The following is a 46,933-nucleotide window of genomic DNA, read 5'->3' as shown; positions in this document are numbered from 1 at the left end:
CCTATTTTTGTTTACCAATGCCAAAAATTAAAGCAAGGTAATATCCAGAGGAAAAAAGCAGGGGAGAAATTTGAAATACTCCTGAATAAGAAAAATTCAGGATTAAGTTTCAAATAATTTTGCAACCTTTTTAAGTACGTCTCTAATAGGAGTTTTTTAAAGCATTTTTCTTTACACTGTCCACATTCCGTACAGCTTGAAACTTTACCTTCAAGACCACTGTATAAAAATGTTCCATCATCCACGTGATCAAACATCTCAGCATTATTGAGATATTTAAAGCTTTCTGAAATATTTACTCCTGAAGGACAAGGCATGCAGTACTGGCACACAGTACAGTTAACTCTCGTTTTAGACCTGTATATTTCCCTTCATCCTTGAACTCAGTCCTTTTCTTCTATTTCAATGGAATAAGGGAAACCTCCAGCTGTAAGTTCTATATTAGTCTTTACCCGCGCCAGCGCTGACGTGCCGCTAAGAACAATATTTATTTAAGGTTAATCGCAGAGATAGCGTAGGCTTTATTCCACAGGGCTTCGCTTTATCCCTGCAAAATTTCAGACCTTCTGGATTTCGGGAGGAATGTTTGACGAGGCATCCTCCGTGAATAGGCTCTATGATGACAATACTAATGCCTTTTAAAGCCGCATGACACCGAAACCCTTATAGAAACTGTTTTATCCATTTGGCCAAGCTTTCTGTATAGCATATACGTTTATCCTCTCAATATGAACAGAAAAAAAAAAGGCACTAATGACAGGTATTATATAAAAAGAGCCTAAAACTAGAATGGGTATTAGGGGTAGAAAATGAGAGATATCTTTTGATTAGTTACGAACTTCGGGAATGTAAAAGAACACTTTTAAAGTGTTTCTTTTTTCGATTGGGAAAACTGCCAGCTCCAGAGTGTAAATCAGTCTCAATTTAGGGAAAATTTCGTATCGGAACAGACTTTAAATAATGGAAAACTATTTACAATAAAATCCCACTCTGAACTCCTGTGAAGGTGTATTTTTGAACCCTGTAATCTTGAAGAAAGTCATTGTGATCCTTTTACTGCTCACAGCAGGGGTATTTCTGGTCCGCACCTACTGGATAGATCTCGCACCTATTCTGGGAGAAAGCTTGAGAATTCTCAGTGAAATCCGAATAAGTTATTTTATCCTGGCGTTCTTAGTCTACCTTCTGAGTGTTTACTTATTTGCAGTCCGCTGGCAGCAGGTTCTTTCCTGTATCGGATATGATCTCAAGGCCACAGATCTTGTTCCAGTTATTTTCGGAGGAATATTCGCAAATAATCTAACTCCGGCAAGCAGGGCAGGAGGCGAACCACTTCGGATATTTTGGGTTAACAAGACGTATGGAATAAGTTATACGAATGCTTTCGTGTCAATTCTCTTCGAAAGGCTGGTTGAAGCAATACCTATTTCCATGCTATTAATTTATGTTCTATACTCATTCCCCTCGCTAGAGATCAAATTCTTACCCATAAAAAATAGTTTAACGTTAAGCTCAACCTATTTATTGCTTTCAGTCTTCCTTGTAGCAGGAGTAGTAATATGGATTTTCCGAGAAAAGTTATCATCACTTCTCAAGAGTATTGATGAAAATTGGAGACAGCTTCACAAATCCTTTATTGCTGTTCTTCTTTTATCCTCTGCAGTCTGGATTCTTGATATAATACGTCTCAAACTGATTGCTTTAGCTCTGAACCTTCCTTTTTCTCTACATTTGATTGCAACAGTTTCAATTTTATACCTGCTGCTTGGAAGCCTGCCAATAACTCCTGGAGGGCTGGGAATAGTTGAAGGAGGTCTGATCTCTGTTCTTCTCTATTTCGGGTTACCACTCGCTCAAGCAAGTAGCTTCGTCTTTCTCGAGCGTTTTATCTCCTTTGGGCTCAGCGGCGTGATAGGATTCCTGTACCTGTTTTATTACGGAGGGTTTAAGATATGGAAAAACACAAAATCGCATTGATAAGTGACTGGTATTTTCCAAAGGTCGGAGGAATCGAGTATTCAATGCATACTCTTGCCAAAACCCTGAGCATACAAGGCCATGAGGTGAGCGTTATTACGAGGAGCCATCCGGGTGTCCCTGAATATAGTATCAGAGATGGAGTCTCAGTGATAAGGATCAAAGGCAGACCTTTACCCGGGCAAAATCTATTTCTCCCGCCAAATGCTTATAAAGAACTCTTCAGCCTTTTGAAAAAAGGGAATTATGAAATTGTCAATTCCCATGGACTGGATTCTCCTATTGGAATGTCTGCTCTTGTCGCATCCAGGAAACTTGGAATTCCTGTAGTAGTTACCAACCATTCCCTTGTGGGAAATACGCCATATCGCCTTCTTTATTATCTTGCAGGCAAGTTGCTTCTAAAAAATACCGATGCTGTAATTGCTGTAAGTTCAGCAGTTGAAAAGGACTCAAAGGTAATGACAGCAAAACCTATTTATCGGATTTTTAATGGCGTTGATTCCGAAGATAGCATCGTCAAAGTTCCCTTGCCTGTAGATACGAAAGGAAAGACTGTAATCGTCACGACCGCACGCATGACAAAAAAGAAAGGTGTTCAGCATATTGTGGACATTGCCCCTTCCCTTCTGGAAAAACATGAAAACTTGATGTTTATAATGATAGGAGATGGCCCACTTAGAAAAAAACTGGAAAAAAGGGTAGAAGAATCCGGTTTGTCCGAAAACTTCCATTTTACAGGGGAAATATCCAGGGAAAAAGTAATGGGATATCTGGAAAAGGCAGATATTTTTGCCCTTCCCTCCAGTAATGAGGCCTTTGGGATTTCGATCCTGGAAGCAATCTCAAAAAATGTTCCTGTTGTGGCAATGAATAATAGTGGAGTCTCGGATATCATCACAAACGGCGTAAATGGCTACCTTGCAGATAGCCTGAAGGAATTTTCATCCCTCCTCCGGAATCTAATCGAAACTCCGGCCCGGCGAGCTTCATTTGCCAGGGAGGCTCTACAGGGGCTTTCAAATTATGATTGGGACAAAATATGTGAGCAGACAACCACCGTATATACAAGTGTCATTTATGAAAAATATCACAATAACAATTGATGTGGAAGAAGACTGCCCACCCATGCTTACAAGTACGAGAGGTATGGAAGAGGGACTGCCTAAATTGCTGGATCTTTTCAAAAAAGAAGGGATAAAAGCTACATTCTTTGTCACCGGAACGATGGCGAAGCAGTATCCGAACATGATACATAGAATTCCACTAGAAGGACACGAGCTTGGCTGTCATGGATATACCCATGCACGTTTTGACCGGATGAAAGAGGAAGAAGCCAGAATTGATCTTAAACAGGCTGGGAAAGTTCTGAGGCAGTTTGAGAAGAGGCTGGTATCTTTCAGGGCTCCGAATCTCCAGTTCCCGAGAAATTATCTTCAATTCCTGGAAGAAGAGGGTTTCCTGTACGATTCCTCTATTGCAGCATACAAACCACCTTTTCCCAGAAGCAGAGTAGAAGGCAAAATAATCAGGATTCCTGCTACGATTACCTCTTCTTTTTTAAGGCTGCCTCCAGCCCTTTTTCTCCCGCTGCTCAAACGTTCAAAAGCTCCTGTGATCTTTGTGCATCCCTGGGAATTTGTGGACATGTCAGACATGCCTATACGTCTGGATTGCAAGTTCAATACTGGAGAAAAAGCCCTCGGAAACCTTAAAGTCCTGATCCGTGATTTAAAAGCTGAAAACTACCATTTTTTAACTTTACAAGAAAGAGCAAACCTAGAAAAATATAAGTGATGACCTGGAAAAAATAAGCAAAATTTTTTCTCTTTTTAGGGGATGTGGATACTGAATAGAATTTTGCCTGGAAAACGATTTCATTATATCATTTTATTAGGTTGTAATTTTCAGGCTATTACGATTTTCAGGCCGGATAGGTTTTGAGTTTTAACTGAAGTAATGGAATAAAAGTTATTCTTCAACAACTTTCAGAATCTTCTTGATTTTATCTTTTTCTATGGAATAGAGCCTCATCTTTCCTTCATTTTTTACTTTAATTATTCCCAAGTCCTGCAACTTTACAATTGGAAATAATTTATTAGAAGTTCACCGTGATTGAAATTGTTTAATTATATTGCATATTATATGTTTGTATATTTATTAAATTGTGAGGGGGGAGATTTAAATGTTATTATTGAACGAAATGCTAGCTGAAACTTTGGAAGCTTTCGGACAGATGAGAAATTCCATTTTTAAAGATGGTTATCTGGACTTCAAAACCAAAGAACTTATAGCTGTTGTATTTTCTGTTCTTAGAATGTACCAGTTCTGCATTGATGAATATTCTTAGCGAGCAATGAACCGAAAAATAAGCAGAGAAGAGGTCTCCAAAGCAATTATAGTAACAATATTTATTGCAGCTAGTCTCAACTTGACTGGGAAAATGTTTACGACAAAAATATTTATGAGCTTATCTTTGAGGGTGGTATTTCTAAAGAAAGATGAAATAGCTGCGATTGTAGCTATTGAGGTGAGGGAAGATAGATTGATTCCTCGCTTGTCTTATCAATTATAGAACCTTTACTCTCATTAATCGAGCTCATCACTGCAACTATCTTTCTCGAGTTTTTAGTGAACTCATGTAATTTGAGCGAAATACTTATAATATTTGTTATACTTGAATATATCAATATATCTTGATATCTTACAATCCGTTCCTGTTTCTTAATAAAAATAGAATATGAAGATTTTGGAGGACTATAATGAAGCGATTGCATAGAATACAAGGTAAAGAACGAATTCCTTTTTTACCCTTCCCTTTGATAAAATCGCTCTCGATTTTAGCGATTTTTTGTTTCCTGCTCTTCAGTTCAGGTTGCACGGATCTGGATGATTCCGGCAATGAATCAGAGCCTGCTGAAACTACGAAGAACATTAGCGATTCAGGCAGCGGAATGAAATTGATTGAAGTTACGAACCTGAGCCAGGTTGATGAAGCCCTCAAAAAAGGTCCTGTTGTACTGAAACTCGGTTCAAAGGGCTGTATTCCCTGTGGAGAACAGGAAGAGATATTCTCAGAGCTACTTCCAATGTATCAGGATTCTGCCTCATTCATGCTTATTGACGTCAAACAGAACCCCGAGTTTGCAGAAGAGTTTGGAGTAAGATCCATTCCAGATACCTGTATTATTACGGATATTGAAGGCGGAAAATACATGTATATGCGGCAGGACGGCAGCAAAAGCCAGGACAGAACAAGCGCAAGGTTCCTTGGTGTCGCCGACAAAGAAACCATTTCAGAGACTCTTGAGAAAGCTATTGAATCCAGGAAAACAGAGGTGTAAACTTATGTTTTCCAATTTTCTTCCCATCGCAGCTTTTTTTGCAGGGGTAGTTAGCGTGCTCTCTCCATGTATTCTGCCTGTAATTCCGGCTGTTTTTGCTTATTCAACTGAGAAAGGAAAATTCAGACCACTTGCAATTGTGTTAGGTTTGTCTATCTCCTTCACCTGCATGGGAATCATTACTTCCATTTTAGGGGCTACATTCACGGCTTATCTCGGTTACCTTAATATCTTCGCCGAAATTCTTCTTATTACGATGGGCGTTGCGCTGATCTTTGATCTCAATATTTTCAATATTTTTGGAAATTTTTCATCCCTTGCAAACTCCAAACAAGAGGGCCTTTTCGGAGGGCTTTTACTTGGTCTCTCTCTCGGGATTGTCTGGCTTCCGTGTGTCGGCTCAGTACTTGGTTCAATCCTCACAATGGTTGCTGTTTCGGGTGAAATTGTTTATGGAGCAGTGATGCTTTTCATCTATTCCCTCGGCTTTTCCGTCCCAATGCTTCTTGTTGCTTATTCTGCAAGCTTTTCTTCCTCAAGGCTTCAGAAAATTTCAAAATATGGTTTCCCGTTAAAAAAAGTTGCAGGCTTTGTAATTCTAGGAGTCGGCTTTTATATGATTTATCAGAACCATTTCAACGGTTTTTGAAATTAAAATTTATTTGGTTAACCCCCCAGAAAGCTGTTAGATATCTAATAACTAAAAAGTCGTTAGTGGTGCCTGACAAAGTTAAATCCAAAGGCGGAACTCATTAGATATGTTAGATAAATAGAACTTACGCGGTTGAACGGAGAAATCAATAGAATTAAACCTCCAACTATAGAAAATACAAAACGGGTCTCAACACCGAACGTTATCAATTTTGTACTTCAAGTGCGTAACTCATATTATTATTTACACATTATGAGTTTATACATCTGCTAGCAAGACCCACGAATACTAGTGTCCTGGCAACTTAATTATAGGGCATTAATATTTAAAAAAGTCCTCATCCGTAGTCCCTTTCTTAATTATGAGGACTCATAACTAAATTTCTTAGACACTAGGATTTAAACTTGTAGTTAGCTAGCTAAACAATGGAGATAACATGAACTATAGTAAAATGACAATGGGTGATTTTGACAGAATTCTTTACACACGTCTTAAAGAGGAAACTCTTCAATCAATAGTTAATATTCCAGGCATTTATCAAATAGTGTCCAAACATTTTAATAATGAGATGATTCTTAACGAGGAAATTCCTCAATCAATAGTTAATATTCCAGGCGTTTATCAAATGGTATCCAAACATTTCAATAATGATATACTTGAAATGTGGGAGTATGAGCAGTATATAAAGGTTAACGAGATTGTAGAAAAAATTGGTTTGTGGAATCCAGAATTCCAACGAACCATGGTGCTGTTAAATTTACTAAACGAATTAACCGAAGTGCTTTATGGTACCCTGGATCTAAAACTGGACAAATATATTAACCTTCGTTCACTCCCAGTTAGAGAGTTTTTTAAAGATGTTGTGGATAAATATTCAGAATACCCCATCTGGACATGTGATTTTGAAGGATCTTGTCTTATTGGTGCGAAGAAGTTTGAAATAGAGCCTATTGATTTAATTCTCCGCCGCTTTGAGGGTGAGTAAACGACATTTGATGAAGAATTTTGATAGTTGCCATAACTGTGTAAGTCCTGTCCCAATTATAGAGCCAAATTTAATTTTAAGACACGCTCTAAACTAAGATCAATAGCACTCTGTTCCTCATTTCTCACTTTGTACTTGTTGTTCTTTCAACGGGCCTTGCCAGACTTTTCTTCTGAAACTGGAAGAAAAGAACAAGGAAAGCTGGCTGCTCCATTTTTGGTGAATATCTGGTTTAATTGCTTCTTTTGTTTTGTATATGTTTGGAGAGCCAACAACTTCGTAAGTCTTATACAGGTGACGTCTAACCTTTCAATAGAGAACCGCTTATATCCTTAATTCTACTTTTGTTTCTTAACCACAAGAACAGAAATCTTTGAGTGCCTTACAACCTTATCTGCTACACTTCCAAGTAAAAATCTTTCTAATCCACCTTTACCAAGGGTTCCCATTATTATCATATCTACTTTCTTCTGCTCTGCAAACTCCAGGATTGCGTGAGCAGGGTCACCTTCTACAACCACACCTTCATAATCGATTTCCTTATCCTCTGCAACCTTCTTCGCATATTGGATAGCATCATCTCCTTCTTGGCGTAGTGTTTCCTCCAAGACATTCCATTTAGGACCCAGATGAATCGGTGTTTCCAATACAGGAGGTACATATGCGTTTTTATTCAATACATAAAGAGCATAGACTTTCGCACCCATAAATTTTGCAAGTTCTATCCCTTGAAGTACGGCGCTTTGACTGAACTTAGACCCGTCTGTTGCAATCAGGATTTTTTGGAAAATATTGTTAAGAGTCATTTATCTCCCCCAGTTCCAGAATAGTATTGAATCGCGTTGTTAATTGATAAGTTGACTATAAACGTTTCTTGCACAGATTATGAAATGTTAATTTTTACTTTGAAGACTATAACTTCAGAGCCTTTATTTTCATTAATTGGTTTCAATCCCTTTACCTTTTTTCCTGATAATTTTAATACATACGTGCAGAGTTGAAGTAAGATATTTATATTATGTGTTATAATCGAATATATCAACATATCTTGATATTAAAAAGTCGTTTTCTTATTCCTCAGCAGAAAATTAGGCACATTACAAAAGGATCGGAGAAAAATGGTTTTTAGCAATACTATTATCTTTGGATTATTGACCGGGATAATTTTATTTCTATCTTTTACTTTGGATAAAGAGAAGACAGTTCTGGGTCTGAAAAAAGGCGGAAAAATGCTTTTCAACATTTTCCATCCGTTTCTCAATATCTTAATTCTTATAAGCATAGTACTTTTCTTCATCCCGGATTCTTTAATTGTGCAGTATCTTGGAGCTAATTCTGGCTGGTATGGTTTTGGAATAGCTGCATCTATCGGGTCAATTACTCTAATACCCGGTTTTATCTCATATCCCCTGGCTGCTACTTTACTTAAGCAAGGCGCAACTTACGCTGTTGTTGCAGTTTTTATGACTACTATGATGATGGTTGGAGTCGTCACATTGCCTCTTGAAATCAAATATTTTGGTAAGAAAGCAGCAATAGTGAGGAACGTCTTGAATCTAATTGCGGCAATAATAATAGGCATTTTGATGGGGTGGTTAATGTGAAGAAATACCTGAAAAACTATATGTGGGTTATCCTGTTTGTTATCTTTTCTACAGGTTCATATTTTATAGGATTTAAGCCAGGTCTTGTTATATATTCTAATTTTGAGGAATTTTTTATAGAAATGATCTCATTTATTCCTTTCATTTTCATAATAATTGGACTTTTTGATGTTTGGGTTCCAAAAGAGATGCTTGAAAAGCATATAGGTAGAGAATCCGGAGTTAAAGGTATTTTTTTAGTTATTTTGTTGGCAATGCTTCAGGCAGGCCCTCTTTATGGAGCATTTCCTGTTGCTTATATTCTATCTAAAAAAGGTGCATCTGTAAGGAACATCTTCATTTATTTAGGAGCATTTTCATCCATGAAGTTACCTATGTTGGGAATAGAGATAGGCTACCTAGGGATAAAATTTACAATCTTGAGGACGCTAATATCACTACCGCTATTTATATGCATTGGATTTATGATGGAAAAAATAGTTGGCAGTGAGTTTAAAGTCGAAGAGGTAAAAGCATAGGAATTCAAAAAAAATTGTATAGTCTAAAATACTGTCTATATGATTTTTCTCCGAGTTCCTTAATGTTTGGAATACTAAAATTGTCAAAGATGATCTCACCAACAGTCTCACTCACATAAAAGTGATTTGTATGGATCTCTTAAAAATTCATACCCGGATAATTATATACATAATATATTTTAAGAGACTGATGAGAGATTTCATTGGGGCTCTTCTTATAAAGAGATGGGAACAGACGGAGAAGGAAAATGTTGTGTCTATAAAGGAGAGACTTTTTATTATTTTCTGGTCTACCTCTTATTTCTCTCCATCGTGCAAAACAATACAATTTAAATTTCATTGAGTAAATTATTTTTAATGGGAAGAGGAAATAAATCAATCGATAATTCAATTGTAAAAACGCTATTTGAAGGCAATATCTTAATTCCTTTGCCAAAATTGCTGGTTGAAAATCACTTTCATTCTCTGTTCTCTTTAATATCTCCTACTCATTGTGATTTTTGTGGCGCTAAATTAAATGTGAACTCTCACTATACTCGTTCACTTCTCACGAGTTATGGCACCCTAAACTGCAGTACTACATACTGGATTTGTCCTAATTGTAAAAAATATTTTCATGATCAGATCGTTGGTGTTTCTGGATCGGCAAATTACAGCGACGAGTTCTATGACAAACAAATTGTTGTCAGATACGATGGAAGATGCAGTCTTCACAATTCCTGTAGAATAGGCGAAACATATACCGAAGGTTTGACTGATATATGTGGACGAGCTCCATGTGCCTCTTCATTATGGTTGTATGAACAAAAACAGGCAGCAATTTCGAGGCAAGAACTTTCAGATCAAAATACTGATTTTGACGAAACGTTGTATGTAGATGGAGATTGGATCAAAAAAGGATGGAAAAAGAAATTTGAAACTCTGATAGGACGAGAACTTACAATAAAAGAATGGAAAAAGATGCGGTATCAATATGTTTACGTTATCGCTACAAAAGAAAAGGTAATTCTGGATTTTGAGATAACTGACAGGTTACCAACAATTGAAGCTCTTCTTCCTTTTTTCATACGAACAAAAAACCGATTTCCGGAAGGCAAAATACAAAAGATCATTTCTGACGAAGATAAAGCAATCATTGGAGCTGTAAAAAGTGTCTTCCCTGAAGTAGCTCACTCCTTTTGCGTGTTCCATCAATTGAAAAACGTTAGCAAGAGATATATTGAAGAATTCAGATCTACCAAAAATATTCCCGAAAATGATGAGCTTGTGTACAATGAAATATGTCAATTAATACGTTCGGATACTGTTGTCAGTGCTGTTGTATGTTTTCAAAAGATACGAGAATTGGACTATAATCTGGAACTTTCAGAAGCGTCTCGAAAAGCGATTTCTTATGCAGAAGAGATTTTCAAGAAGAATGTAAGCTTCTTGAAAAAGGGTTTTACACCAGAAACGGATAATACAATGGAACAAGTCTTTTCCTTGATAAGTGATATCGTAGACAAAGCAAGATCATTCAAAACTGATAGTGGGCTAACTAATTTCTGTTACAATTTGTTTACTTATTTCAACAAACAGTGTTTCCGCACTGGTAAAGGGAGAGGATTCTCTCCCTTAATGAGGGCAAGATTCCAGTATGGATAATGGATAAATGGAAACTTTCAATAGCGGTAGCTGATGAAAATCTACATAAAAATCGGGCATGTAACAAAAAAAATTATATAAGTTCTTGCATCAATGAATAAACTTTCTCAAAATGAGTAGATTAGTTTACTCAAATTATAATGAAATTTCTTGATTTTTTCAAAATTGAAGAAGATCCAGTAAAAATTAAAAAGACTCAGGAATTTGTTCCTTCCCCACCATAAAAAAATATAAGCATTAATAGGTGTAATAAGTTGCGTTGGAAACTATATTTTGCTATAATTACAAGATAATTAGAAAAATATTCAATTCGATAACTATAAATACTTGTGCGCATACGAGTAGTTTCAGAATTTATTTGTTTCCTTCATAGATAGTTAGAGTCAGTCCTATAAACAGATGAAATATTATAGATGTGTGCATTATCGATTGCCTAGGAAGAGATCTGAAAATGAGCAAGGTTTTGGAGTCCAAAAAATATGTAGGGCCAAAAAATATTTGGAAAGACTTTTTTAAGGACAAGAAGCACGGAGGGCACAGATATTCATCGGAGGATTTTCTTGCTATGGAAGCAAGGGAAAAATTGTTCCACTTGGATGGAGGTCGAACACTTCTTGATTTCGGTTGTGGCGCTGCAGAGCTCCTTACTTACTATGCTCCGCAGTATGAACAGCTTGTAGGGGTGGATTTTTCTGAATCTATGCTAGAAGAAGCAAGTAAAAGGATCAAGAAAAAAAAGCTTGAAAACATAGATCTTATTCTTGCTGACCATGAAACACTCTGGGAGAACCTGGACTATTCTTTTGACCGAATAACTGCAGCCGGTGTTATTCAGTTCTTGACATTTCAAGAAATAGATAAATTTATCTTTGAGGCATCAAAGCATCTGAATAAAGGCGGTAAACTCGTATTTTTTGACATAATGGATTCCCGTTTATACCCATTGTGGAAGATAGGGCTATTCTCACAAAACGTGGACGGCTTCAAAATTTTATGCAAAACAGGTTTCGAGTTTCGGACTATAATATCGGCGATCCTGAAAAATCGTCCAAGAGATATTCTCGGGTATTCCCATAACCCCAATAAAATTAAAAAAATTGCAAATAAAAATGGTTTTGAAATGATTTGTGTACAATCAATGTATTACGAATACAAATATCATGCAATAATATTTCGGACTTAAAAGGCTGTTTAGTTGGGCATTGAATTAAAATAATCGAGTCAAAATTTAAAATAAGATATAAACTTGAGAGATTTTTTATTATTTTTGGAGTTTTTGATTGATTACAGTCAATTGCTAGTGGAATTCATGGTAAATCTTGGTGATTCCAGAAGATATTAAAAAGTCTCAAAATTGATGTGGTGGTTTAGTGAACAGCCGTCATCGTTTGAAAAATTTTTTCTCAGTGTTGTTTATGTTAAGTAGTTTATGTATTGGAGAAACTAAAGCTCTCCCTAGTAAAGGTACTCCAAAAACTCCTGAGCATATTGGTCTGGGCATTCTCACCTTATTTTCACAAAATTACTCTAAATTTAACGGTGTTCCAAACAATATTTTTATTGCAAAACTTCAGGGTAATAAGATTTATGACAAACTATATTCTGCAATTTACGGGACGCTGAAATCAGAGATTTCTTTCAATATTTCAAAAGCACTAAAGTATAAAGTCACAAGAAGCTCCCGTTTATCTCTTTATAGTTTATTTCCGATTGCAGACACTATTTTAGAATTTGGAGTAAATGGATATACAGTGGATTTAATGAAATCTTCAGAGACTCACAGATTCTGTGAAGCTGCTTCCATACCACTAATTCACTATAGAGAGCAGCCAAGGCAAACAGGATCACTTTACATATGTAGTCTTGTACCAATGGTTAAATGTACCTATCAAATCTCGATAGATATAAAGACGGATGATACCAAAAGTTTTGTTGAGCTTAATAGCCCGGGGTCAAAGTTGACTATTCAAAAAATAAATAATAATGTTATATTAAAAAGCTATTTTGAAGATTCTTCTCAGGATATTAGATCTGAAACCATATACATCGGGAATGCGGCAGAAAAATCAGATTTTGAGATCATGTTTGATGGATACAATAAAACAAATACTATTTTAGCAAAAGACGGCAACTGTATCGTGACCCCATTTTATAACACCGATAGGCAAAGATTACCGTACATGGATTTTTCAAACGGATACATCAAGTTCACTTCTTTTATATTGGGAAAAGGAACTCATCTGGATGTTGATATATACAGTATAAATCAGACAGCAAATCGGAAGCTCATAACTGCTATTGGAAGTAACAGAATGCTGGCTTTTGGACTTGATGGGCCGCATGTTAGAAATACAACAGAGCAGGGAATACGCTACCTTAACAGCAAAAAAAATAAAGGAACGATATGGTTTGATATAGAGATCCTTGAGCAGTGCAATGAAACGGATCTTGAATATTTGCGCAGTCTGGTCATCAATAATTCATGGGATGTAGGAGTACATTACTCTAAAGAATTGAATAGCTTACCACTTGAACAGGCATATAAGGTAATGGATGAAGGATATTCATACGTTTATGAGATATTCGGGAGAAAACCAACAAGCTGGTGCTCTATGAGAAATAGAGACACTGTTACACATGCAATTTATGCATATGAAAACTTAGGGATGTTATGGAGAAATGGAGACCTAGGAATTCATGCGGAAAAAGATGTTGGAAATCTGGACGATGACACATGGGAATGGTGGGAACCGGCATCCAGAGCAGGTATGGTACACCCTATTTTTACCCACGAACTTGATCAGGATCCAGCTATAAAATATTCAATTAGCCGCTCAAAATTTCGAAACTGGGTAGATAATTATGATTCAAATAATGTATCCATAGTGTCTTTTTATGAGTATAGTCAAATAAGTCGAAATACATATGATGCCAGTTTTGAGAACCTTCAATATACTGAACATTCTGTCATATTTGATGCACGCACAAATGGTGCCATTGCTCTTGTAAATGTAAACACAAATGCTGGAAAAAACACACAGGTTTACGATAATACATCCAAAAAATTCCTTAGTTATAACATAGAGCAGGATAATTCAATTACTTTCTGGGTTGAAAATAACCATACTTATGGAATATATTTGGCATTGTTAACTAAACATAGTTAACTCTTTATTTCTGTATTTCATCAATAGAAGAACCGAGTACTTTAGCATTTCAAGACTCTTCGTATAACACTTTGTCTTTCTTCTCAACCTTGCCAGAAAGTGCCTCAATATGCTGTTATATCCTTCAACTGTATACGTTTCTGCTTTGGATTGAGTATGAATCGTTTCAGGAAGGAACTCTGCATATGCCCTCCAGTGATCTGTCATCACTTCTCCAATCTCTTTCTTCTCTAATTTTTCCCAGAGTAGTTGTCCAGTTTCCGTTCCTCTGCTACCAAAAGAGCAGTTGATGAACTTTTTCCCAACTCTATCAACAGCAATCCAGATCCAGCAATATTTTTTTTGTTACCGATGTAAGTATGCATTTCATCCATTTCAACAATAGATATCTCATTTTCGCTTTTTAGTTCCTCTAACTCCTGACCAAACTTCTTTATCCATTTTTGGACAGAAACATGACTTACCCCTAAAAATCGTCCTATTGAGCGAAAGCCCAATCCTTCAAGATAGAGTTGCAAAGCCTGTCTTTTTACAGAAGCGGAAAAAGCAGTTGATTTTATCTCTACTGTATAGTTATAGCCACAATCAGAGCATTTGTACCGTTGACGCCCGCCAACTATGCCATTCTTTTTGTGACTGGAACTATTACATTTTGGGCAATTCATGCAGAAATATAGGTTATAAGTATATATATCTATTTTTATTTACCAATGCCCTATTTTTATTTACCAATGCCAAAATTATTTTTATCTAGTAGATTCCATACGCGGGATTATTTGAAGGTGAATAACCTCGTAAAGAGATTTTCCCCGGTAGAATCTTTTTGGGTACTTTAATTTTTATTTCCGTTTCATAATATTGTTTTAAATCAACAATTTTATATGTCATCCTTTTTAGAAATAATTCTATAAATTCCTGGATTAATGTGCGGGTTAAAATGACAAAAATTCGAACTTTCAGATGGATCTGCTTATTTGTAATATTTATGGCTCTGATTCTAATATCAGAAACTGGGGCGGCAGGAAATATTTATGTTTCTCCCGGAGGATCGATCCAGGCTGCAGTAGATAAAGCATCTTCAGGTGACACTATCCTTGTAAAACCCGGAGAATATAAAGAAAGTGTTCAAATCAATGAGGATAACCTGACAATAATCTCGGATTCAAAAAATCCCGATAATACTGTTATTATCGGAGAGAATAAAGAGAACAACGCATTCAACGTAATTGCCCATGATGTGACAATCAGCGGTTTCTCAATAGTTAACAGCAAATGCGGGATTTACCTCAATGGCGCTCAGAACTGTTTTATAAGTGATAACGATATATCGGAAAACTACATTGGGATCTGTCTGTCTAAGTCCGACAATAATACCTTGAGCAATAATATAGTATATTCGAACATCGATTGTGGCATTAAGTCATTTGCTTCTGCGGGCAACGCAATATACAACAATTGCTTTAATAACACGAATAACGCCAGAGAGAATGAATTCAACGTCTGGAACCGTACTGCAGGCAATTACTGGAGTGATTATGCAGGACAGGATAAGGATGGAGACGGCATAGGTGACATGGCATATATCATCAATCACCGGACAAACAGTACTGATTACAGGCCTTTAATGAATTTCACTCCCGAACTTACGGCGTTACCAGAGGCAATTTTCACTTCCGATGTGACAGTCGGATATGCCCCCCTTACAGTTGAGTTTATCGATTTCTCCGAAAATGCCAGCTCACTGATGTGGGATCTAGGAAACCTGAAGACTTCGGACTCTTCTGACTTTTTGCATACTTTCTTTAATGAAGGCAATTATAGGGTCACTCTAAATGCCACGAACGAAAATGGCAGCGACTCGACATATGTAACTATAAATGTTCTGAAGGCTCCAGGTCCTTCTGATCCAATACTCCCTGCGGCCAAAATCAGTGCCAATGTGACAAGCGGCTATGTTCCTCTTACCGTTCATTTTGTTGATTTTTCCGAAAATGAAGACTCTCTATCTTGGAGTTTCGGAGACGGGAAGAAATCTTGCTGCCCGGACCCGCGGCACACTTTTTGCTGTCCGGGGAACTATACAGTCTCTCTTACGGCAAAGAATAAAAATGGCAGTTCCTCAACATGCGTTGTCGTTACCGTCTTGAAACCGGCAATTCAGCCTTCTGCCGTCCTGCCAGTGGCTAAATTCAGTGCCAGCACTACCAGAGGATCTGTTCCTCTCACGGTCGAGTTTGTCGATATTTCGGAAAATGTAACTAGTCGGTTATGGGATTTTGGGGATGGCAACCAGTCCGCTGAAAAAAGTCCGGAACATACTTACACGTCTCCAGGAAATTATACGGTGGGCCTGACAGTGGGCAATGAAAACGGGAACGACTCAAAAGAAATTATGAATCTTATTCAGGTTGAGGCTACTGATAGCACAGGTAATGCATAAAGGATCGGTTATTCAGGAGATACGGGAGATACTGCTAATGCAGAATATACTGAAGATGCAGACTCAAACAGTTGAAATGAGGGTGCAGGGATGCAAGGACTATCAGCAAGGAAAAGCTAGTGTCCTGGAAACTTAATTATAGGGCATTAATATTTAAACAAGTCCTCATCCGTAGTCCCTTTCTTAATTCTGATGACTCATAACTAAATTTCCTAGACACTAGTGTCGCGTCAATACTCAAAGATTTAACGATTCTGAATAGTTGCAATTAATTTTATACGACATTTTGCTGTTGACTCGATATTAGAACCTGTAAAGGCCTTTGCTCTTGTCCTCTATACCGACCTCTTGGAGAACTGAAACCGTAATAGAAGATGCCAAATGTTATAGTTATTGTTAACAGTTCTGCAGAGGAATCGGTGCCAGTGACTGAATTAATTAATATTTTATGGCTTGCATTATTTTTTGGGATTAGGGATATCTTCGGTAATTTCGGTGCTTAAAAGGGGCAGAAAATAAGTCAATAAGCACGAAGACAACCGTTTTATAACAATAAGGCGGAAAGTCACCTTCTTCGAAATCCTGAGCCGTAAGGCGAAGAATTTAGGGAAAGATTGTTCAGATAGGAGCAAAAACAGTGTTTGATTGAGGTTCTCTATTCCATTTCTTCTTTAGTTCCTGAATCCTATATGGTGATTTAATAGAGGAGAATTCAGTAGATACTCACTCCTTTGACTGAGGGCAGGTTTAGAATCTTGTCCACGAGATTTCCAGGCACTTTCTGGTCGGTGATAATGGTGAGTCTTGGATTGTTAGTAAGATAGGGATCATCCGAGACAGCCTGGCGGATACTCAAATTATTTTTGGAGATAAGGCCTGCAACCTCTGCAAGAATGCCTGGGTGGGCTGCATCTTCCGGGATAATAATGATTACTCCCAGGCCAAGGGAAGGGGCTACGTCTCTGAGAAAAGGGATAGAATGAACATTTTTAAAAATATTGCTTAGAAGTTCATCTGAGATAATGGTCTTTGTGGTTGCATCAACCACTCGCCTGTCAACACCTGCTTCTTTTGCAAGCTGTGTATGTGCTATCTCAATGCTTCCGGAAGTGACCTTTCCTTCTTTATTCACCTGAAACCCGCGTTCAAAGAGCAGCGTAAGCACTTTTGCCTGAGCAGGATATTTTTCAAATTTTGTGAGTAATGTCTGCCACATATAAACTTCAGTTTAAGCCGGGTTCCCTGATATATAGTTTCTTATCATGATCCATTGTCAGCCGAATAAAAGTTTTCCTGAATTGCATTTTCGAATATTCTTGGCGTTAATTGTTTCCTGCGTTAATTTGATGTACCTGCAGGACACGAGTCTTTTCATGGAAGATTCCAGCGCAGGCAATAAACAGATGTCCGGAAAAACAAATTACCAGTTGCTTCTTATTGCCAATCTCAACAAGGAAATAGAACTGGCCCGCAAGCTTGATCCTGAAAAGCTCGCAACTGAAATCCGGAAAATAGGTTTCTCCTGCCAGCACTGTGGAAAATGCTGCAGGCGGGCTTTCGGGGACAATAGGGTAGTACTAATCCCTTCCGAGATCGAGAGAATCCGGAAATATACAGGCCTTTCAAAACTTGAGGTCGCAGGGCCACTTGTGCCGGATATCACTATCCCGGATGAACCTGGAGAGGATGAAGAAAATAACCATAACGATTCTTTTAGGGTACCGGAAGAAAATGAAGAACCAGTCTCCTCTGAGTTTCTTAAGCTTCTTCAGGAGGATATCGATTGCGAGGGCAATATTCATGCCTTTGGGTGGTTACTTAGGAGGAAGAAAAATGGAGACTGTATTTTTCTTGAAAAAGATACAAACAAATGCCGGGCCTATCAAGTGCGCCCTATGCTGTGCAGCACCTATCCGTTTTATATCGAAGAGCTAAGATTGCAGATATGCGAGTGTGAAGGGCTCGGATATCCTATATCCGCAGAAGACAACAAGAAGCTGGCAGAAAACCTCATTTTCAGGTACATTTCGGAACTTGAGGACATACTTAATATGTATGAAAAATTTGTAAATTTCAGGAGAGGGGAAAAGGGCCCAGAGCTTGCAAAGAAGAGCCTGGAAAATGGTACATGTACCTATATAGTTCATGATAGCACCGGAAGTACTAAAGTTATTGATTGACAGCACAAAATCAACAACACTGTAATACTATCGATCAGACAATCTTTATTTAAACACATTTGTCGTTTCATGCACCTGGAAGATTTTTTTGCCTTTGTTTGCTCTGTGCCATCAATTAAATTTATTTATTAGAAAGAGCCAGTTATTCCCTATGACCGGGATGTCTGGTAATGAAAATCGTCCGATGACCATTTCGGAAAAAATATTTTCGAAGGCCTCTGGAAATCCCGTAACAGCCGGGGATTTCGTGCTGGCAAATATAGACCTGGCAATGACACATGATATTACGGGTCCGCTAGCAGTCAAAGGCTTTTACGAGATAATGAAAGATAAAGAAGAAAAAAAAGTATGGGATCCTAAGAAAATAGTGATCGTATTTGATCACCAGGTTCCTGCAGATTCGATTAATGCCACAGCAAATCATATTATGCTCAGAAAATTTGCTGAGGAACAAGGTATTTTAAATTATGATGTTTATGAGGGCGTCTGTCACCAGGTTCTTCCCGAGAAAGGGCATGTGCTTCCAGGTGACCTTATAGTTGGCTCGGATTCGCATACCTGCGCATATGGGGCTCTGGGTGCATTTTCTACAGGTGTAGGGTCTACTGACATGGCGGCTGTTTTTGCTACAGGCAAACTCTGGTTCAGAGTACCCGAGACTTTCCGCTTTGAAGTGGAAGGTAACCTGCCAAGGCATGTTTACTCAAAAGACCTTATCCTCCACCTGATCGGTGACGTCGGTGTAGAAGGGGCAAGGTATATGGCAGCCGAGTTTGCAGGTTCAACAATCCATTCTCTTTCTATTCCCGAACGCATGACCATGTCCAACATGGCAATCGAGATGGGAGGAAAGGCAGGAATCATCGAAGCCGATGAAGTGACTGCAAATTATCTCAAAGAACGGATTATGTATTATGAGTTTGATCCATACTGGAAATCCGATGAGGGCGCGGAATATTCTGAGGTCCGTTATTACGATGTCTCTGATCTGGAACCCCAAGTGGCCTGCCCGCACAATGTGGATAACGTAAAGCCTGTAACCGAGGTAGAAGGCACGAAAATCGATCAGATCTTTATGGGTTCCTGCACAAACGGCAGGTTCGAAGACATTAAGGTCATGGCAGATATCATGGGTGACGAACCTGTGGCAAAGGGTGTACGCCTCCTTGTTGTTCCCGCCTCAAGAACCGAATACATGAAACTGTTGAGAGCCGGATACATAGAAAAACTTATGAATGCAGGCGCAATCGTGGAATCTCCCTGCTGCGGGCCCTGTATGGGTGGCTCCTTCGGTCTGCTTGGTGCAGGAGAAGTGGGCCTTGCAACCTCCAACCGCAATTTCAAAGGCAGAGAAGGAAGTGCTGAATCCTTTGTGTATCTCTCTTCCCCTGCAACTGCAGGAGCATCAGCCCTGACCGGAGAAATTACTGATCCAAGGAAGGTTTGAAAATCTCCTGCTTTTACTTTTTTAAATATTTCTCTGTATATTATATAAACAGGTGCTAGAATGCAGGATGCTGATTTATCAATTTTGAATAGGGTATACGAGATTATCTTGGACCGGAAACAGAACTATGACGAGAGTTCATATGTCTGCAAGCTTTTGAACCATCGCAAAGGCATGAATAAAATTCTTGAAAAAGTAGGAGAGGAATCAATAGAAACAATTCTTGCAGTCAGGAATGAAGACCATAAAGAAATCGTTTCGGAAAGTTCGGACCTTATCTTCCATCTTCTGGTAATGCTTGCGGCAAATAATATCACCCTTGATGAAATCGCAGCCGAACTCAGTGCCAGACATGAAAGCATGAAAAGGGATTGAAGACCTGAAGGTTTTTCTATCTCCTAGTTTAAAAATGCAGACAACGCGATATTTTGAGAATATTGGTATTTTTTCCGGCTGCTTTTGCGGGATTTTATCCCGCTCTTTAAAGAAGCCCTGAGAAATATTAATTTTTAGTACACTGCAAGTTCATTCAGGACATCGGTTTTTGACAGGGTTCCTTTGGGTACGCCATTGATTGTTACGATAAGTCTTCCTACATTATATTTATGGAAGAGTTTTACTACGTCATAGAGTTGCATATCCCCATCAACTGTGATAAGTTCTTTTGTCATAATGTCTTTAACTTTTACATTCGGTTTTCCCTGGGCAATGGCGTGGGCGATATCCGTATAGGTAATTATCCCTACGATTTTCCCCTTATCCTCCACAGGGGTTCCATGAGTGTTATTCCGGATAAAAAGCCTTGTTGCTTCCTGAATACTTGCGTTCAGGTTCACAAGCAAGGGAGGATACTTCATATAATGTTTAACATGCTTTTTAGGAAGAGAAACCATTTCCGTAATATTGAAAAGAATAGAGTTGTTAGTATCATCCCTTCCTGTAACTTCTCCACGGATTATCAGGCGGTTTACAGGCGTAGGACCCACCTGAAGCTTATCTTCCATCACAAAGTCTTTTGTATTTCCTATTACACGAATGACTCCGTTACAGGCGTCAGGATTCCTGACGGTCGTAAAACTAATTTCGGCGGCTGTAGCTCCGTTAACCATCACATTGTTTCTGTAGAGAGGAACCACTGACTCATTTTTAAGTTGCTGGATCCGTAACGAATCGTACGCTGCTCCTGTAGGTTTGTACCCTCCTTTTGGTCCGGGCACCCCTTCCACAAGCCCCAGGGCCTTTAATAACTGCATCTGGTTGCGGATAGTTCCAGGATTGCGCTGGATGACCTCGGCTATCTCTTCCCCTTTGATTGCCCGATCCTTTTGCCGCTGAAGGTTGATTAATGAAATAATAATATCTTTTTGAATCGAAGTGAGTTCCATATTATCACCATTAATTTCATATACCTTTATAAGGATGATGTATAACAACTGTACATCGATAATGTATGTTATCGTATGTATTTACCATAATTAATGATTATAAATTCCTATTACAAATTACTATTACAAATATAAAAAGAGTCCGGTTATGCTTTGAATATCCAGCTGGTTTTATGCCTTATATTGAAGTTTATTACAGGATTTGTAATTACAAATCCAAAGCCGAGCAATAAATTTCCTTTCAGGAAATCGCCTCCAGGAATCTCTGCGAAACTTTTGCTTGCGTGTTTGTTTTGTTAAAACTCTTCATTCATAAAAATCTTTATATAACTTAACAGAGCCCCCAGAGGGTTAGAATATGATGATATTTGAGAAAATCCATACAGTTCCCACTTCCGATGAACTAATAAATAAATCTTTCAAGCGGGCAGCAAGAGCAATGTCCGGGAAAACTATCGAAGACAGGGAAAGCCGGTTCAAGGCCAATGAATCCATGCTACTGACAGCAGCAAACATCTTTACAGATAATCTTGCAAATATAGTCAGGAGGTTCCCGAGTTTTGATCAATTACCCAGGTTCTATTATGAGCTTACAGATATCCTTGTAGGCGTGGAAAAACTTAAGATGTCCCTCGCATCCGTAGACTGGGCTAGCAGGAAGATACATGAAGTTGCAAGGAGCTACGTTGGAAAGATCCGAGATTCGGACATTCCCGAGCCTGTTAGAAAAGAGGCTTTCGGAAGGCTTGCATCCATTATCAAGTCCATAAATAAGGATCTCCTTTTCCTCAATAAAGCCAGAAATATCTTAAGGAAACTTCCAGATGTCCAGGACGAGCCCACGATTGTGATTGCTGGTTATCCTAACGTTGGAAAGTCAAGTTTTGTCTCGAAAATTACAGGTGCAACTCCGGAAATCGCTCCCTATCCCTTCACAACAAAAGGAGTAACAATTGGGCATTTTATCCGGAATGGAGTACGCTACCAGGTTATGGATACGCCCGGGCTGCTTGACCGCCCAATGTCCGAGAGAAACTATATTGAGCGCCAGGCAATCACTGCGATCCACTTCCTTGACGCGGTCGTATTGTTCATGATTGACCCAAGTGAGAGCTGTGGGTACGAGATTGAAGACCAGAAACGCCTGCTTGCGGAGATTAGGGAAAATTTTGAACTACCTCTGCTCCTAGTCGCAAACAAGGCTGACAGGCCTGAATTCCAAAAAATGGATGAAGTAGAACGGAATATTTCCACGATTACCGGGGAAGGGATCGAAGAGGTAATGGACAGGCTTATGGAGATGATTGAAGAAAAGCGCCTTCTCTCTTCTTCCGAAGAACCGGACGAAGAATCCAGTATCTGATTTTTGATTATCTAATTCCATTTTTTATTTTAATCAAATTCAGACATTCTATTGAACTTTTTTAGGATGCCATTTAAGATCAGATTACTCCAAGCTGCATCAGCAGGGCCAGGAAAAGGAGTATAAATCCTGTTGTCAGCCTTATTTCCACTCTCCATTTTTCCCTGAATTCAGTGACTTTTTTCGGGCTAAGTCCGAAGGCAAGCAAAAGCCCAAGACCTATTACAGGGAGAAGGAGCCCGACATTGTAAATTCCCATATATACCGTTCCTCTTATCACATCGGTTTTTGTAACCAGGATACTCAGAAGAGACAGGTAAATTGCCCCTACGCATGGAGCTTTGACCAGGGAGAACATGCTTCCTGAAAGAAAGGACAGCAACAAAAGGTTCTTTTTGTCCATTCTGCCCATAAAGTTCTTCAGGGATTCCGGAGTCCTGAAGGTTGATCTTGCATGCTTTTTCAGCCAGTATGCATCAAAAATATGCCAGCAGCCAAGCAGTGCAATAAGCAGGGCTGCGACTATGGTGAAATTTCTCTGGATTTCAGGCAGGAAATTGACAAAGATGAGGATACCCACTCCTGTAAGCATATACATGGTAAAGATTCCCGCCGAAAAACCAAGCGTGATTTTGAGCATTTCCTTTCTTCTTCCATGCTGCGCAAGGGTGAGTGAAGCGAGAAAAGCCATTACCGCAAGCAGGCAGGGATTGAAACCTGCAAGAATACCTGCTGCCAGGAGTAAGAAAGGACTAATTTTCTCAAGGTGCTTATTTTTCCCTTCTCTGCTTCCTGTCAGAGGAAGTGAAAGTTCCTGCGCAAAAAGCAAAGGGGAGATCTGGATAGTTTCTGTTAGAAAAACCCCGGCTGAATTTTGATATCCTCCATATAAACAGCCTGTCAGTTTGCTTTCAGCTGAAACAACAGAACCAGCAGCAGGACTCAGCAACAAGAATATACATACCAGTACGAAAATTCCTTTATTTACAAACAGTGGACGCATGCATCGCTTTTTCATATGCCCTTTCCGAATCTGTTTTTACGATGATATTCAATATTTCTCGGATCAACGGGCGCACTGTTTTTGATGAGGTGCAGGCTTTTTACCCACCAACGCCCAGTTTAGTTCTTATAGCCGAAAAGTGCCTGTACTCAATCAAGTTTTTCTCTTCCTAAAACGAAAAATTACGTATTGATAGCAATTATTTCTTTCGATTCTGTTAATTAATATTATACTTTAGGTATTAATTTATGTATCCATATTAATTCGTTTATTTCCCATTGGAGGTGAAGATTGCGCTTTCTTTTCATCGAAGCCGATAGGTTCCAGCCGCGCCGAGCGCGGGACAAAATGGACTGAAAAATGAAAGTCAGGTTGCCCGGAATAATATCAACCGATTATTTATATATTTGCTAAAAGGAATATATATGGAAAAGCACTTCCCTTTTTAATAATATTTTTAATGATGGCGATGATAATACTGTAAATTTTAATAATAATGTACTGGCACTTCTTATTATCATAACCGCAGCTTTAATAAAAAGAAAAAAGAAAAAGATAGAGAAAGGAAAAAGAAATACAGGAAAAAAGTATTCCCTTTACAGGGATCTCTGAACATTCTTTCAGAGTATTCTTCCAAAAGACTTTTTCAGAGTACTTTTTCCATGATGCTCAGGGCTTTTTCAATATCTTTCATTGAAGCTGCATAGGAAATTCTTATGTAGCCGTCACCCTCGCTTCCGAAGGCTGTGCCTGGCACGACAATAACGCCGTTTGAGATCAATTTGGAGGCAACCTCTGCAGAATCCGAGACTTTCGGGAAGGCATAAAAAGCTCCTTTAGGAAGAGCGCATTCCATCCCAAGTTCGTTTAGCCCTTTTACAAGAACATCTCTGCGCTTCCTGAATTCTTCCTGCATGACATTGACCGAATCTTTAGGCCCGGTCACTGCGGCATAAGCGGCTTTCTGAGCGATTGAATTAGCACATGCCTGTATGTACTGGTGCACCTTGAGCATCTGCCCAATGTACTCTTTTCTGGCTGCCACATATCCGAGCCTCCAACCGGTCATCGCATAACTCTTTGAGGTAGCGTTTACGGTAATCACATTGTCAGAGTAGCTGGCAGGGCTTACATGCTCTCCTTCGTAGATGAAGTATTCATACACCTCGTCTGAAAGGATGGTTATATTGTGGTCGTCTGCAATCTCAGCCAGGGCTTTGATATCTGCCCTGCTTGAGACTGCGCCTGTGGGGTTTGAAGGGGAATTGAGGATAATAGCTCTTGTCTTCGGGGTAATATTCTCAAGAACAGCCTCGGGCTTTATAGTAAGGTCTTCTGCAAGGGGAATACTTACTGCTTTGCCATTAAGGATCTCGGTAAGTGCATTGTAGGAAACGAAGCCGGGGTTTGAAATGAGAACTTCATCCCCAGGGTTGAGGAGGGTTGCAAGGGCAATGGCAAGAGCTTCAGAAGCTCCAGAGGTAACAATTATTTCCTGTGGGGAAACAGAAAACCCGTTTTCCTCCTTGAACTTTGAACTTAGAGCTTCTCTTAACTCGGGAATTCCCGAGCCGACCGTATATCCCGTAAAGCCTTCGTTTATGGCTTTTATTGCCGCTGCCTTGATATGCTCCGGGGTATCAAAATCCGGCTGCCCGAGTCCAAGGTTAATTGCATCCGAGCCTGCGGCTTCGAAAATCTTCCTGATTCCGGATGTGTCTATTCTGGCTACGTTTTCTGAAAACTTTATTTCTTTCAAATTGAGCCCTCCTGTATCCCTGCAAATTAACTGTTTTTAAATATACCCACTGCTATTTGGTGATTTTCAGGTCTTCATTCGATGTTCGTGTGCCTTGATTTAAGTTCGGCTTCAGACGCACCTGTAAGCCTAATAAGTTGAGCGATTATAGAATCAAGGAAAATAAGAGAGGTAATTTCAAAAGATGTGCCCAAGGGAGGCAGGTTTTTGTAATCTCCCCGCATATTTCTTTCAAGGTAGCCGCCTTCATCAAGGTCGTTTTTAGTCTTGCTCGGAAGAATCATAGCAATATCTGAGATTCTACCGAGTGTTGATTCTTTTTTAGAAGTAACCGTGATGAGAGTTGAGCCAATATCTTTTACTATTTTTCCAAGGTCAGCTATAGAATGGGTTTCCCCTGACCCTGAAATGGCAATCACCACATCCTGCGGCTGGACAGCAGGGGTTGTGGTTTCGCCGACCACATACGCACTGAATCCTAGGTGCATGAGTCGCATTGCAAAGGCTTTGGCAACAAGCCCGGACCTTCCAGCTCCCATCACAAAGATTTTTTCGCCTTCCAGGATTTTCTGGATCGTAGCCTTTATGGCTTCTCTGTCAAGTCTGCCAATTACATCATTGAGATTTACTACGATTAGTCTCATTGATAATATTACATCTTCACAGTCGTTTACCTGAGTATTATTCATATAAGTTCTCCAAAAAACATTGGGTAAAATAATTGATTCCTTATAAATAATAAATTGGTTAGAGCCTTATCTACTTGTTTAAATCAATAATTGAAAATAACTTTCGAAACTCCTTCCTGATACCCTTCTTCACTTGCCTATAAATATATTTTGGATAATTCAGGATAAAGTTATGGAAGTGTTCTTCGTATCCTACAACAATTAGCAGTCTGGGTTCTTTATCGGCTTGTTTGCGGTTCAGTTTTATAATTAATAGCTTTCAGTTCCCAGTTTTCAATATTGTTTTTGAATTCATGATAAAGTCTCTGAATATCACAGTCACTCCCATTCCAGTAAAAGTCTTTACGCGCTTCTCCCTTTCGGAGCTCTTCGAGTATGAACTTTGACAGATGGAAAAGGGCTTTTTTATTGGAAAAAGGAATACTATAGTTTACGCGATAACCGCCAGCTGTTTTTCCATAGGACACGAGTGTGTACCCTTTACTCTCATACTCCGTGATTTCATCGAAGTTGCAGATTATCTCAAACTCATGAACCGTAGACTGGTCCACTTTTGAAATCCCTATGAGTACCTGCGCTATAATGTAATCAGGAATCTTCCGTCCAAACCATACGGCAATTTTCCCGTAGGTACAAATTACGTTGACATCATTCCTGCCCATCTCAAAGGAACCTAGGGACTGCGGAGGGGATATTTTAGCTTCCAGATCTTGGGTTTTTTGGGCACACATTGCTTCCACTTCGTTTACTTACTTGCAGAGACAAGTGCACTGATCAGATTCCGATCTTTCTTAAGGGTTTTGAGCTGGTTTGCAGGCCCTATCACTGTAAGTCTCTTGTTGCTCTGTTTTTTGAAAAACTTTCCAAGCAACGAAGAGTCCGCATTTGCAGGATAACTTTGCATTTCAATACCTGAAAATACATCAGGCTGGATTGCTGACATTGTCATCTCGATTAACTTTGCTTCCTCCATCGGGTTCAGGCCTTTTTCAAGAACCAGGATTTTACCTTTCCGTACCTCATCGATTATGTATCGGACTTTTTCCATAGAAGCCATCTGAGATATTCTAGCTTCGGATATCAGATCAAGTTGAATTCCCTGCATTTCGATCACCCGAACTGTTTTGCCAGAGCTTCGTAAAATGAATCCATTCCGACTCCATCAAGTGCCGAAACGGGCACCATGGGGTGCTGCGGAAAGGCATCCTTTATACCGGCTGGGTCGGAATCAGGAAGATCTACCTTATTTGCTACGATCAAAAGCGGAAGGTTTCTGGCTTCCATATTTCCTATTACAGTTACGTTGACCTGGGTATAGGGGTTTTCTGTTGAGTCCATAACCAGTATTACGCCGTCGAGGTCATCGAGCCATTTGACAGCTTCAATCACGCCTTCTGTCGCTTCTTTAGATCTCTTCTTCGATTCGGAGTCGCTCATTCCCTGCTCCATAAAGTCATGGAAATCTATTTTTGTGGCAAGTCCGGGCGTATCTACAATATCAAGGCTGATTGTATGCCCGTTAGCTTCTATACTTACGGCGTTCCTTCTTTTTGCATGCCTGGTTTCATGGGCGATATGAGAGACGGAACCCATTGTTTCGTCGCCTCCAACCCAATCCTTGAGGATCCGGTTGCTGAGAGTCGTCTTACCGGCATTGGGGGGGCCGTAGATTCCTATGCATGCTCCTTTTTTCTTGAACAGCTTGTTGAACATTTTTGAAAAGCTTACCTTAAATCGTTTTATCATATTCATAGCTTCCCTCCTTGGGAAAAGCATAACACCTAAGGATTTCTCGGATTGCTTTCCTTTATGGGTTGGTATCTATAGTAATTTTTTGTCTACTGATTCATATATGTAAATAATTTTTATTTGTTAGACTGAGGGAATCGGGGAAATTGGAGAAGTTTCTTTCTCCTTTCCGGTATACCTGGAAATAAATAAGAAACTTCGGATCCTTTCTATAGTAAAATAGAAAGTGCCTCCGTGAAAATAACACCAGCATATAAATAAATTACTTTTAATCATCCGTTTCCCTGATTAAATTAATAAAAAACTTTTTATAAAGAAGGTTTTCACATCTTCTTTAACTCTTTTCACTTGTATTAAATTTTTTATATCTGTACTGATGTTCGATACTTTCCTTTATATCTTTTCCTATTTTTATTCATTGAATCTTAAAAATAAAAATTGTTTTTCTCGAGAACAGACTTTTCGTATCCTTCTAATATAATTATCTCTTTCTGGCCCTTTCCAGATTATTTTTCTCTATATAAATTTCAAGATACCTTTTAAGCAGGTCAGGGCATTGAAAGATAAATCTCTTATCCCGAATTTAAGATCTTAGCTATATATTTTATTTTTTATTACTTAAAGAATATTTTACATTAAAAGAAAGATTTCTTTATCTTTTTAATTGTGGAGTAATTCTGACATCTCTAGCAGGATATCTACTCATTTGTCCCGAATTGCCGAATTTATTGCAATTTCGGCTATATTGGAACCGAGGTCTCCTATTCTGGACAGGCTATCTACAACTGTCCCGAGTAAAATCATGATTTCATGTGATTCCAGTTTTAGAATAGATGCATGTAATTCCTCTACCTGTGCGCGCATATTGTCAACGGTATCTATAATTTGATTGGCAAGAGAAGTATCTGCACCAAAGAGGGCTTCTATTGACTGCTTTACCAGCTCCATGTAAGCATTATTGAGCTTCTCTATATCTTCAATTATATTATCATTAACAGGCTGCTGTATTTTTGAAGCAACGTTTGCTATTCTTTGTGCATGGTCTGCTATCCTTTCCAGTGGGCTTGCCGCCATTCTAAACTCATGATATTCTTCTATACTTGTTTCTGCGGAATCCGGCATTCTCCCTCCACAGAGAATAGAGCGGAACTGCTTGGAAATCAGGAGACATAGCCTGTCAACTTCGTCGTCTCTCTGACTAACATCAACTGCAAGGTCGTGATCTACAGTCTTAAGGGCTCTTACTGAATCCTTTTGCATGGATGCTGCAATAAGGAACATCCTCTGTACACCTTTTTTGATAGGAAGCTCATTTGGGTTAAGGAGACCCTGAATAACCACACAGCTTGAGCTCTCTTCAATAATTTCGGGGCCTATCAGTTTGTAGCAGACCTTGCGGATTGCCTTTTTCTGTTCTGCAAGTATTCTTTGTGAGGAAAACTCTATCCTGTCATATCCATAGAGATATGCAGCAATGATATCTCTCTCCAGTGCTTTTACTTCCCGGTCAGTCACATCAATTCTTTTGGTTTTGATTGTTCGCTCTTCCAGAATAGGGTCTATCAGTAGTTTTCCGTCTGGTTGCGCTTGAAGGGAAACCCTCATACCGGTTTCGATTCCCACTTTTTCGGCCCATTGTTTTGGAAGGGAAATGATGTAAGTGGAACCGCCTGTCTGCTGTACTTTCCTGGTTTCGATATTGATTCCCCGTTTTTGGTTAAAACTGCTAAAGCTGAAATCGAGAATTTACTCTTATGTTTATAATGATTCTCGGCTAATATTTTGAAGTAATTCCGGAATAATATTTAGATATACATTTTCTATATATGCAGCATCCAACTTTACTATTTATATTTGTGGATTCCTCTTTTTGTGAATAAGTTGCATAACATACATTCAGGGACTTTATATTTGCTCTGGAAATAAGTAGCAAAAAATATTAAAGAACAGAGCATTCAGAGCTTGATGACACTTGAAGGGCACGCCTGCGCGTCGGGAGCAGGAACCATAATAAACGCCATAGCTACCTGGAAGGGTGCAGCATTTGGGATAGATTTAAAAACCTTTGCAACGGTTGAGCTTTCAGAAAGCGACATCGGGATTTCGGGTTATATCGAAGAGATGCCTGAAGGAGACGCCCGCCTCATAGAGCGCTGTGTTGAAATGACCCTTGAAAGGTTCGGGCTTGAACTGGCTGGCACGGTAAGGACGAGCAGTGAAATCCCTCTTGCAGGCGGGCTCAAAAGCAGTAGTGCCGCTGCAAACGCTTCAGTTCTTGCAACCCTTCGTGCAGTTGGTGAGACTCTTCCCCCTCTTGAGATCGTAAAACTCGGGGTAAAAGCTGCAAAAGAAGTGGGCGTTACCGTAACAGGCGCCTTTGATGATGCATGTGCTTCTTTCTTCGGAGGGATTGTGGTTACTGATAACAGAAGAATGGAACTTCTCAGGCGCGAAGAAAAAGAATCAAAGGTCCTGATATTTGCCCCTGCCAGGAAGGCTTTCAGTGCGGACACGGATGTGAGACGCTCCAGACTTATCGCCCCCTATGTGGATATCGCATACGGTCTTGCCCTCGAGGGTGACTACGAACAAGCCATGACGCTAAATGGTTTCCTTTATTGTGGGGCTCTTGGCTTTGGTACGGAACATATGCTTCGAGCTCTCGAGTGCGGGGTAAAAGGTGTGAGCCTGTCTGGAACCGGCCCTTCCTATGCAGCACTTGTGAGGGTAGAGCAGGTAAAAGAGCTGAAATCTGCCTGGGAAAGCTGTGGGATGGAAGGCAGGGTTATAGAAACCTCTATAAATAACAGAGATGCAATGTCTTTATATAGCGAGGAGTACACTTGAGTGAACTTGGAACTGTCCGCAAAGAAATTGAAGAAATCGATAGGGAACTTCTTGCCCTTATAGATAGAAGAGTGAATCTGGCTGAAAAAGTGCTTGAATCAAAAAAAATAAATGGAACTTCAATAAATGACCGTAAGCAAAATGAGGTTGTAATCAACAGGGCCTTGAATGCCGCAACCGAACTCAACCTTGATGTGGGGTCTATAAAAGATATTTTTGAGATTCTTATCAGAATGAGTATAGAACGCCAGAATGAGTTGAGTGGCAAAGGAAGCCTTCCCTGAATGCCCAAGAGGAGCTAAAAATGGTTGATATCTCAGTGATTATGGGTTCCGAATCCGACAGGTCAATTGCCAATCGTGCGACATCTGTGCTTGAAAAGAGCAAATACACTTACGAAGTAATGGTTATTTCCGCTCACAGGAACCCGGAAGAACTTGACAGCTACATCTCAAGTACTGATGCAAAGGTCTTTATCGCAATTGCAGGTTTATCTGCAGCCCTTCCAGGTGTTGTGGCTTCCAGAACGAAAAGACCTGTAGTGGGAGTCCCTGTAAGTGCAAAACTAGGCGGGCTCGATGCTCTCCTCTCTATGGCCCAGATGCCTCCAGGAGTGCCTGTAGGAAGCGTCGGGATCGATAATGGAGCAAACGGCGCATATTTTGCCCTGAGAATTCTGGATTTAATTGACACCATTAAGGCTTAAAGAACTTATACGGCTTAAAGAACTTATCAAAGATTTAAAGAATTCGTTAAAGGCTTAAAACATCAATAATTTACTATATTCTGTGGGCTTTACCCCTGCAATCTTTTTTCAAGCCATATAAATTATTCACTTCCTGTTCAGCCTTTAATTGTTCAGGTTATCTTTTCTTTTAGGGCAGAGCTTTTTGTTAAGATGCAAAAAGGGATAATTCTGAGATGTGGTGTTAAGAAAGTATTATTAGGAAAGTAGTGTTGGGATAGGGCATCTGAGTATTGGGAGTGAGGGAAGTTGGGGGGTAAAGTAATGGCTGAAGTTTACAACAGAAATAGATTTTTCCCAGATGCCTTACCTCTAAATATACGGGGTATTATATAAAAATAGGGATATGCGGCGGCTTCGGGGCGAGATTTTCCCAGTACTTTCATTTTTTGAGAAAGACTTTTTAAATCAGACTTCACAGGTAAATCCGGATTCAAGCTTGAAAAACCATATGAATAAAAAGATGATGCTTTGAAAAATTGCAGTGTGTTTAAACTATGAAATAAATGTAAAAGTCTGTTTACCAGGAAGCCTTTCTTGAAAATCAATTTTTGTCGACTAGTTTTGCTTCCAGGATCTTCAAGGAGCCAGTGTCACCCTGCCATTCAATTTCGCTTTTTACAATTTCAATGCGCTTTTTAAAAAAGGGAGCATCAAGGACGACAGTCTCGTATTCTCCACCTTCTCCGGCCATGTGAACCATATATCTGCGGTTGAGGGCTTTGAGATGTTCTATTGAGTTTATATTTATAGGGCGACCAAGCCAGGATTTATCGAGGCCATCAGCTGCGACCTTGACAATCCGGATATCAAGCACTTTTGCCATCTCATTGAGCAACTCTTCAGGGTCTCTATGCCAGAGAGGGGCATAGACCTTAAGCCCAAGGGAGTCACAGATTTTTTGCACTCTACCTGCCTGATACTGAGATTCAATAGCGCCTACGGATACTCCATCTACACTCACTCTTTTGAGGGCGAGGGTCAGATCATCCAGTTCAAGTTCCTTTATTCCGCTGGACTGCTGCTGGATCAATGGGATTTCACAAGCGGCAGAGATTAATTCCACCATGTGGAGGTTGATGGAATGGTACATGTAGGAATCGTCCCTTGCGGGAATAATATTAATCAGGTGGGTGACTTCATGCCCTTCTTCAAGGGCCTTATATATGGCAAAAATCGAGTCCTTGCCACCGGAAACCAGTGCTGCGAGTTTCATCTGCATTCCTTTATGTTTTTACTATCTTTTTCATACGTCAGGGTTATACTGCATGAATCATTATGTAATATTTTATATATTTTTTGACTTTTCAGCATATCATCTTCGGTATTCGCAATTTCAACACCCTTTATCCAGCTTTCCGAAACTGGCTTCGTAACGGACTTTCATTTCTTCCCATGTGGGAAGGCCTGTCTGGCAGCCCCGGCTCTCTACAGCAAAAGAGGCTACAGTTGACCCCACCTTTCCACATGTGGAAAGAGAGCATCCTCTTGCAAGGGCTAGAAGAAAACCAGCCCTGTAAGCATCCCCTGCTCCCGTAGGGTCCACAGCTCTGACAGGAACTACAGGAATCGTAAATTCTTCTTTCCCGGTATAGATCCTGCTGCCTTCTGCATCGTATGTGACCACGATAATATCAATCAGGGCCTTGAGTTCCGAGAAGCTTTTTCCAGTCATTTCCGAAACTCGTCTGATTTCGTGCCGGTTCGCAAAAAGGATATCGGTATGAGCAAGAATAAGTTCAAGGTTTTCTTTTGAATATGTAACAAGATCCTGGCCAGGATCAAAGGATACAAAACCTGCAATTTGTGCGATCTTTGCATTATAGACAGAATCTGCGGTTGCAAGATGAACAAAATCCACAGGTTCGGGTTCTAATTCTTTGAATTTTGAAGAGGCTCCCCAGTAAAAATAGGTTGTCTGGTTGTCTTCCCTATCCGTGAAAATAAATGCCTTGGAAATTTTCCGGTCCTCAAGCCTGTAGAGGCGGGAAAGGTCAACTTGCACGTCTTTAAGGAGTTTTTCATATCCAGAGCTTGCAAAATCCGTACCAACAGGAGAAATCAGTTGACTCTTTCCCCCCAGCTTTGCGATGGCAACAGCAATATTGGCAGCCCCCCCACCAGGGTATTCTTCGTAGTCAATGATAGGGGATGATTCGTTTTTTCCTGCTATTTTTTCAACATCTACGATGTAATCAAGGGCAGTGTGCCCCACGATAGAAATTACTCTGTCCATATAGTGTCCTCTTTTTCGTGGGTTCTGGAGAAGCTCAGGGGTTTTAAGGTTGGATATGTCTTTAAAAGTCAGGTAAGCATGCAGGAAAAACAAAATACAGATTATACGTTCTCTTTTCAGCCATGCGCCTTTTTAAACCCTGCCTGGATGAAATTTCAGGTATAACTAACCCCAGCATCCTATCTTCTTCTATTCCGGTATTTTTACAGGTTTTCAGTAGAAAATCTATTTATTTACTTGCTTTGCTCTTCTGCTGCTGTTCACCCTTCTCGCCTGAACGTTCAAATTCGGTCACTTCGACAACTGTCAATGGAATATCCCTGAGGGATTTACCTATCACGGATTTTGCTATCCTTTCCGCATGCTCTGCAGATTCGGCATCAAAAACCTTCATCTCAAAAATAAGTCCTACAAGAGCGGTATTTGCTGCTATGAAAACACTACTAAAAGGCTCACCGCATGCCGGGCAGGACGTGGTTCCCACGTCGACCTCTACAAAATCCAGTTTCGGGTTCAGACGCTTTCCAGCCTCAGAAATTGCAACCCCTATAGCGTCATCAGCCGTCTTTACGTCTCTAACCAACCAAGCTGCTTCAAGTACCACATGGAAGTTCTTCATTATTGTCCACCTTAATTATTCAATTATACTCATTTTTCAAGAATATTCCCTGATCAGGAAAAGTTTTTACAGAATCTAAAGAATAGAATAATGTATATAAATTGTTTCTGCTTCAAATAGAATAATATTGTATAGGCTTTATTTTTTATATGGTTTTTTAGTTAAGCTTTTAATTTTTAGTTCTGCAATCTTTAATCCTTCCATTTAAGATCTCTATGTTTTCTCTCTGAAATTAGGGCCTCTACATTTTTTTGACTTCCTTCTCTTTTTCCTCTTTCATATGGTAAAAAGAGTTTCGTCATCTACTGCAAAAACCCCGAGTTTTGCTCCCGCGTCAAGCCAGGCATGACCGTAACTGAAAGAGGCCAGGGCATTTACAGGGTCTTTGTTTTCCAAAAAATACACCCCGTCTTTGTAATAGGCTTCTGCCATTGTGTAATAATCCTTTGCAACGATATACATGTGGGATCCCGGAATTGGGGCGTATTTTGCTTTCTGGAGTGCTCTTTTTAACATATCTTCATATCTTTTGACCTTTTCATCCAAATCTGCAGGCATTTTGATCACCAGGAAGGAGATAGCAGTTTCATTCTTTTTTCCTTATTCTGCCTTTTCCATAAACCCCATTGGGCCCTGTGCAAGTTTCACAAGCGCTTCAGCTTCAAGAAAGTGTAGTTTTCCGGGAATTACGAGGATATGGAGAGGGTTTCCAAAATCGAAACTCTTTAAGTTTTCTACATAATCGGCTTTCACCATTGGCTTTTCCGAGCCTGCCCGGGCTATTCCTACTGCAGCAGTTCCACGCATAACCCCTTCTCCCCGTTTTCCTTCAACCTCCAGGAGAAGCTCGAGTGCAGTATTTATGGTCATGTATCCCTTTTCCTTATCTATATCCAGAAATACGAGAGTATGCAGGCCAAGTTCGGTGTTCTGTTTTATAATGTCATAAGGAGTTTCCGAGATTATTCTTGTGCCTCTCCTGCTTTCATAGGGATGAGGGATGCTTGCGGATTTCCCGAAGCGATAGTTCTGCAACCCTGTAAGCCCCGAAACGGCCGAGGCGATGGAAGCTCCATGAATCAGGTTAGTCTCTATCCCCAATTTTTCGGCTCTCAGGCGCAAATCTACATGGGTTGTGGAGACCATTGTATCTCCTCCAGTCAGGAAGCAAATATTCCTGTCTCTTGCTTCGTTCAGCCAGTTAGGATACTGCTCCACATCCTCTCTTGAAAGCAAAATGACTCTTTTTCCGTAGAGCTTTTCCATTTTCTCAAGGTTCGTACCCATGAGACACGATGTATAGAACTCCGCATAAACCAGGTCGGCTTCCCTGACAGCCTCAAGTCCTTTTAAAGAAATGTCGTATTCATCAAAAAGGCCCAGGCCTATAAATGTGAGCATATCCCGCTTTAGGGGTCTTGTTGGCTTAAAGCTTTTTGTCCAGGTATATCCACTATATTACTTCTTTATTTTACTGATTTACGGATCCGCTTAACTTATTTATATCTAGAAATTAATACTACGAATGAGCTTACGATTGCAGTTTTTAGAGGTGGTTTTTAATCATGGTTAAAGTTACACTTATCCACGCCAGCTGGTGCACTGCCTGTCCGGCAGCTCGCAGACTCTGGAAAGACCTGAAGTCCGAATATGACTTTGAGTATGAGGAAATAGATGTGGAAACTCCAGAGGGCCAGGCGTTGATTGACAAATATGGCATAGTTGGGGTTCCTACGACTATTATTGATGGGGAGATAGCTTTTTCAGGTCTTCCGAAAAAAGCCGATGCTATCATCCGTATTAAATGAATTTGTTCAAGGAATTTGCACTTTTTCCAAAACGATTTTTCTAATTCAGGAGGCAATTATGTACGATCTGATTATTGTAGGAGGGGGGCCCGCAGGGCTCGCAGCTGGGATCTATGCCGTACGTTTCGGGCTTGAGACTCTGATTCTTGAAAGAAGCGAAATTAGCGGTCAGATTGCGCTTGCAGACATCGTAGAAAATTACCCTGGCTTTCCATCGATTTCAGGACTTGAATTAATGGAGAAATATAAAAGCCATGCTCTGGAAGTCGGGGTAAAAACAAAGATAACAGAAGTCCTCTCTGTTCGCGCTGAAGAGAAAAAGAAAATAGTCTCCACGGACAGCGGAGACCTTGAATCAAGAGCTGTCATAATTGCCACAGGCGCAAATCCCAAGCATTTGAATGTGCCTGGAGAAAAAGAGTTTATCAGTAAAGGGGTTTCCTACTGCGCCATCTGTGACGGGCCATTTTTTAGAAACAAAACCGTTGTAGTGGTCGGAGGCGGCAATTCGGCAATTACCGATGCCCTTCTCCTTTCAAAAATTGCCCGGAAGGTCTATCTTATTCACAGGAAGGATCGGTCGAGAGCTGCAAAAGTCCTTCAGGACCGGGCTTTTGCGACTCCGAATATTGAATTCATTTTTAATGCCTGCTTACTGGAAATCATAGGAAGCAGCGGAGATATTCGAAGGGTTGAAAAAATTGTCTTCAAAGACCTTAAAAGTGAGGAACACCGCGAACTGGCTACAGATGGTGTTTTCATATATGTAGGCATTCATCCGAACACTGAAATCATTGATGTGAAGAAAAATGAAGAAGGGTTTATCCAGACGGACCGCTCACTGAAGACCTCGGAGAATGGAATTTATGCTATTGGAGACTGCCGTGACACACCAATCTGGCAGCTTGTGGCAGCAGTTAGAGATGGGGCACTCGCAGCTACTGCTGCAAACGAGTACGTCGAAGATCTCAAAAAACAGGTTACATGAAAAATTATCTGAATCAGGACCTTCTGGATGAAATTGCCTTAAGGTTTCGTATCTATATATTTGAAAAGAAGGGACAGTAAATTTGTCCTGCCCCGAATTTATATTTTCTGCGCTCTTCTCCGCGCTTTTATTTTCTTAATCTAACATCTGGTTGATTTTATTGTAGAAATCTATGATCAGCCTTGTTGCCTCGCTCTCCATATTCAGCTGGAAAGTCCGAATTTGCTTTCCCAGGGGTTTTTCTATGACAATACCTGACGCAATCAGAGGGGTGATAACCCTTGATACGCTCGAGTGAGACAGGCCCGTTTCTTCAGCTATCCCTGAAAGATAGGTTGATTCGTTCTGGCGCTCGATCAGGTTCTTAAGGACTGTCATTTGTGCGGTTTTTCCGAAGATTTTTTCTAGTGGATCCATTGTTATCATCTCAGAGGTGGCTGTTCTCCGTAAGCGATTCTTATTTCCAATATTAACTTGCTATTTACGGTTATAAACTTATCTCCTTATTGGTTAAGTCCGGCGATCAATAAAAATTCTTCTAAATATTTGGAGAACTCTTTTCCATCCATACTATATTAAATTTAAATTATTGTATGTTACTAAAAATCTGAGAAATGTTTAATACCTAATAAAATCTATACTGTATGGTGATGGAGGGTGATGTACAATAAAAATCTTGATCATGAGATTTTGAAATTGATTGAAGCACAGCCTGAAATAAGCGAGGGAGATATCGCCTGTACTCTTTCAGTCCCAGAGGAACTGGTAAAGATCCGAATTGAAAATTTTAAAGACACAAGGCAGAAAATCCTGATTATGGGTAATGGGAATAATATCTCCAATATTAAGATGACGCTTGAAGCTGAAGATTATAACGTTGTTAAAGTCAACGTTGTTAAAGCCCCTGAAGGCTTTTCTGCACTTGAAGTGGTAAAATCTGAAAAACCAGACCTTGTTCTGCTGGATACCGGGCTTGCGGATATCGAAGGTTTTAAAATATGCAGGCAGCTTAAAGCCAGTTCAAGGTACTGGTGGATACCAGTTATGATGCTTAGTGAAAGTGACGGGGTGAAAAATAGAGTCGAAGCTTTTGAGTCAGGAGCTGATGATTATGTTTCTACTCCTTTTAACCCTCTGGAACTGAGAGCCAGAGTAGGGATGATATTAAGACGTACTAGAATCTAACCTGAAAGGAGAAAACCGACTTATATCAGGAAAAAATTTCTTTCTTTCTTTTCTAAAGTTCTGTAAACTGGGAGGACTACTCTGAAAAGCTAAATATTTTTAGAGCCTTTCTCCAGGAATTTTATTCCCTGCATCTCTCCAGATATGTTTGAAATGTACTCATATATGTCTTTATGATTTCTTTACGAGCTCCTTTAACTGAATTGATTAATTTATTTTTCCCGCTGTAGCCTTCTTTACAGTAATATTTATTATCTTTATAATGATCTCCAGAATACATTTTTAGAAGAAGGACAGATTTGGAGAAAAGAACCTTGCTTATTGTAAGTTTTTGCAGACCAGAAATCCATAAAGTTTTCAATCTAAAAAGGCAACAATGAAGTTTTGACCGGCCGCGAGAGGGAGTAGCCCCTGCTTTTGCTGAAATTTAACTTACTGAATTTCTCCAGCGTTATTTTCTGAATCAATTTTTCCCCGGTCAGGGCAGGATAGCGGATCAAATAGAGGAAAAGCGGAAGAACTTAAGCCCGAGATAAATTTATTTCCTTAATTTTAATACTAATTTGAAAGAATATAATATAAAGTTATTTTATTTTATCTAATTATAGTCCATATTTTGAAAACATTATTTTTAAAATAATAGTGTGTAGGAATATTTCAAAATCCTTAAAAAAGAGCAAAACGTAAATCATAATGTGTAACTGTATGTGTAACTGTATGTGTAATTGTAAATAGGTTCTTATTTTTAATACGGAGCTGAAGTGCAAAATTGATTTAATGCTCTGAAAGCAATATTATTGCTGAGTAGATGTGGTAAACGGTGGAAAAACGTAATCGAAAAAAGGTGTGGTTAGAGCTATGACTTCGAATGAATGGTACAATAAAGGCGTTGCACTCCATGAACTTAAACGGTTTTCAGAAGCTCTGGATGCATACAACAAAGCTCTTGAAATAAACCCTGACAATGCAAAAATTTTGTTTAGCAAAGGGATGGTGCTGAAAAACCTTGTGAGATATGATGAAGCTCTCGATGCCCTTAACAGATCCCTTCAGATCAACCCTGCAGATGCTAAAACCTGGTATTCCAAAGCTGAACTGCTTTTAGGTCTTATGCAATATAAAGAAGCTCTGGATGCATATTACCGGGCTATATCTCTTGCTCCTGAAGACCCTGAAGTCTGGTACAGGCGGGGAATGGCTTTGAGGGAAATGAAGGCATACGATGACGCTATGGATGATTTTGAGACGGCTATCCGCCTCTATGAAAAGAGCTATGATATGGGCTCTATGAACGCAAGCGAATGGTGCAAGAAAGGCATGGGTCTCTGTAAGATACAGAGTTATCAAGAAGCCATTAACGCTTTTAACAGGGCTCTTGAGTTAAACCCTGCAAACGGAAAAGCCCTTTATAACAAGGGCGTGGCTCTCCGCTGGCTTGGAAAGCACGAAGAAGCAAGATTATATCTCGAAAAAGCAGTGGAGGTTTTTGACACCAAGATTAAAGCAAATCCCGAGAATGCCAGGTTCTGGTACAATAAAGGAATTGCCCTGAGAGATCTGGAAAAATACAACGAGGCTCTTGAAGCTTTTGAAAGGGCTATCGATATCAATCCAAGTTTTACAAAAGCCTGGATTGGCAAGGGTATTGTATACGACAGGGTTAAAAAACACCAAAAAGCAATGGAAGCCTACGAAAGAGCAGTCGATATAAATCCGATATATTCGGATCTCCTTTAAGTAGCCAAATTGCAGGGCTTTCCATAAACGCAGCAGATACAGAGCCGAAAAAAACCGTTAGTCATCCTTCACTGGACTAGTGGATCTGGCGGCCAAAAATTTTCATTTCTCCTTCTCTATCTGGCTTATATAGCGAATATGGAAAAGTGGTTGTAAAATAACGGATTTGAAAGAATGATATGAAAAATAGATTTATTTATATTTTTTATTCTTATCCTTTATTGTGCAAATTTCAGGTTTAACTGCGTGCCTGTTCAGAGCCCGGATAAATCAAGCAAATCCGAAAATGCATTGAGCCTGAAATCGAAGCATTGATCCGTTTCTTCTGCAGGCCTCCAGTCTCCGTACGAAGCATAAGCGGTTTTCAATCCAAGCTTGCGGGCGGGGATCATGTCCCTTTTAATACTGTCTCCTACTACCAAGCTTTCTTCGGACTTGGTTCCAAGAGCCTGGAGGGCAAAAAGAAAATGTGTGGGATCTGGCTTTTTTGTGCCCGTCATATCCGTAGCTACGAGAAGATCGAAGTAATCCAGAAGTTCGACCTTTGTAAGCCTTGCCCGAGCATGGTAACTATTAGCATCCGTTATAATCGCGAGCTTCAGATCCAATTTTTTCAGCTCGTCAAGGGTGTCCTTTACGCCGGGATAGAGTTCGAGGTTTTGCAGCTTTTCCCTTTCATATATCTCACAGCACTGCCTGTAGTTCTCCGCAGTAAAAAGCCTTCTTTCCATCATATAGTCCCTGATATTTTCATAGTCTTCAAAACCGTAAACTCCTCTCAAGAAATATTCGAAAAGTTCCGAAGGTTCTTCTGCAATGTCTCCTTTTCCAATATATGAGAGAATCTCTTTACAAGCTCCAAGTTTTGCGGCTACGAAATCAAAAAGGGTGTTGTCCATATCAAAGAGTATTGCCTTCAAGGTTTCGGGATAAGTTATTTCCATGGTTTTCTGAATCCCTTTAATGTTTTTCTAAATTTTTTCCATTTTTTGATCTGCCCAATTTTTGTGGATTTAACAGGCCTCTATGCCTTGTTTTTTAAATTCCTTATCTCCGTCCCAGAACTATTCCTAATTCTTCTTGGGGAGAGGCTATAAAAGCCATAAAGGACAGATGTATAAATTATAAACGAACAATGGATTTAAGTAAATAACTAACGCGGGCACTTGAGAATCCGCAGGGTCTATTCTAAAAGGCAGTACAGGAAATTTTGATATGAGTTCCGAAGAACCAAAGGATAAAACCTTCGTAAACGAAGGTAGAGAAGAGAAAACCGAAGCTGAAAAGGGGAAGGTTTCCGAAGATTTGTATGTTCTGAGCGATTCGGGGGATGTAGGTAAGCAAGAAGTTAGCGATGAAGTCCTTGCAGCCGAATTTAACGAATGCGGACTCGACTTTCTCAGGCTTGGAAAGTTCAATGAAGCAATTGTGGCTTTCGATAAGGCAATCGAGAAGGACCCAACTAATATCTACCTTTTAAACAATAAGGCTGCAGCTCTTGAAACCCTTGGAAGATACGAGGAGTCTCTCGAGCTCTATGAGAAAGCTGTTAAAATCAATCCCCAAGATCCAGACCTCTGGAATAATATGGCTTTCTCCTTTTCTCAAGCTGGAAAATACGAAAAAGCTGTTAAAGCCTATGAAAAAGCTCTTGAGCTCAGGCCTGACTATCCCAATGCATGGTACGGAAAGGCCCTTAACCTGAGCCAGGCAGGAGACTACGAGCAGGCGGTCGAAGCCTATGAAAAAGTCCTCAAGGAAAATCCTGATTATAAAGAAGCCTGGGTAGGAAAAGGCATAGCTCTCGGGCAGATGGGAAATTATGACGAAGCAATTATTGCTTACGACAAGGCACTTGAACTTGATCCTGGTTTTCTCGAAGCCTGGCACTATAAAGGAGTGGACCTGGACAGCCTTGGCAGTTACAGGCAGGCGTTGAAAGCCTATGAAAAAGCCGTGGAACTGGATCCAGAGAACGATGACGCCTGGAACAATATGGGAATAGATCTCGAAAACCTCGAAAAGTATGACGAAGCAATTAAAGCTTTTGAAAAAGCCATCGCAATTAACGCAGAAAATGCCGATGTCTGGTATAACAAAGGCTTTACCCTCAGCCAGATTCAGAGATTTGAGGAGGCTGTCGAAGCATACAGGAAAGCCACGCAGCTGGATCCCGAATATTTTGAAGCCTATTCCAGCCTGGGTTTCGTCCTCGCTCAGCTCAAACGCTTTGAAGAGGCCCTGGAAATATATGAAAAGGCACTTAACCTCAATTCTCAGACTGCAGATTCCTGGTTTGGAAAAGCTATCTGCCTAAGTTTTCTTGGACGGGAAGAAGAGGCTGAAGACGCGTATCAAAAAGCTGTAGAAATTGACCCCCGGTATGCTCAGGCACGAGGAGATATACAGTAATTAAAAAAGATTATCTAATCTTTATATTTATTTCCATTTTAAGTTCAAATGACCCATTTGAGAAATAGAAAGGAATAAATAATTGAATATTGGATTATTTATAAGAACTGGACTGCAGAATCAAGGCCAGAATTGTATGAAATACACCGTTTTATCGAAGTTACACACCCGAGAGGGATAGAATTCAGGGTCATAAAACTGACCAATTTGACCTTATAGTAACAAGGGATGATAGAAAAAGTATTCTTCTCGAGTATGAAGTTGTTCCTCTGCCCCAACTAACCAATACCAATGCAAACATTATCCTTCAGGAGTTCATAAATCCAGTGTCGGCGGGATCCCCTAAATAGAAAAGCTTGCAACCGAAACAGCCCACAGCCTCGAGGTCGCAGGCATATAACTCTTTTTTAACGGCGACCACTAAAAGTCTGTAAGGCTATTTCCTCCCCGGTTTCGAAGGACTTGAGAAGTCTGCGAAATAAATATTGCAGGGATGATTTTACGATTTTAGACGGGAAAAGGCAGAGGAAAAGTAAAGATTAAATCTTTTCTATTTTATCACAAGAAAATATGCCGATTTTCAGTCCCAAATTAAAAAGGAATCCGCATTAAAAGTAGCCTTAAAAATAAGAACCGTTTTTTAAATCCTGTTTTTCACAAAATGGAAATTTTCAGCAATTTTTGATTTCAAATTTCGATACTTTCATAAATCTTCAATTCTTCTCATTAACTACCACAGTCCCCTTCATAGAAGGATGAATCGAGCAGTTATAATTATAGGTTCCGGCATCTGTAAACAGGAAATCGTACGTATCTCCTTTTTTCAGTTCACCTGACTCGAAAGTAGGCCCTCTCACGGTATGAGTGACCGAGTCCGCGTTCTTCCATCTTACAGTATCACCTGTTAATATTTCGACTGATGCAGGGTTAAAGGAAAAATTCTCAATGGCAACTTCGACGATCTTTCCTTCTCCCAAAGGTTGAGGCGTTACAGCCGAAACCGGGACTACAGGTGTTTCAACCGGAGTTACTACAGGTGTTTCGGCTGGAGTTGCCTGTTTATTTCCTGCACATCCTATTGCCAGGAATATGCTAAGTAAAACTATGAAAATTGCAAGTTCTTTTCTCATTCTTTCCCTCCATAAAAAATGACGTGCTTTATAATTAATATTTTGATTTTATAATGGTTCCTACCAGATTCTAAACGTAGTTTCTGTTATGATTTAATTTGGTGTTAGGCTCTTTGAAGGTAAAATAGGAAACAAATTAAGGAAATTTGCTTTTTCCAGCTTTAACTCTTTGAATCAAGAAATAAGTTATGTTTAAGTGTCATGAAATAAAGCATTTTAAAAGAAGGTTATCAGATGTACACGGTATCTTGCAGGTTAATAAGAAAAAACAGTTCACTCCATTGTTAAGAGCTGGATTACTTTTTCTAAAAAAATGAAGCCCTTTTTAAAAAGCTATCTCTTTTAAGCTAAATTTGTAGCGACCCCGATATACCTTCTTAGGCAAATACGGACTTGTATACTTAAGGCCCTTTTGTCGTCCTGTTGCCTGAAGGAAATGCCACAGCTACGCTTCTTTGTATTAAAGTTTATATTACAGGATTGTACTGTAAATGTTTTGTATTATGGGCAGAATCCTAATCATCAATAACTGTCTTCGTTTCATTCGATAATTCAACCTTTACTCAGAATTACTTGATGCTCTGCCCATATCTCGTTTTATTAAGTTTTCTTCAGGCCCATCCCATTATTTGCCCGTATTAGGTGTTACGTGGATTACTCCACCGTCCCCACCAGTAGTGCCTGTAGTGTTCCTAGCCGGAAGCTGTCTTTCAGTTGCGGTTTCTCGTTCAGTTGTAGTCCGTTTTACGGTCACAGTCTGTCTTTCAGTTACATTCTGTACTCCCGTTGGAGTAACTACTTCGGCCGGAGTTACTGCTTGAACAGGGGTTTCCTCTACGACTTCAGTTACAGCTACCACTTCCTGAACCGGAGTTACAGCTTCAACTCCAGTTACTACTTCAACCTCAGTTACAGCCTGTTCTGGAGTTCCTGTTTCATTTGGAGCCCCATCTTTCTGACCAGCACATCCTATTGCTAGAAAAACGCCGAACAACACTATCAATATAACAAGTGCTTTTCTCATATTTTCCCTCCACTTAAATTAGGTGTATTATAATAGATGCTTTATAATTGATATCGAGGTTTTATAATAATTACTGCTAGATTCTGAACATAATTCTTCTTAGACGATCAAAAACTGGTTATAAATTTGGAGATTTATTCTTTATCGGGTTTTATGAATTTACTGTAAGACCCGGAATCTTTATTTTCTTCTCAATTCTCCTTAAATTATAATACCAGGAATCCCAATATTATTAAATGACTTTTTTCGGGGGAGGTTATGAAAATCAAATCCGTTAATCCTTACACTGAAGAAGTAAACTGGATATACGACTCATTTTCTTTCGGGGAATGCGAGACCCGGATTGAAAATTCCAGGGTTGCTTTTTCCATGTGGAGTTCATTGTCTGTTTACGAAAGGACAAAGTATCTTGTAGGGGTTTCAGAGGTGCTTCGACGGAATAACGATATCTATGCCGAGATTATTACAACTGAAATGGGAAAGCCTATCAGGCAGTCAAGAGATGAGGTCCAGAAATGCGCCTGGCTCTGTGATTATTACGCTGAGAATGCGGCTTTGTTTTTGAAAGATGAGGTTGTGGATACCGGGGCTGAGAAAAGCTATGTAACTTTTGAGCCACTGGGAGTGATTCTCGGAATCGTGCCCTGGAATTCCCCATTCTGGCAGGTATTCAGGTTTGCAATACCTACAATGTGTGCAGGAAACGTGTGTGTAGTCAAACATGCCTCGAATGTGCCAAGATCGGCACTGGAGATTGAGAAAGTCTTTCTTGAAGCTGGGTTCCCTGAGCATGTTTTCAACACCCTGTTAATTGACTTAAAAACTGCCATGGAGATTATTGAAGAGGATATGGTGGATGGTGTATCTTTTACAGGCAGCATAGGTGCAGGCTCGGAAATAGGAGAACTTGTGGGAGGAGTGATCAAGCCTCTTGTGCTGGAACTTGGAGGATCTGATCCTTTTATAGTACTTGAGGATGCCGATATCGAGAAGGCCGCGAAAGTTGCAGTGAAGTCCCGTTTTCTCAATACCGGACAGAGCTATATTGCTGCCAAGAGATTTATCGTTGTAGAAGATGTTGTGGTGGATTTTATTGAGGCATTTGAACTCAATATTCAGGAACTGAAAATCGGGGACCCGATGGATGAAGAAACCGATATTGGACCTGTTGCAAAGAAAGAATTTGTCGATAGTCTTGAAAAGGTTCTGAAAGATGCGAAAAAGAAAGGGGCAAAGCCTCAAATTTACGGAAAGGAACCTGAAAAGGGCTTTTTCTTCAGGCCGACCCTTATCCCTGCAGCCAGTTCAGACATGAAGGTCTGCAATATGGAAGTTTTCGGACCTATTGCGCCGGTAATCACGGCAAAGGACGAAAACGAAGCCGTAGAAATCGCAAACTCCACAGAGTTTGGGCTTGGGGCCGAAGTCTGGTCCGGAAATCTGGAAAGGGCTGAAAAGCTGGCAAAAAGGATCAGATCCGGATTTGTAGCTATCAACGGGATGGTTAAGTCCGACCCGAGGCTACCTTTTGGCGGGGTAAAGAAGTCCGGGATCGGGCGAGAGCTTTCCCACTACGGGGTTAAGGAATTTGTGAATGTCAAGACTGTAGTGGTTAACAAATGAAGGCTCTCACAGTGTCTGAGAAATGATTGAAGCTTTATCTTGAAAACTATCCAGAGTTGATTAGGTAACCTATTTAAGCTTGATAATTTGTTTAAGTTTGACCAGTAAACTTAATTTAAGCTTAACAGAGAACTTAACTTAAGCTTAACAAACGACTTAATTCAAGTTTAATTAAATAAATAAATAAATAAATAAATAAATAAATAAATAAATTAAATCAAATTATATTTAATATTATCTGAACAATAAACATAACGATTGAATTATATTTTATGGTTTTTCATGAAAGCTTCGGATCTTTTAGTTGCCCAGATTCAAGAAGAAGGCGTAGATATTTCGGACTGCTAGACGAAGAAAACCTTGACTTGCCTGAATCTCTCCGGATTTCCAGAATCAAATTGATCGTAACAAGACACGAATAGGCTGCAGCATTTATGGCTATGACTGGAAGGCTGATAGGCTTCTTGATGTGCTTTCGTCTATTTTTAGAGCTTTTCGGGCAAGAAGAGTTTTTCGGGAATCCCCAAGTCAGGCAGAACCCATCTTATGTATGCGCTGTCTGGACACTTGGGGCGACGAATTCGGAGTTTATTCGTTGCGCTGGTAAGGGCTTCGCATAGAATAGAAGAACGGAGTGAGGACAGGTGTAGGGCTTACTAAATCCTGTTCTGGT

47 protein-coding genes are annotated in these 46,933 nt (G+C 39.8%); 26 read left to right on the top strand and 21 right to left on the bottom strand.

What is annotated here, in order from left to right; all coding sequences use genetic code 11:
* Positions 1 to 11: 11 nt before the first annotated feature.
* Complete coding sequence (locus RG963_RS16555; RefSeq protein WP_396654703.1) at positions 12 to 317, bottom strand: hypothetical protein; 306 nt, start codon at positions 315 to 317, stop codon at positions 12 to 14.
* Between the two features lie 697 nt (positions 318 to 1,014).
* Between RG963_RS16555 and RG963_RS08560 the strand changes: the two genes are divergently transcribed.
* The 7 genes from RG963_RS08560 to RG963_RS08530 all read left to right on the top strand — a co-directional run bounded on the left by RG963_RS08560 (position 1,015) and on the right by RG963_RS08530 (position 6,958).
* The gene (locus RG963_RS08560) at positions 1,015 to 1,977 is read left to right on the top strand and encodes a lysylphosphatidylglycerol synthase transmembrane domain-containing protein (protein WP_310575844.1); all 963 of its coding nucleotides are present in this window, start codon (positions 1,015 to 1,017) and stop codon (positions 1,975 to 1,977) included.
* Positions 1,953 to 3,083 (top strand): glycosyltransferase family 4 protein, encoded by a 1,131-nt coding sequence (locus RG963_RS08555; RefSeq protein WP_310575843.1) that lies wholly within the window; start codon positions 1,953 to 1,955, stop codon positions 3,081 to 3,083. Before RG963_RS08560 ends, RG963_RS08555 begins: the two co-directional genes overlap by 25 nt.
* Positions 3,058 to 3,774, top strand: coding sequence for a polysaccharide deacetylase family protein (locus RG963_RS08550; RefSeq protein WP_310575842.1), 717 nt, complete (start codon positions 3,058 to 3,060; stop codon positions 3,772 to 3,774). The genes RG963_RS08555 and RG963_RS08550 overlap by 26 nt, the downstream gene beginning before the upstream one ends.
* A gap of 388 nt (positions 3,775 to 4,162) precedes the next feature.
* The gene (locus RG963_RS08545; protein WP_310575841.1) at positions 4,163 to 4,327 is read left to right on the top strand and encodes a carboxymuconolactone decarboxylase family protein; all 165 of its coding nucleotides are present in this window, start codon (positions 4,163 to 4,165) and stop codon (positions 4,325 to 4,327) included.
* A 412-nt stretch (positions 4,328 to 4,739) separates the two neighbouring features.
* Positions 4,740 to 5,321 carry a thioredoxin family protein gene (locus tag RG963_RS08540; protein ID WP_310575840.1) on the top strand — a complete coding sequence of 194 codons (582 nt, stop codon included), beginning with the start codon at positions 4,740 to 4,742 and terminating at the stop codon, positions 5,319 to 5,321.
* 4 nt (positions 5,322 to 5,325) lie between these two features.
* Positions 5,326 to 5,970, top strand: a complete 645-nt coding sequence (locus RG963_RS08535) for a cytochrome c biogenesis CcdA family protein (protein WP_310575839.1) — start codon at positions 5,326 to 5,328, stop codon at positions 5,968 to 5,970.
* Positions 5,971 to 6,409: 439 nt separating this feature from the next.
* A complete protein-coding gene (locus RG963_RS08530; RefSeq protein WP_310575838.1) occupies positions 6,410 to 6,958 on the top strand; it encodes a hypothetical protein in 549 nt (182 codons plus the stop codon).
* Between the two features lie 338 nt (positions 6,959 to 7,296).
* Here RG963_RS08530 and RG963_RS08525 read toward each other — a convergent pair whose 3' ends face one another.
* On the bottom strand, positions 7,297 to 7,764 hold the full coding sequence (locus tag RG963_RS08525; protein WP_310575837.1) for a universal stress protein: 468 nt from the start codon (positions 7,762 to 7,764) through the stop codon (positions 7,297 to 7,299).
* Between the two features lie 378 nt (positions 7,765 to 8,142).
* Here RG963_RS08525 and RG963_RS08520 point away from each other — a divergent pair, with 378 nt between their 5' ends.
* From RG963_RS08520 to RG963_RS08500, 5 genes are all read left to right on the top strand, one after another.
* The gene (locus RG963_RS08520) at positions 8,143 to 8,562 is read left to right on the top strand and encodes a permease (protein ID WP_310575836.1); all 420 of its coding nucleotides are present in this window, start codon (positions 8,143 to 8,145) and stop codon (positions 8,560 to 8,562) included.
* Positions 8,559 to 9,080 (top strand): permease, encoded by a 522-nt coding sequence (locus RG963_RS08515; protein WP_310575835.1) that lies wholly within the window; start codon positions 8,559 to 8,561, stop codon positions 9,078 to 9,080. Before RG963_RS08520 ends, RG963_RS08515 begins: the two co-directional genes overlap by 4 nt.
* A 339-nt stretch (positions 9,081 to 9,419) precedes the next feature.
* A complete protein-coding gene (locus RG963_RS08510; protein WP_310575834.1) occupies positions 9,420 to 10,724 on the top strand; it encodes a transposase in 1,305 nt (434 codons plus the stop codon).
* A 451-nt stretch (positions 10,725 to 11,175) separates the two neighbouring features.
* Positions 11,176 to 11,907 carry a class I SAM-dependent methyltransferase gene (locus RG963_RS08505; RefSeq protein WP_310575833.1) on the top strand — a complete coding sequence of 244 codons (732 nt, stop codon included), beginning with the start codon at positions 11,176 to 11,178 and terminating at the stop codon, positions 11,905 to 11,907.
* A gap of 232 nt (positions 11,908 to 12,139) precedes the next feature.
* Positions 12,140 to 13,891: a hypothetical protein gene (locus tag RG963_RS08500; protein ID WP_310575832.1), complete on the top strand. Its 1,752-nt coding sequence runs from the start codon at positions 12,140 to 12,142 to the stop codon at positions 13,889 to 13,891.
* On the opposite strand, the gene RG963_RS08495 is transcribed toward RG963_RS08500, so the two are convergent.
* A protein-coding gene (locus RG963_RS08495) for an IS1 family transposase (RefSeq protein ID WP_310575831.1) occupies positions 13,874 to 14,556 on the bottom strand; the annotation gives its coding sequence in 2 pieces (ribosomal slippage) (positions 13,874 to 14,233 and positions 14,236 to 14,556; 681 coding nt in all). The two genes, RG963_RS08500 and RG963_RS08495, sit on opposite strands and share 18 nt — an antisense overlap.
* 272 nt (positions 14,557 to 14,828) lie before the next feature.
* Here RG963_RS08495 and RG963_RS08490 point away from each other — a divergent pair.
* Positions 14,829 to 16,331: a PKD domain-containing protein gene (locus tag RG963_RS08490; protein ID WP_310575830.1), complete on the top strand. Its 1,503-nt coding sequence runs from the start codon at positions 14,829 to 14,831 to the stop codon at positions 16,329 to 16,331.
* 712 nt (positions 16,332 to 17,043) lie between these two features.
* On the opposite strand, the gene RG963_RS08485 is transcribed toward RG963_RS08490, so the two are convergent.
* Positions 17,044 to 17,547 carry an amino acid-binding protein gene (locus RG963_RS08485; protein WP_310575829.1) on the bottom strand — a complete coding sequence of 168 codons (504 nt, stop codon included), beginning with the start codon at positions 17,545 to 17,547 and terminating at the stop codon, positions 17,044 to 17,046.
* Between the two features lie 157 nt (positions 17,548 to 17,704).
* Between RG963_RS08485 and RG963_RS08480 the strand changes: the two genes are divergently transcribed.
* The 3 genes from RG963_RS08480 (at position 17,705) to hisE (ending at position 20,333) form a co-directional block, all read left to right on the top strand.
* Complete coding sequence (locus tag RG963_RS08480; protein WP_310575828.1) at positions 17,705 to 18,511, top strand: YkgJ family cysteine cluster protein; 807 nt, start codon at positions 17,705 to 17,707, stop codon at positions 18,509 to 18,511.
* Between the two features lie 160 nt (positions 18,512 to 18,671).
* On the top strand, positions 18,672 to 19,958 hold the full coding sequence (locus tag RG963_RS08475; protein ID WP_310575848.1) for a 3-isopropylmalate dehydratase large subunit: 1,287 nt from the start codon (positions 18,672 to 18,674) through the stop codon (positions 19,956 to 19,958).
* Positions 19,959 to 20,018: 60 nt separating this feature from the next.
* Positions 20,019 to 20,333: a phosphoribosyl-ATP diphosphatase gene (gene hisE, locus RG963_RS08470; protein WP_310575827.1), complete on the top strand. Its 315-nt coding sequence runs from the start codon at positions 20,019 to 20,021 to the stop codon at positions 20,331 to 20,333.
* Positions 20,334 to 20,467: 134 nt separating this feature from the next.
* Here the strand turns inward: hisE and RG963_RS08465 are convergent, their stop codons facing one another.
* The gene (locus RG963_RS08465; RefSeq protein ID WP_310575826.1) at positions 20,468 to 21,343 is read right to left on the bottom strand and encodes a CBS domain-containing protein; all 876 of its coding nucleotides are present in this window, start codon (positions 21,341 to 21,343) and stop codon (positions 20,468 to 20,470) included.
* A 358-nt stretch (positions 21,344 to 21,701) separates the two neighbouring features.
* Between RG963_RS08465 and RG963_RS08460 the strand changes: the two genes are divergently transcribed.
* A complete protein-coding gene (locus RG963_RS08460) occupies positions 21,702 to 22,706 on the top strand; it encodes an NOG1 family protein (protein WP_310575825.1) in 1,005 nt (334 codons plus the stop codon).
* Between the two features lie 79 nt (positions 22,707 to 22,785).
* Here the strand turns inward: RG963_RS08460 and RG963_RS08455 are convergent, their stop codons facing one another.
* The 7 genes from RG963_RS08455 to RG963_RS08425 form a co-directional block, all read right to left on the bottom strand.
* A complete protein-coding gene (locus RG963_RS08455) occupies positions 22,786 to 23,724 on the bottom strand; it encodes a cytochrome c biogenesis CcdA family protein (RefSeq protein WP_310575824.1) in 939 nt (312 codons plus the stop codon).
* A gap of 631 nt (positions 23,725 to 24,355) precedes the next feature.
* Positions 24,356 to 25,468, bottom strand: coding sequence for a pyridoxal phosphate-dependent aminotransferase (locus RG963_RS08450; protein WP_310575823.1), 1,113 nt, complete (start codon positions 25,466 to 25,468; stop codon positions 24,356 to 24,358).
* Between the two features lie 74 nt (positions 25,469 to 25,542).
* Positions 25,543 to 26,157 (bottom strand): 6-phospho-3-hexuloisomerase, encoded by a 615-nt coding sequence (hxlB, locus tag RG963_RS08445; RefSeq protein WP_310575822.1) that lies wholly within the window; start codon positions 26,155 to 26,157, stop codon positions 25,543 to 25,545.
* A 218-nt stretch (positions 26,158 to 26,375) separates the two neighbouring features.
* Positions 26,376 to 26,888 carry a hypothetical protein gene (locus RG963_RS08440; RefSeq protein WP_310575821.1) on the bottom strand — a complete coding sequence of 171 codons (513 nt, stop codon included), beginning with the start codon at positions 26,886 to 26,888 and terminating at the stop codon, positions 26,376 to 26,378.
* Positions 26,889 to 26,902: 14 nt separating this feature from the next.
* Positions 26,903 to 27,262: a DUF2073 domain-containing protein gene (locus RG963_RS08435; protein ID WP_310575820.1), complete on the bottom strand. Its 360-nt coding sequence runs from the start codon at positions 27,260 to 27,262 to the stop codon at positions 26,903 to 26,905.
* A gap of 5 nt (positions 27,263 to 27,267) precedes the next feature.
* Positions 27,268 to 27,909 carry an Era-like GTP-binding protein gene (locus tag RG963_RS08430; RefSeq protein WP_310575819.1) on the bottom strand — a complete coding sequence of 214 codons (642 nt, stop codon included), beginning with the start codon at positions 27,907 to 27,909 and terminating at the stop codon, positions 27,268 to 27,270.
* A gap of 699 nt (positions 27,910 to 28,608) precedes the next feature.
* Positions 28,609 to 29,604, bottom strand: a complete 996-nt coding sequence (locus RG963_RS08425; RefSeq protein WP_310575847.1) for a phosphate uptake regulator PhoU — start codon at positions 29,602 to 29,604, stop codon at positions 28,609 to 28,611.
* A gap of 267 nt (positions 29,605 to 29,871) precedes the next feature.
* On the opposite strand from RG963_RS08425, the gene RG963_RS08420 reads away from it, so the two are divergent.
* Genes RG963_RS08420 through RG963_RS08410 form a run of 3 tightly spaced genes read left to right on the top strand, consistent with a single transcriptional unit; the run spans position 29,872 to position 31,459 of the window.
* Entirely contained in the window at positions 29,872 to 30,753 is an 882-nt protein-coding gene (locus RG963_RS08420; RefSeq protein ID WP_310575846.1) for a shikimate kinase, read from the top strand.
* Positions 30,750 to 31,037, top strand: coding sequence for a chorismate mutase (locus RG963_RS08415; protein WP_310575818.1), 288 nt, complete (start codon positions 30,750 to 30,752; stop codon positions 31,035 to 31,037). The genes RG963_RS08420 and RG963_RS08415 overlap by 4 nt, the downstream gene beginning before the upstream one ends.
* A 20-nt stretch (positions 31,038 to 31,057) precedes the next feature.
* A complete protein-coding gene (locus RG963_RS08410) occupies positions 31,058 to 31,459 on the top strand; it encodes a 5-(carboxyamino)imidazole ribonucleotide mutase (RefSeq protein WP_310575817.1) in 402 nt (133 codons plus the stop codon).
* Between the two features lie 583 nt (positions 31,460 to 32,042).
* Here the strand turns inward: RG963_RS08410 and RG963_RS08405 are convergent.
* The 5 genes from RG963_RS08405 to dph5 form a co-directional block, all read right to left on the bottom strand.
* Positions 32,043 to 32,714, bottom strand: a complete 672-nt coding sequence (locus RG963_RS08405; protein ID WP_310575816.1) for a diphthine--ammonia ligase — start codon at positions 32,712 to 32,714, stop codon at positions 32,043 to 32,045.
* Between the two features lie 120 nt (positions 32,715 to 32,834).
* Entirely contained in the window at positions 32,835 to 33,734 is a 900-nt protein-coding gene (locus RG963_RS08400; protein WP_310575815.1) for a carbohydrate kinase family protein, read from the bottom strand.
* Between the two features lie 229 nt (positions 33,735 to 33,963).
* Positions 33,964 to 34,353 (bottom strand): DUF555 domain-containing protein, encoded by a 390-nt coding sequence (locus RG963_RS08395; protein ID WP_310575814.1) that lies wholly within the window; start codon positions 34,351 to 34,353, stop codon positions 33,964 to 33,966.
* A gap of 276 nt (positions 34,354 to 34,629) precedes the next feature.
* The gene (locus tag RG963_RS08390; RefSeq protein WP_310575813.1) at positions 34,630 to 34,911 is read right to left on the bottom strand and encodes a DUF357 domain-containing protein; all 282 of its coding nucleotides are present in this window, start codon (positions 34,909 to 34,911) and stop codon (positions 34,630 to 34,632) included.
* Between the two features lie 42 nt (positions 34,912 to 34,953).
* A complete protein-coding gene (gene dph5 / locus RG963_RS08385; protein WP_310575812.1) occupies positions 34,954 to 35,754 on the bottom strand; it encodes a diphthine synthase in 801 nt (266 codons plus the stop codon).
* A 164-nt stretch (positions 35,755 to 35,918) separates the two neighbouring features.
* Between dph5 and RG963_RS08380 the strand changes: the two genes are divergently transcribed.
* Both RG963_RS08380 and trxB read left to right on the top strand, forming a co-directional pair.
* Positions 35,919 to 36,161, top strand: a complete 243-nt coding sequence (locus RG963_RS08380) for a glutaredoxin family protein (protein WP_310575811.1) — start codon at positions 35,919 to 35,921, stop codon at positions 36,159 to 36,161.
* A gap of 58 nt (positions 36,162 to 36,219) precedes the next feature.
* Positions 36,220 to 37,149, top strand: coding sequence for a thioredoxin-disulfide reductase (gene trxB / locus RG963_RS08375; protein WP_310575810.1), 930 nt, complete (start codon positions 36,220 to 36,222; stop codon positions 37,147 to 37,149).
* Positions 37,150 to 37,284: 135 nt separating this feature from the next.
* On the opposite strand, the gene RG963_RS08370 is transcribed toward trxB, so the two are convergent.
* Positions 37,285 to 37,566 carry a helix-turn-helix domain-containing protein gene (locus RG963_RS08370; protein ID WP_310575845.1) on the bottom strand — a complete coding sequence of 94 codons (282 nt, stop codon included), beginning with the start codon at positions 37,564 to 37,566 and terminating at the stop codon, positions 37,285 to 37,287.
* A 243-nt stretch (positions 37,567 to 37,809) separates the two neighbouring features.
* Between RG963_RS08370 and RG963_RS08365 the strand changes: the two genes are divergently transcribed.
* Both RG963_RS08365 and RG963_RS08360 read left to right on the top strand, forming a co-directional pair.
* Positions 37,810 to 38,334: a response regulator transcription factor gene (locus tag RG963_RS08365; protein ID WP_310575809.1), complete on the top strand. Its 525-nt coding sequence runs from the start codon at positions 37,810 to 37,812 to the stop codon at positions 38,332 to 38,334.
* 858 nt (positions 38,335 to 39,192) lie between these two features.
* A complete protein-coding gene (locus tag RG963_RS08360) occupies positions 39,193 to 40,071 on the top strand; it encodes a tetratricopeptide repeat protein (RefSeq protein WP_310575808.1) in 879 nt (292 codons plus the stop codon).
* A 254-nt stretch (positions 40,072 to 40,325) separates the two neighbouring features.
* Here RG963_RS08360 and RG963_RS08355 read toward each other — a convergent pair whose 3' ends face one another.
* Positions 40,326 to 41,015 carry an HAD family hydrolase gene (locus RG963_RS08355; RefSeq protein WP_310575807.1) on the bottom strand — a complete coding sequence of 230 codons (690 nt, stop codon included), beginning with the start codon at positions 41,013 to 41,015 and terminating at the stop codon, positions 40,326 to 40,328.
* Positions 41,016 to 41,286: 271 nt separating this feature from the next.
* Between RG963_RS08355 and RG963_RS08350 the strand changes: the two genes are divergently transcribed.
* Entirely contained in the window at positions 41,287 to 42,483 is a 1,197-nt protein-coding gene (locus tag RG963_RS08350) for a tetratricopeptide repeat protein (RefSeq protein WP_310575806.1), read from the top strand.
* A gap of 713 nt (positions 42,484 to 43,196) precedes the next feature.
* On the opposite strand, the gene RG963_RS08345 is transcribed toward RG963_RS08350, so the two are convergent.
* On the bottom strand, positions 43,197 to 43,613 hold the full coding sequence (locus RG963_RS08345; RefSeq protein WP_310575805.1) for a cupredoxin domain-containing protein: 417 nt from the start codon (positions 43,611 to 43,613) through the stop codon (positions 43,197 to 43,199).
* A gap of 625 nt (positions 43,614 to 44,238) precedes the next feature.
* Positions 44,239 to 44,610 carry a hypothetical protein gene (locus RG963_RS08340; RefSeq protein ID WP_310575804.1) on the bottom strand — a complete coding sequence of 124 codons (372 nt, stop codon included), beginning with the start codon at positions 44,608 to 44,610 and terminating at the stop codon, positions 44,239 to 44,241.
* A gap of 285 nt (positions 44,611 to 44,895) precedes the next feature.
* Between RG963_RS08340 and RG963_RS08335 the strand changes: the two genes are divergently transcribed.
* Entirely contained in the window at positions 44,896 to 46,260 is a 1,365-nt protein-coding gene (locus RG963_RS08335) for an NAD-dependent succinate-semialdehyde dehydrogenase (protein ID WP_310575803.1), read from the top strand.
* Positions 46,261 to 46,933 lie beyond the last annotated feature (673 nt).

It is taken from the genome of Methanosarcina baikalica, assembly GCF_031461075.1.
Lineage (GTDB): Archaea > Halobacteriota > Methanosarcinia > Methanosarcinales > Methanosarcinaceae > Methanosarcina > Methanosarcina baikalica.
This window is presented reverse-complemented; position numbering and strand designations above follow the sequence as displayed.

Coding starts and splice junctions, on each gene's coding strand:
- RG963_RS08390 (WP_310575813.1), bottom strand. CDS start 34,911: ATGCCTGCAGATTTGGATGAAAAGGTCAAAAGATATGAAGATATGTTA.
- dph5 (WP_310575812.1), bottom strand. CDS start 35,754: ATGCTCACATTTATAGGCCTGGGCCTTTTTGATGAATACGACATTTCT.
- RG963_RS08525 (WP_310575837.1), bottom strand. CDS start 7,764: ATGACTCTTAACAATATTTTCCAAAAAATCCTGATTGCAACAGACGGG.
- RG963_RS08355 (WP_310575807.1), bottom strand. CDS start 41,015: ATGGAAATAACTTATCCCGAAACCTTGAAGGCAATACTCTTTGATATG.
- hxlB (WP_310575822.1), bottom strand. CDS start 26,157: ATGAATAATACTCAGGTAAACGACTGTGAAGATGTAATATTATCAATG.
- RG963_RS08490 (WP_310575830.1), top strand. CDS start 14,829: ATGACAAAAATTCGAACTTTCAGATGGATCTGCTTATTTGTAATATTT.
- RG963_RS08480 (WP_310575828.1), top strand. CDS start 17,705: ATGGAAGATTCCAGCGCAGGCAATAAACAGATGTCCGGAAAAACAAAT.
- RG963_RS08410 (WP_310575817.1), top strand. CDS start 31,058: ATGGTTGATATCTCAGTGATTATGGGTTCCGAATCCGACAGGTCAATT.
- RG963_RS08405 (WP_310575816.1), bottom strand. CDS start 32,714: ATGAAACTCGCAGCACTGGTTTCCGGTGGCAAGGACTCGATTTTTGCC.
- RG963_RS08365 (WP_310575809.1), top strand. CDS start 37,810: ATGTACAATAAAAATCTTGATCATGAGATTTTGAAATTGATTGAAGCA.
- hisE (WP_310575827.1), top strand. CDS start 20,019: ATGCAGGATGCTGATTTATCAATTTTGAATAGGGTATACGAGATTATC.
- RG963_RS08550 (WP_310575842.1), top strand. CDS start 3,058: ATGAAAAATATCACAATAACAATTGATGTGGAAGAAGACTGCCCACCC.
- RG963_RS08545 (WP_310575841.1), top strand. CDS start 4,163: ATGTTATTATTGAACGAAATGCTAGCTGAAACTTTGGAAGCTTTCGGA.
- RG963_RS08380 (WP_310575811.1), top strand. CDS start 35,919: ATGGTTAAAGTTACACTTATCCACGCCAGCTGGTGCACTGCCTGTCCG.
- RG963_RS08335 (WP_310575803.1), top strand. CDS start 44,896: ATGAAAATCAAATCCGTTAATCCTTACACTGAAGAAGTAAACTGGATA.
- RG963_RS08360 (WP_310575808.1), top strand. CDS start 39,193: ATGACTTCGAATGAATGGTACAATAAAGGCGTTGCACTCCATGAACTT.
- RG963_RS08455 (WP_310575824.1), bottom strand. CDS start 23,724: ATGAAAAAGCGATGCATGCGTCCACTGTTTGTAAATAAAGGAATTTTC.
- RG963_RS08500 (WP_310575832.1), top strand. CDS start 12,140: ATGTTAAGTAGTTTATGTATTGGAGAAACTAAAGCTCTCCCTAGTAAA.
- RG963_RS08435 (WP_310575820.1), bottom strand. CDS start 27,262: ATGCAGGGAATTCAACTTGATCTGATATCCGAAGCTAGAATATCTCAG.
- RG963_RS08430 (WP_310575819.1), bottom strand. CDS start 27,909: ATGAATATGATAAAACGATTTAAGGTAAGCTTTTCAAAAATGTTCAAC.
- RG963_RS08400 (WP_310575815.1), bottom strand. CDS start 33,734: ATGGACAGAGTAATTTCTATCGTGGGGCACACTGCCCTTGATTACATC.
- trxB (WP_310575810.1), top strand. CDS start 36,220: ATGTACGATCTGATTATTGTAGGAGGGGGGCCCGCAGGGCTCGCAGCT.
- RG963_RS08505 (WP_310575833.1), top strand. CDS start 11,176: ATGAGCAAGGTTTTGGAGTCCAAAAAATATGTAGGGCCAAAAAATATT.
- RG963_RS08460 (WP_310575825.1), top strand. CDS start 21,702: ATGATGATATTTGAGAAAATCCATACAGTTCCCACTTCCGATGAACTA.
- RG963_RS08465 (WP_310575826.1), bottom strand. CDS start 21,343: ATGGAACTCACTTCGATTCAAAAAGATATTATTATTTCATTAATCAAC.
- RG963_RS08555 (WP_310575843.1), top strand. CDS start 1,953: ATGGAAAAACACAAAATCGCATTGATAAGTGACTGGTATTTTCCAAAG.
- RG963_RS08535 (WP_310575839.1), top strand. CDS start 5,326: ATGTTTTCCAATTTTCTTCCCATCGCAGCTTTTTTTGCAGGGGTAGTT.
- RG963_RS08440 (WP_310575821.1), bottom strand. CDS start 26,888: ATGTGTGCCCAAAAAACCCAAGATCTGGAAGCTAAAATATCCCCTCCG.
- RG963_RS08475 (WP_310575848.1), top strand. CDS start 18,672: ATGTCTGGTAATGAAAATCGTCCGATGACCATTTCGGAAAAAATATTT.
- RG963_RS08485 (WP_310575829.1), bottom strand. CDS start 17,547: ATGTGGCAGACATTACTCACAAAATTTGAAAAATATCCTGCTCAGGCA.
- RG963_RS08370 (WP_310575845.1), bottom strand. CDS start 37,566: ATGGATCCACTAGAAAAAATCTTCGGAAAAACCGCACAAATGACAGTC.
- RG963_RS08420 (WP_310575846.1), top strand. CDS start 29,872: ATGACACTTGAAGGGCACGCCTGCGCGTCGGGAGCAGGAACCATAATA.
- RG963_RS08345 (WP_310575805.1), bottom strand. CDS start 43,613: ATGAGAAAAGAACTTGCAATTTTCATAGTTTTACTTAGCATATTCCTG.
- RG963_RS08540 (WP_310575840.1), top strand. CDS start 4,740: ATGAAGCGATTGCATAGAATACAAGGTAAAGAACGAATTCCTTTTTTA.
- RG963_RS08530 (WP_310575838.1), top strand. CDS start 6,410: ATGAACTATAGTAAAATGACAATGGGTGATTTTGACAGAATTCTTTAC.
- RG963_RS08350 (WP_310575806.1), top strand. CDS start 41,287: ATGAGTTCCGAAGAACCAAAGGATAAAACCTTCGTAAACGAAGGTAGA.
- RG963_RS08395 (WP_310575814.1), bottom strand. CDS start 34,353: ATGAAGAACTTCCATGTGGTACTTGAAGCAGCTTGGTTGGTTAGAGAC.
- RG963_RS16555 (WP_396654703.1), bottom strand. CDS start 317: ATGCCTTGTCCTTCAGGAGTAAATATTTCAGAAAGCTTTAAATATCTC.